The sequence below is a fragment of the Streptomyces sp. NPDC055815 genome, assembly GCF_053616475.1.
Genome location: NZ_JBSHDU010000028.1, coordinates 1 through 53,793 on the forward strand (window position 1 = coordinate 1; position 53,793 = coordinate 53,793).

At 70.8% G+C, this 53,793-nt stretch carries 57 protein-coding genes (1 of these 57 only partly in view); 32 read left to right on the forward strand and 25 right to left on the reverse strand.

Features of this window, described 5'->3' with window-relative positions:
- Positions 1-191: 191 nt before the first annotated feature.
- Positions 192-1,193 carry a porphobilinogen synthase gene (gene hemB, locus ACWGN5_RS19150; RefSeq protein ID WP_453516502.1) on the forward strand — a complete coding sequence of 334 codons (1,002 nt, stop codon included), beginning with the start codon at positions 192-194 and terminating at the stop codon, positions 1,191-1,193.
- Here hemB and ACWGN5_RS19155 read toward each other — a convergent pair.
- A complete protein-coding gene (locus ACWGN5_RS19155) occupies positions 1,190-2,050 on the reverse strand; it encodes a DUF4253 domain-containing protein (RefSeq protein WP_453516503.1) in 861 nt (286 codons plus the stop codon). The two genes, hemB and ACWGN5_RS19155, sit on opposite strands and share 4 nt — an antisense overlap.
- A 104-nt stretch (positions 2,051-2,154) precedes the next feature.
- Here ACWGN5_RS19155 and ACWGN5_RS19160 point away from each other — a divergent pair, with 104 nt between their 5' ends.
- Positions 2,155-2,424 carry a DUF1876 domain-containing protein gene (locus ACWGN5_RS19160; RefSeq protein WP_453516691.1) on the forward strand — a complete coding sequence of 90 codons (270 nt, stop codon included), beginning with the start codon at positions 2,155-2,157 and terminating at the stop codon, positions 2,422-2,424.
- A gap of 54 nt (positions 2,425-2,478) precedes the next feature.
- Here ACWGN5_RS19160 and argS read toward each other — a convergent pair whose 3' ends face one another.
- A complete protein-coding gene (argS, locus tag ACWGN5_RS19165) occupies positions 2,479-4,239 on the reverse strand; it encodes an arginine--tRNA ligase (RefSeq protein WP_453516505.1) in 1,761 nt (586 codons plus the stop codon).
- A gap of 173 nt (positions 4,240-4,412) precedes the next feature.
- Between argS and lysS the strand changes: the two genes are divergently transcribed.
- Positions 4,413-6,134 carry a lysine--tRNA ligase gene (gene lysS / locus ACWGN5_RS19170; protein WP_453516507.1) on the forward strand — a complete coding sequence of 574 codons (1,722 nt, stop codon included), beginning with the start codon at positions 4,413-4,415 and terminating at the stop codon, positions 6,132-6,134.
- 82 nt (positions 6,135-6,216) lie between these two features.
- On the opposite strand, the gene ACWGN5_RS19175 is transcribed toward lysS, so the two are convergent.
- The 3 genes from ACWGN5_RS19175 to ACWGN5_RS19185 form a co-directional block, all read right to left on the reverse strand.
- On the reverse strand, positions 6,217-7,470 hold the full coding sequence (locus ACWGN5_RS19175; protein ID WP_453516509.1) for a DUF2637 domain-containing protein: 1,254 nt from the start codon (positions 7,468-7,470) through the stop codon (positions 6,217-6,219).
- A gap of 129 nt (positions 7,471-7,599) precedes the next feature.
- Positions 7,600-8,340, reverse strand: a complete 741-nt coding sequence (locus ACWGN5_RS19180) for a DUF3558 domain-containing protein (protein ID WP_453516511.1) — start codon at positions 8,338-8,340, stop codon at positions 7,600-7,602.
- 79 nt (positions 8,341-8,419) lie between these two features.
- Complete coding sequence (locus tag ACWGN5_RS19185; protein ID WP_453516513.1) at positions 8,420-9,343, reverse strand: DUF3558 domain-containing protein; 924 nt, start codon at positions 9,341-9,343, stop codon at positions 8,420-8,422.
- Between the two features lie 174 nt (positions 9,344-9,517).
- On the opposite strand from ACWGN5_RS19185, the gene ACWGN5_RS19190 reads away from it, so the two are divergent.
- Positions 9,518-10,711 carry an RtcB family protein gene (locus tag ACWGN5_RS19190; RefSeq protein ID WP_453516515.1) on the forward strand — a complete coding sequence of 398 codons (1,194 nt, stop codon included), beginning with the start codon at positions 9,518-9,520 and terminating at the stop codon, positions 10,709-10,711.
- Here ACWGN5_RS19190 and ACWGN5_RS19195 read toward each other — a convergent pair.
- The 3 genes from ACWGN5_RS19195 to ACWGN5_RS19205 all read right to left on the reverse strand — a co-directional run bounded on the left by ACWGN5_RS19195 (position 10,683) and on the right by ACWGN5_RS19205 (position 12,536).
- Positions 10,683-11,249 (reverse strand): LAGLIDADG family homing endonuclease, encoded by a 567-nt coding sequence (locus ACWGN5_RS19195; protein WP_453516517.1) that lies wholly within the window; start codon positions 11,247-11,249, stop codon positions 10,683-10,685. The two genes, ACWGN5_RS19190 and ACWGN5_RS19195, sit on opposite strands and share 29 nt — an antisense overlap.
- Before the next feature lie 203 nt (positions 11,250-11,452).
- Entirely contained in the window at positions 11,453-11,629 is a 177-nt protein-coding gene (locus ACWGN5_RS19200) for a hypothetical protein (RefSeq protein ID WP_453516518.1), read from the reverse strand.
- Positions 11,630-11,771: 142 nt separating this feature from the next.
- Complete coding sequence (locus ACWGN5_RS19205) at positions 11,772-12,536, reverse strand: SDR family NAD(P)-dependent oxidoreductase (RefSeq protein ID WP_453516520.1); 765 nt, start codon at positions 12,534-12,536, stop codon at positions 11,772-11,774.
- Positions 12,537-12,715: 179 nt separating this feature from the next.
- Between ACWGN5_RS19205 and ACWGN5_RS19210 the strand changes: the two genes are divergently transcribed.
- On the forward strand, positions 12,716-13,198 hold the full coding sequence (locus tag ACWGN5_RS19210) for a hypothetical protein (protein ID WP_453516522.1): 483 nt from the start codon (positions 12,716-12,718) through the stop codon (positions 13,196-13,198).
- Between the two features lie 13 nt (positions 13,199-13,211).
- Here ACWGN5_RS19210 and ACWGN5_RS19215 read toward each other — a convergent pair whose 3' ends face one another.
- On the reverse strand, positions 13,212-14,633 hold the full coding sequence (locus ACWGN5_RS19215; RefSeq protein ID WP_453516523.1) for an FAD-dependent oxidoreductase: 1,422 nt from the start codon (positions 14,631-14,633) through the stop codon (positions 13,212-13,214).
- A gap of 128 nt (positions 14,634-14,761) precedes the next feature.
- Here ACWGN5_RS19215 and ACWGN5_RS19220 point away from each other — a divergent pair, with 128 nt between their 5' ends.
- Positions 14,762-15,322 (forward strand): TetR/AcrR family transcriptional regulator, encoded by a 561-nt coding sequence (locus tag ACWGN5_RS19220; protein WP_453516524.1) that lies wholly within the window; start codon positions 14,762-14,764, stop codon positions 15,320-15,322.
- A 53-nt stretch (positions 15,323-15,375) separates the two neighbouring features.
- Positions 15,376-15,861 carry a MarR family winged helix-turn-helix transcriptional regulator gene (locus ACWGN5_RS19225; RefSeq protein WP_453516526.1) on the forward strand — a complete coding sequence of 162 codons (486 nt, stop codon included), beginning with the start codon at positions 15,376-15,378 and terminating at the stop codon, positions 15,859-15,861.
- 94 nt (positions 15,862-15,955) lie between these two features.
- Here the strand turns inward: ACWGN5_RS19225 and ACWGN5_RS19230 are convergent, their stop codons facing one another.
- The gene (locus ACWGN5_RS19230; protein WP_453516528.1) at positions 15,956-16,696 is read right to left on the reverse strand and encodes a Mut7-C RNAse domain-containing protein; all 741 of its coding nucleotides are present in this window, start codon (positions 16,694-16,696) and stop codon (positions 15,956-15,958) included.
- Positions 16,697-16,981: 285 nt separating this feature from the next.
- Positions 16,982-17,860, reverse strand: a complete 879-nt coding sequence (locus ACWGN5_RS19235; protein ID WP_453516530.1) for an NmrA family NAD(P)-binding protein — start codon at positions 17,858-17,860, stop codon at positions 16,982-16,984.
- A gap of 116 nt (positions 17,861-17,976) precedes the next feature.
- On the opposite strand from ACWGN5_RS19235, the gene ACWGN5_RS19240 reads away from it, so the two are divergent.
- The gene (locus ACWGN5_RS19240) at positions 17,977-18,423 is read left to right on the forward strand and encodes an N-acetyltransferase family protein (RefSeq protein WP_453516531.1); all 447 of its coding nucleotides are present in this window, start codon (positions 17,977-17,979) and stop codon (positions 18,421-18,423) included.
- On the opposite strand, the gene ACWGN5_RS19245 is transcribed toward ACWGN5_RS19240, so the two are convergent.
- Both ACWGN5_RS19245 and ACWGN5_RS19250 read right to left on the reverse strand, forming a co-directional pair.
- Positions 18,420-18,935 (reverse strand): GNAT family N-acetyltransferase, encoded by a 516-nt coding sequence (locus ACWGN5_RS19245; protein WP_453516533.1) that lies wholly within the window; start codon positions 18,933-18,935, stop codon positions 18,420-18,422. The two genes, ACWGN5_RS19240 and ACWGN5_RS19245, sit on opposite strands and share 4 nt — an antisense overlap.
- A gap of 43 nt (positions 18,936-18,978) precedes the next feature.
- Entirely contained in the window at positions 18,979-19,227 is a 249-nt protein-coding gene (locus ACWGN5_RS19250; RefSeq protein ID WP_453516535.1) for a hypothetical protein, read from the reverse strand.
- A gap of 256 nt (positions 19,228-19,483) precedes the next feature.
- Here ACWGN5_RS19250 and ACWGN5_RS19255 point away from each other — a divergent pair, with 256 nt between their 5' ends.
- Positions 19,484-20,317: an ABC transporter substrate-binding protein gene (locus tag ACWGN5_RS19255; protein ID WP_453516537.1), complete on the forward strand. Its 834-nt coding sequence runs from the start codon at positions 19,484-19,486 to the stop codon at positions 20,315-20,317.
- Here the strand turns inward: ACWGN5_RS19255 and ACWGN5_RS19260 are convergent.
- Positions 20,314-20,697: a MerR family transcriptional regulator gene (locus tag ACWGN5_RS19260; protein ID WP_453516694.1), complete on the reverse strand. Its 384-nt coding sequence runs from the start codon at positions 20,695-20,697 to the stop codon at positions 20,314-20,316. The two genes, ACWGN5_RS19255 and ACWGN5_RS19260, sit on opposite strands and share 4 nt — an antisense overlap.
- Before the next feature lie 106 nt (positions 20,698-20,803).
- Here ACWGN5_RS19260 and ACWGN5_RS19265 point away from each other — a divergent pair, with 106 nt between their 5' ends.
- Positions 20,804-22,861 (forward strand): APC family permease, encoded by a 2,058-nt coding sequence (locus ACWGN5_RS19265; protein WP_453516538.1) that lies wholly within the window; start codon positions 20,804-20,806, stop codon positions 22,859-22,861.
- Positions 22,862-22,910: 49 nt separating this feature from the next.
- Here ACWGN5_RS19265 and ACWGN5_RS19270 read toward each other — a convergent pair whose 3' ends face one another.
- The gene (locus ACWGN5_RS19270; RefSeq protein WP_369144840.1) at positions 22,911-23,513 is read right to left on the reverse strand and encodes a hypothetical protein; all 603 of its coding nucleotides are present in this window, start codon (positions 23,511-23,513) and stop codon (positions 22,911-22,913) included.
- A gap of 231 nt (positions 23,514-23,744) precedes the next feature.
- On the opposite strand from ACWGN5_RS19270, the gene hemL reads away from it, so the two are divergent.
- From hemL to ACWGN5_RS19310, 8 genes are all read left to right on the forward strand, one after another.
- Positions 23,745-25,091 (forward strand): glutamate-1-semialdehyde 2,1-aminomutase, encoded by a 1,347-nt coding sequence (gene hemL / locus ACWGN5_RS19275; protein ID WP_453516695.1) that lies wholly within the window; start codon positions 23,745-23,747, stop codon positions 25,089-25,091.
- Positions 25,088-25,780, forward strand: coding sequence for a histidine phosphatase family protein (locus ACWGN5_RS19280; protein ID WP_453516541.1), 693 nt, complete (start codon positions 25,088-25,090; stop codon positions 25,778-25,780). The genes hemL and ACWGN5_RS19280 overlap by 4 nt, the downstream gene beginning before the upstream one ends.
- Positions 25,781-25,975: 195 nt before the next feature.
- Positions 25,976-27,265 carry a hypothetical protein gene (locus ACWGN5_RS19285; protein WP_453516543.1) on the forward strand — a complete coding sequence of 430 codons (1,290 nt, stop codon included), beginning with the start codon at positions 25,976-25,978 and terminating at the stop codon, positions 27,263-27,265.
- A 77-nt stretch (positions 27,266-27,342) separates the two neighbouring features.
- Positions 27,343-27,960, forward strand: coding sequence for a TlpA family protein disulfide reductase (locus ACWGN5_RS19290; protein WP_453516545.1), 618 nt, complete (start codon positions 27,343-27,345; stop codon positions 27,958-27,960).
- 4 nt (positions 27,961-27,964) lie between these two features.
- Positions 27,965-28,702 (forward strand): cytochrome c biogenesis CcdA family protein, encoded by a 738-nt coding sequence (locus ACWGN5_RS19295; protein WP_225800365.1) that lies wholly within the window; start codon positions 27,965-27,967, stop codon positions 28,700-28,702.
- A gap of 5 nt (positions 28,703-28,707) precedes the next feature.
- A complete protein-coding gene (gene resB / locus ACWGN5_RS19300) occupies positions 28,708-30,408 on the forward strand; it encodes a cytochrome c biogenesis protein ResB (protein ID WP_453516547.1) in 1,701 nt (566 codons plus the stop codon).
- A complete protein-coding gene (gene ccsB, locus ACWGN5_RS19305) occupies positions 30,405-31,490 on the forward strand; it encodes a c-type cytochrome biogenesis protein CcsB (RefSeq protein ID WP_453516549.1) in 1,086 nt (361 codons plus the stop codon). Before resB ends, ccsB begins: the two co-directional genes overlap by 4 nt.
- Before the next feature lie 45 nt (positions 31,491-31,535).
- On the forward strand, positions 31,536-32,066 hold the full coding sequence (locus ACWGN5_RS19310; protein ID WP_453516552.1) for an SRPBCC domain-containing protein: 531 nt from the start codon (positions 31,536-31,538) through the stop codon (positions 32,064-32,066).
- Between the two features lie 2 nt (positions 32,067-32,068).
- Here ACWGN5_RS19310 and ACWGN5_RS19315 read toward each other — a convergent pair whose 3' ends face one another.
- Both ACWGN5_RS19315 and ACWGN5_RS19320 read right to left on the reverse strand, forming a co-directional pair.
- Positions 32,069-33,616: an ABC transporter substrate-binding protein gene (locus ACWGN5_RS19315; protein ID WP_453516555.1), complete on the reverse strand. Its 1,548-nt coding sequence runs from the start codon at positions 33,614-33,616 to the stop codon at positions 32,069-32,071.
- Positions 33,617-33,620: 4 nt separating this feature from the next.
- The gene (locus ACWGN5_RS19320; RefSeq protein WP_453516557.1) at positions 33,621-35,684 is read right to left on the reverse strand and encodes a hypothetical protein; all 2,064 of its coding nucleotides are present in this window, start codon (positions 35,682-35,684) and stop codon (positions 33,621-33,623) included.
- A gap of 277 nt (positions 35,685-35,961) precedes the next feature.
- On the opposite strand from ACWGN5_RS19320, the gene ACWGN5_RS19325 reads away from it, so the two are divergent.
- The 3 genes from ACWGN5_RS19325 (at position 35,962) to ACWGN5_RS19335 (ending at position 39,346) form a co-directional block, all read left to right on the forward strand.
- Entirely contained in the window at positions 35,962-36,825 is an 864-nt protein-coding gene (locus ACWGN5_RS19325) for a hypothetical protein (protein WP_453516559.1), read from the forward strand.
- Positions 36,826-36,872: 47 nt separating this feature from the next.
- On the forward strand, positions 36,873-38,165 hold the full coding sequence (locus tag ACWGN5_RS19330) for a hypothetical protein (RefSeq protein ID WP_453516561.1): 1,293 nt from the start codon (positions 36,873-36,875) through the stop codon (positions 38,163-38,165).
- A gap of 104 nt (positions 38,166-38,269) precedes the next feature.
- Positions 38,270-39,346 (forward strand): transglycosylase family protein, encoded by a 1,077-nt coding sequence (locus ACWGN5_RS19335; RefSeq protein ID WP_453516563.1) that lies wholly within the window; start codon positions 38,270-38,272, stop codon positions 39,344-39,346.
- Positions 39,347-39,349: 3 nt separating this feature from the next.
- Here ACWGN5_RS19335 and ACWGN5_RS19340 read toward each other — a convergent pair whose 3' ends face one another.
- Complete coding sequence (locus ACWGN5_RS19340; protein WP_453516565.1) at positions 39,350-40,336, reverse strand: LuxR C-terminal-related transcriptional regulator; 987 nt, start codon at positions 40,334-40,336, stop codon at positions 39,350-39,352.
- A 160-nt stretch (positions 40,337-40,496) separates the two neighbouring features.
- Here ACWGN5_RS19340 and ACWGN5_RS19345 point away from each other — a divergent pair, with 160 nt between their 5' ends.
- Both ACWGN5_RS19345 and ACWGN5_RS19350 read left to right on the forward strand, forming a co-directional pair.
- Positions 40,497-40,844, forward strand: coding sequence for a hypothetical protein (locus ACWGN5_RS19345; protein ID WP_453516567.1), 348 nt, complete (start codon positions 40,497-40,499; stop codon positions 40,842-40,844).
- A gap of 108 nt (positions 40,845-40,952) precedes the next feature.
- On the forward strand, positions 40,953-41,132 hold the full coding sequence (locus tag ACWGN5_RS19350; protein WP_453516570.1) for a hypothetical protein: 180 nt from the start codon (positions 40,953-40,955) through the stop codon (positions 41,130-41,132).
- Between the two features lie 41 nt (positions 41,133-41,173).
- On the opposite strand, the gene ACWGN5_RS19355 is transcribed toward ACWGN5_RS19350, so the two are convergent.
- From ACWGN5_RS19355 to ACWGN5_RS19365, 3 genes are read right to left on the reverse strand one after another with little or no spacing between them, the layout of a single operon-like run.
- On the reverse strand, positions 41,174-42,082 hold the full coding sequence (locus ACWGN5_RS19355; RefSeq protein ID WP_453516572.1) for an isopenicillin N synthase family dioxygenase: 909 nt from the start codon (positions 42,080-42,082) through the stop codon (positions 41,174-41,176).
- Entirely contained in the window at positions 42,075-42,527 is a 453-nt protein-coding gene (locus ACWGN5_RS19360; RefSeq protein ID WP_453516575.1) for a nucleoside deaminase, read from the reverse strand. The genes ACWGN5_RS19355 and ACWGN5_RS19360 overlap by 8 nt, the downstream gene beginning before the upstream one ends.
- A 31-nt stretch (positions 42,528-42,558) precedes the next feature.
- Positions 42,559-43,182: a flavodoxin family protein gene (locus ACWGN5_RS19365; protein ID WP_453516578.1), complete on the reverse strand. Its 624-nt coding sequence runs from the start codon at positions 43,180-43,182 to the stop codon at positions 42,559-42,561.
- A 157-nt stretch (positions 43,183-43,339) separates the two neighbouring features.
- On the opposite strand from ACWGN5_RS19365, the gene ACWGN5_RS19370 reads away from it, so the two are divergent.
- Positions 43,340-44,263, forward strand: a complete 924-nt coding sequence (locus ACWGN5_RS19370; RefSeq protein ID WP_453516581.1) for a DMT family transporter — start codon at positions 43,340-43,342, stop codon at positions 44,261-44,263.
- Here the strand turns inward: ACWGN5_RS19370 and ACWGN5_RS19375 are convergent.
- Entirely contained in the window at positions 44,166-45,050 is an 885-nt protein-coding gene (locus tag ACWGN5_RS19375; protein WP_453516584.1) for a LysR family transcriptional regulator, read from the reverse strand. The two genes, ACWGN5_RS19370 and ACWGN5_RS19375, sit on opposite strands and share 98 nt — an antisense overlap.
- Complete coding sequence (locus ACWGN5_RS19380; protein WP_453516587.1) at positions 45,050-45,439, reverse strand: PLD nuclease N-terminal domain-containing protein; 390 nt, start codon at positions 45,437-45,439, stop codon at positions 45,050-45,052. The genes ACWGN5_RS19375 and ACWGN5_RS19380 overlap by 1 nt, the downstream gene beginning before the upstream one ends.
- 89 nt (positions 45,440-45,528) lie before the next feature.
- On the opposite strand from ACWGN5_RS19380, the gene ACWGN5_RS19385 reads away from it, so the two are divergent.
- Genes ACWGN5_RS19385 through ACWGN5_RS19395 form a run of 3 tightly spaced genes read left to right on the forward strand, consistent with a single transcriptional unit; the run spans position 45,529 to position 48,577 of the window.
- The gene (locus ACWGN5_RS19385) at positions 45,529-46,980 is read left to right on the forward strand and encodes a menaquinone biosynthesis decarboxylase (RefSeq protein WP_453516589.1); all 1,452 of its coding nucleotides are present in this window, start codon (positions 45,529-45,531) and stop codon (positions 46,978-46,980) included.
- Complete coding sequence (mqnP, locus tag ACWGN5_RS19390; protein WP_453516591.1) at positions 46,977-47,879, forward strand: menaquinone biosynthesis prenyltransferase MqnP; 903 nt, start codon at positions 46,977-46,979, stop codon at positions 47,877-47,879. Before ACWGN5_RS19385 ends, mqnP begins: the two co-directional genes overlap by 4 nt.
- A 23-nt stretch (positions 47,880-47,902) precedes the next feature.
- Positions 47,903-48,577 carry a UbiX family flavin prenyltransferase gene (locus ACWGN5_RS19395; protein WP_453516593.1) on the forward strand — a complete coding sequence of 225 codons (675 nt, stop codon included), beginning with the start codon at positions 47,903-47,905 and terminating at the stop codon, positions 48,575-48,577.
- On the opposite strand, the gene ACWGN5_RS19400 is transcribed toward ACWGN5_RS19395, so the two are convergent.
- Positions 48,574-48,711, reverse strand: coding sequence for a hypothetical protein (locus tag ACWGN5_RS19400; RefSeq protein ID WP_189806327.1), 138 nt, complete (start codon positions 48,709-48,711; stop codon positions 48,574-48,576). The two genes, ACWGN5_RS19395 and ACWGN5_RS19400, sit on opposite strands and share 4 nt — an antisense overlap.
- Before the next feature lie 113 nt (positions 48,712-48,824).
- On the opposite strand from ACWGN5_RS19400, the gene ACWGN5_RS19405 reads away from it, so the two are divergent.
- Both ACWGN5_RS19405 and mqnE read left to right on the forward strand, forming a co-directional pair.
- Positions 48,825-49,280, forward strand: coding sequence for an Lrp/AsnC family transcriptional regulator (locus ACWGN5_RS19405; RefSeq protein WP_453516597.1), 456 nt, complete (start codon positions 48,825-48,827; stop codon positions 49,278-49,280).
- Positions 49,281-49,328: 48 nt separating this feature from the next.
- Complete coding sequence (mqnE, locus tag ACWGN5_RS19410; RefSeq protein WP_453516600.1) at positions 49,329-50,492, forward strand: aminofutalosine synthase MqnE; 1,164 nt, start codon at positions 49,329-49,331, stop codon at positions 50,490-50,492.
- A gap of 51 nt (positions 50,493-50,543) precedes the next feature.
- Here the strand turns inward: mqnE and ACWGN5_RS19415 are convergent, their stop codons facing one another.
- Positions 50,544-51,077: an N-acetyltransferase family protein gene (locus tag ACWGN5_RS19415; RefSeq protein WP_453516603.1), complete on the reverse strand. Its 534-nt coding sequence runs from the start codon at positions 51,075-51,077 to the stop codon at positions 50,544-50,546.
- Positions 51,078-51,212: 135 nt separating this feature from the next.
- Between ACWGN5_RS19415 and ACWGN5_RS19420 the strand changes: the two genes are divergently transcribed.
- The 3 genes from ACWGN5_RS19420 to ACWGN5_RS19430 all read left to right on the forward strand — a co-directional run.
- On the forward strand, positions 51,213-51,479 hold the full coding sequence (locus tag ACWGN5_RS19420) for a DUF4229 domain-containing protein (protein ID WP_453516606.1): 267 nt from the start codon (positions 51,213-51,215) through the stop codon (positions 51,477-51,479).
- A 357-nt stretch (positions 51,480-51,836) separates the two neighbouring features.
- Positions 51,837-53,183, forward strand: a complete 1,347-nt coding sequence (locus tag ACWGN5_RS19425; RefSeq protein ID WP_453516609.1) for a dicarboxylate/amino acid:cation symporter — start codon at positions 51,837-51,839, stop codon at positions 53,181-53,183.
- Positions 53,184-53,401: 218 nt separating this feature from the next.
- Positions 53,402-53,793, forward strand: partial view of an AMP-dependent synthetase/ligase gene (locus tag ACWGN5_RS19430; RefSeq protein WP_453516611.1) — the 5' end (the start) only. It continues 1,474 nt past the right edge of the window; only the first 392 of its 1,866 coding nucleotides appear in the window; it begins with the start codon at positions 53,402-53,404; the stop codon falls past the right edge of the window.

Sequence of the window (53,793 nt, forward strand, 5' to 3'; positions counted from 1 at the left end):
GGGTGCGGGTCCAGGCGCGGAACGCGGAGGCGCCGCGAGAGGGCGCCGTCCCGTGTGCCCACCCGTCCCGCCCTGCGGGACGATTGCCCACACGGAGGTGGGCGACGCCCAGCCGGGCGCGGGTCACACGGGCGCGGGGCGGCAACAAAGTGTCGGTAAATGCACTCGTGCCGCGGGCGTAGCCTCGGTTTATGAACTCGTACGGATCCTTTCCCGGGGCGCGCCCGCGGCGACTGCGGACCACGCCCGTCATGCGCCGGATGGTCGCCGAGACGCGGCTGCATCCCGCTGACCTGATCCTGCCCGCGTTCGTGCGCGAGGGGATCACCGAGCCCGTGCCGATCCAGGCCATGCCCGGGGTCGTGCAGCACACCCGGGACACCCTGCGGAAGGCCGCCGTGGAGGCCCTGGAGGCCGGGGTCTCCGGGATCATGCTCTTCGGCGTGCCCGAGGACGCCAAGAAGGACGGTGCCGGGACGGCCGGGACCGACCCCGACGGGATCCTGCAGGTCGCCATCCGCGACGTGAAGGCCGAGGTCGGCGACGAGCTCGTCATCATGTCCGACCTGTGCCTCGACGAGTTCACCGACCACGGCCACTGCGGCGTCCTCGACGCCGACGGCCGCGTCGACAACGACGCCACGCTGGAACGTTACGCCGAGATGGCCCAGGTCCAGGCCGACGCCGGCGTCCACGTCGTCGGCCCCTCCGGGATGATGGACGGCCAGGTCGGCGTCGTCCGCGACGCCCTGGACACCATCGGCAAGGAGGACGTGGCGATCCTCGCGTACACCGCGAAGTACTCCTCCGCCTTCTACGGCCCCTTCCGCGAGGCCGTCGGCTCCTCCCTCAAGGGCGACCGCAAGACCTACCAGCAGGACCCCGCCAACCTCCGCGAGTCCATGCGCGAGCTCGCGCTCGACCTGGAGGAGGGCGCCGACATGGTCATGGTCAAGCCCGCCGGGCCCTACCTCGACGTCCTCGCCAAGGTCGCCGACGCCGTGGACGTGCCCGTCGCCGCCTACCAGATCAGTGGCGAGTACTCCATGGTCGAGGCCGCCGCCGAGAAGGGCTGGATCGACCGCGACAAGGCCATCCTGGAGACCCTCACCGGCATCCGCCGCGCCGGCGCCCAGATGATCCTCACCTACTGGGCCACCGAGGTCGCCCAGAAGCTGTCCGCCCGGCGCTAGTCCCACCAGAAGCGCCACACCGGCACATCGAGCAGGGCCTTCCGGGCGTACTCGCGCAGCGTGTCGTACTCCCCCTGCGTGATGTTGTCCGGGCAGAACGCGAAGTGCTCCGCCGCCACCGCCTCGGCCTCCTCCGGAGTCCGGGGCGGTGCCGCCACCGACACCACCAGCTGGTCGAAGGTCAGCGCGATGACCCGGGCGCCGAACCGGTCCTCCCAGGAGCGCAGCACCGCACACAGACGGGCCACGTCGTTCTCGTGGTTCATCGGCCCTCCCCAGCCGATCACCGCCGGTATGTCGGCGCTGCGCCGCGCCGGAACCAGGGCCGGGCGGGCGTCGTCCAGCCAGAAACCCGGCCCCGTCAGCATCCCCGCGACCGTGGCCGCCGCCCCGTCCGGATCCGTCGTCACGGGCCGCGCCGCAGCCAGACCCGGCCAGCCCGCGCCGAACGGGGCCGTGATCTCCCCGCACCCCGGCTGCTCGCCGAACAGTTCCCGCACCGACGCCGCCACCCGCGGGTCCCGCTCCTCCTCGGGGACCTCCTGCGCCGCGTAGTACCCCCAGAACTCCGCGAGGACCTCCTCCGCGTCATGATCCGCCGGATCACTCATCCGCTCCGGCTCCAGCCCCCACCTCTCCAGCCCCCACTCGCCGCCCAGCAGCACCGGCAGCAGCCCCGCCGTCCGCGCCGCCGGGCGCAGCGCCGCCCACGCCGCGGGCCCTGCCGGGTCGTGCCCCGACCAGAGGTACGGGTCGTCCGCCGGGCCCGTGACGGCGCCCAGCGGCAGGTCGAGGCCCAGGGACTGGCCGGTCGGGTCGGACGCGAGCTTGGGCAGCTGGTTCGGGATCATCGCCATGATCAGAACGTACGGGGCAGCACTGACAACGAGTGGTGGGGCGGCAGTGGGCGGCGCACTCTGGAGTGGTAGCCGACAGGTCCTCGGTGGAGGTGGTCCTCATGATGCACACGCTTGTCGGATGGCATGTGGAGATGGAGTTCAAGGAAGAGGGTGACCGCACGCGGGCCGCGGCCATGGTCCGGCTCACCGACGGCACCGAGTTCCGGGCCCACGGCACCGCGAACCGGCACCCGTCCGATCCGGACCAGCTGCGCGTGGGCGAGGAGATCGCCGGCGCCCGGGCCCTGATGGACCTCGCCTCACAGCTGCTCCAGAAGGCCCACAAGGAGATCGACGAGGTGTCCGGCCGGACCTCGCGCGCCATCCGCTGACACGACGGAGCCCCCGGCACGGGGATCCGTACCGGGGGCTCCGCCTTCGAGGCCTCAGAGGCGCTCGGGCGTCCTGATGCCGAGCAGGGCCATGCCCTGGTGCAGCGTGCGGGCCGTGAGCTCGCACAGGAAGAGGCGGTTCTCCACCTGCTCCGGGGTGTCCGCCTTCAGGACCGGGCACTCCGAGTAGAACGTCGTGTAGTGCGAGGCCAGCTGGTACAGGTACGCCGCCAGCTTGTGCGGCGCGTACTCCGCGGCCGTCTCGGCGATCAGCTCGCCGAAACCGTCCAGGTGCAGGCCGAGCGCCCGCTCCGAGGCCGCGAGCTCCAGCTCCCGATGCGCGGCCGGCTTCGCGGCGCCCGCCTTCCGCAGGATCGACTGGATACGGGCGTACGCGTACTGCAGGTACACCGAGGTGTCGCCGTTCAGCGAGACCATCTGGTCCAGGTCGAACTTGTAGTCACGCGCCGCCGACGTCGACAGGTCCGCGTACTTCACCGCGCCGATGCCCACCTGCGCACCACGCTCGGCGATCTCCACCTCCGTGAGGTCCTGCGCCTTCTCGCGGACCACGGCCGAGGCACGGTCGATCGCCTCGTCCAGAAGGTCCACCAGCCGCACCGTCTCGCCCTCACGGGTCTTGAACGGCTTGCCGTCCTTGCCCAGGACCGTGCCGAAGGCCAGCTGGACGGCCTTCACCTCGTCGTTCAGCCAGCCCGCCCGGCGGGCCGTCTCGAAGACCATCTTGAAGTGCAGCGACTGCCGGGCGTCCACCACGTACAGCAGGGAGGTCGCCTTGAGGCTCTGCACCCGGTCCCGGATCGCCGACAGGTCCGTCGCCGCGTAGCCGAAGCCGCCGTCGGACTTCTGGACGATCAGCGGCACCGGGTTGCCGTCCGGGCCCTTCACGTCGTCGAAGAACACGCACAGCGCGCCCTCGGAGCGGACCGCGACGCCCGACTCCTCCAGGATGCGGCAGGTCTCCTGCAGCATGTCGTTGTAGCCGGACTCGCCGACGACGTCGCCGTCCCGGATGTCCATGTCCAGCTTGTCGAAGACCGAGTAGAAGTAGATCTTCGACTCGTCGACGAACCGCTGCCAGAGGGCCAGGGTCTCCTCGTCGCCCGCCTGCAGGTCCACGACCCGGGCACGCGCCCGCGTCTTGAACTCCTCGTCGGAGTCGAACAGCGCACGCGAGGCCTTGTACAGCCGGTTCAGGTTCGACATGGCCTCCTCGCCGGAGACCTCGGCCTCCGAGGAGTGGTCCAGCTCGTGCGGGTGCTCGATCAGGTACTGGATGAGCATGCCGAACTGGGTGCCCCAGTCGCCGATGTGGTGGCGCCGGACCACCGTCTCACCGGTGAACTCCAGGATCTCGACCATCGCCGCGCCGATCACGGCCGACCGCAGGTGGCCGACGTGCATCTCCTTCGCCACGTTCGGCTGGGCGTAGTCGATGACCGTCGTGCCCGCGGACTCGTTGAACGGCACACCGAGCCGGGCGTCCGCCGCACGGGCCGCGAGGGTGTCGATGATCGCCGCGTCCGTCACCGTGATGTTCAGGAAGCCGGGGCCCGAGACCTCGATCTCCATCAGCACGTCGTTCGCCGGGATCGCCTCGACGACCTTCGTCGCCAGCTCACGCGGATTGCCCTTGAGCTGCTTGGCCAGCGCCAGGATGCCGTTGGCCTGGAAGTCGGCCCGGTCGCTTCGTCGCAGCAGCGGGTCGGCGGACGCGGCGTCCGGCAGAGCCGCCGAGAGGCCGTCCGCGAGACGCTGCTGCACGGTCGAAGCGAGGGAAGGGACCGAGGCCATGAGCTTCCGTTCCTGTTGAGTCCGTCAGGTCTAATTCGCTTGTCAAGTGTCCCATGGCGGCGCAACGTGATTTCCCCGCCTGTGGACAACCTCGGAGAGTGTCGTTCCGTCTGGGAGAATGGCTCTCGTAGGGCTGTCAGGCAGAACCCCTCAGGAAGAAGGACGTACCGACCGTGGCTCAGAGCAGCACCGAGACCGACTGGGTCTCCCGTTTCGCGGACGAGGTCATCGCCGAGTCGGAGCGACGTGCGCCTGGCAAACCGGTCGTCGTCGCCTCCGGCCTCTCCCCGTCCGGCCCGATCCACCTCGGCAACCTCCGCGAGGTCATGACCCCGCACCTGGTCGCCGACGAGATCCGCCGCCGTGGCCACGAGGTCCGGCACCTCATCTCCTGGGACGACTACGACCGCTACCGCAAGGTGCCCAACGGCATCGAGGGCATCGACGCGTCCTGGGCCGAGCACATCGGCAAGCCGCTGACCTCCGTCCCGGCCCCCGCCGGCTCGCCCCACCCGAACTGGGCCGAGCACTTCAAGGCCGCCATGGTCGAGTCGCTCGCCGAGCTGGGCGTCGAGTACGACCCGATCAGCCAGACCGAGCAGTACACGGCCGGCACCTACCGCGAGCAGATCCTGCACGCGATGAAGCACCGCGCCGACATCGACGCCATCCTCGACCAGTACCGGACGAAGAAGGCCCCGAAGAAGCAGTCCCAGAAGCCCGTCGACGAGGCCGAGCTGGAGGCCGAGGAGGGCTCCGGCGCGGCCGCCGAGGACGACGGCTCCGGCGGCGCGTCCGGCTACTTCCCGTACAAGCCCTACTGCGGCCAGTGCGAGAAGGACCTGACCACCGTCACCTCGTACGACGACGAGACCACCGAGCTCGCCTACACCTGCACCAACTGCGGCTTCGCCGAGACCGTCAAGCTCAGCGAGTTCAACCGCGGCAAGCTGGTCTGGAAGGTCGACTGGCCCATGCGCTGGGCCTACGAGGGCGTCATCTTCGAGCCCTCCGGCGTCGACCACTCCTCGCCCGGCTCGTCGTTCCAGGTCGGCGGCCAGATCGTCCGCATCTTCGACGGCGTCCAGCCCATCGGCCCCATGTACGCCTTCGTCGGCATCAGCGGCATGGCCAAGATGTCCTCCTCGAAGGGCGGCGTGCCCACCGCGGCCGACGCACTGAAGATCATGGAGCCCCAGCTGCTGCGCTGGCTCTACGCCCGCCGCAGGCCCAACCAGTCCTTCAAGATCGCCTTCGACCAGGAGATCCAGCGGCTGTACGACGAGTGGGACAAGCTGGAGGCCAAGGTCGCCGACGGCTCCGTCCTGCCCGCGGACGCGGCGGCGCACTCCCGTGCCGCCCGCACCGCCGCCGGCGAGCTGCCGCGCACCCCGCGCCCCCTGCCGTACCGCACGCTCGCCTCGGTCATGGACATCACCGCCGGCCACGACGAGCAGACCCTGCGGATCCTCACCGAGCTCGACCCCGAGAACCCGGTGGCCTCCCTGGACGAGGTCAGGCCCCGCCTCGACCGCGCCGAGAACTGGATCACCAACCAGGTCCCGGCCGACCAGCGCACCATCGTCCGCGACGAGCCCGACACCGAACTCCTCGGCTCCCTCGACGACGAAGGCCGCGAGTCGCTCCGCCTCCTCCTGGAGGGCCTCGACACTCACTGGTCGCTCGACGGGCTCACCACCCTCGTCTACGGCGTCCCGAAGATCATGGCCGGCCTCGACCCCGAGGCGAAGCCCACGCCCGAGCTCAAGCTCGCCCAGCGCGCGTTCTTCGCCCTGCTCTACAAGCTCCTCGTCAGCCGCGAGACCGGCCCCCGCCTGCCCACGCTGCTCCTCGCCGTCGGCGCGGAGCGGGTGCGCAAGCTCCTCGGCGCGTGAGTGCCTGAGTGCGTGACCTGAGCATGTGAAAGGGCCGCCACCCGGATTCGGGCGGCGGCCCTTACGCATGGCCCCGTGCGCCTCAGGGGGTGCGGTACTCCTGCATGTCCTGCTGGATCTGCTGCTGGACCCCAGGAATCACCTGCTGCAGCAGCGCCGGGTTGCGGAGCTCCGGGACGCCGTAGTGCTCGGCCACCATCGACGCCAGCTCCGGGTCCTCCGGGAAGCGGTCGTGCTCCACCGCGTACGCCCAGGTCAGCTTGTAGACGACCTCACGGAACTCCTCGACCTGCGGCTCCGGCTCCTCCACGTACTCCGGATACTCGACGAACTCCTCCGGCCCCGGCGGAGGAACATCCTCCGGCCCCTGCGGGACCGGCACCGGCGTGGGCTCCAGGCCCTCCACGATCTGAGGGTTGTACGTGCCCTCGTACGACGCCGAGGAGACCTGCTGCGTGTCGAACCACGGGCTGTCGTGGTTCACCGGCGCAGCCTGGCCCCCGGCCGGCGGCAGCCCCGGGTGCGGGAGCTGCTGCGGGACCGCCGCCTGAGCCGCCGGCAGCGGCTGGGGCAGCTGCTGAGCCTGAACCTGCGCCTGAGCCTGGACCTGCCCCTGAACCTGCGCCTGAACCTGAGGCTCCGCCGGCAGCACCGCCGGCTCGATCCCCGCCGCCGCCAGACCCGCCGCGGACGTCTCCGCCAGCGGCACCCCGTACCGAGCGAGACGCAGCGGCATCAGCGCCTCCACCGGAGCCTTGCGCCGCCAGCCCCGCCCGAAACGCGCCTGCAGCCGGGCCTGGTAGATCAACCGCTCCTGCTCCAGCTTGATGACCTGCTCGTACGACCGCAGCTCCCACAGCTTCATCCGCCGCCACAACCGGAACGTCGGCACCGGCGACAGCAGCCAGCGAGTGATCCGCACACCCTCCATGTGCTTGTCCGCCGTGATGTCGGCGATCCGCCCCACCGCGTGCCGCGCGGCCTCCACCGCCACCACGAACAGCACCGGGATCACCGCGTGCATCCCCACGCCCAGCGGGTCCGGCCACGCCGCCGCCCCGTTGAACGCGATCGTCGCCGCCGTCAGCACCCAGGCCGTCTGGCGCAGCAGCGGGAACGGGATCCGCAGCCACGTCAGCAGCAGATCCAGCGCGAGCAGCACACAGATGCCCGCGTCGATGCCGATCGGGAAGAAGTACGAGAAGGTACCGAAGCCCTTCTGCAGAGCGAGCTCGCGCACGGCGGCGTACGAACCCGCGAAACCGATCCCCGCGATGATCAGCGCACCGCCGATGACGAGGCCGATGAGTATTCGGTGTGTGCGTGTCAGCTGCATCGCGGCCACCCGCGATCCCCTCCCGTCAATCGACATCCGGCGCGCACAGACTGGCACATGTGCACGAAGCCCGACCCTCGGGGGAGGGACGGGCTCCGCACGAACACCTCGGTCTGTGCTGTTTTGTGACTACTTGTTGGCCGCCGCGACCGCCGCGACCGCCTCCTTGGCCGCCCCCAGGGCACCCTCCGCGACCGTCCGGTCCGACGGCTTCGCCGCGCCCGCGTAACCCGCACCGTTGTACGAGAGCAGAACCAGCACATTGCCCGTACGCGCCACGATCGACGCGTACACGAAGTCCGCGTCCGTCTTCCGCAGCTGGTACGTCACCGTCTTCGCCTCGTCACCGACGCCCGCGGCCTCGAACGTACGGAGGTTCTTCGCGCCCTCGGTCCCCTGGACCTTCGCGAGCTCCTTCGCGAAGTTCTCCCGCGCACGCTCCTGACCGCTGCCCAGCGCCGCGTCGGAGTCGTACCGGTAGAAGGACACATCGAGCCAGCGGTACTGCGAACCCTTCACACCCTTGTCGTCCAGACCGTTCCACGAGCAGCCACCACGGCTGGTCAGGTCACTGGACGGAGCCGGCGTGCCGTTCTTCGTCTTCGCCTTCGGCACCAGCGCCGCCGTCGTCTTCGCGGAGATCGCCTTGCACACCTCGGGCAGCTTCGCGAACCGCGCCGGCTCGACCGCCTTCGTCGACTGCGACGGCTTGGGCGCCGCGGACGCCGACGTCTGACCCCCGCCCCCCTTCTTGCCGGAGTCACCGGAGTCACCGGAGTCCGAGGAGCAACCCGCGGCGACGAGCATCACCGGGACGGCGGCGCAGGCGAGTATGCGGGAGAGGCGCGTTCGCGGAGCTGATCGCTGCATGGTTCCTTCAGTCGCTTGTCGTACGGTCCGGCCGACACGTTACGTGCTCACCCTCCGCTCACGGAGCGGAGGCGAACGGCTACTCCTCCAGCCGCTCCGCGAGCTGCCGGGCCAGATTCCGGGCCTTTTCCTGCAGTTCCGCGCTGTCCGGGGCCTCCGAGGAACCCGTGGTCTGCTCCCGGTAGGAGACCGTCACGATCACGTTCGATGTGCGGAACACCACGCTGACGGCACGCTGATGACCGCTCGCACCGACCGTACTGAGCACATCGTCGACGTACGCGACCTCCCCGAGGCCTTCGAGGACACGCGGCTCCAGACCGGTCGCGGCCGGGTCGGGGGTACCCGTGGTCGGCTTGCCCGGCGGAGTGGTGGTGGCCGCGGTGGGCTTGCCCGTGACGGAGGGGCTCCCCGGCACTCCCGAGGGGGTTCCCGCCGGTGCTCCTGCCGCGGCTCCCGTCGCGGCTCCCGTGGTGGCTCCCGTGGTGGGGGCCCCCGTCGGCGTGGGAGTGGCCGTGGGCGGCACCGGGATGCCCGCCGCGAGCTGCTTGCGGACGTACACCTCCTGCGCCCGGTCGTCGTCGCTGACGGCCGCGTCGTACGAGACCACCCGCTCGATGTCCAGGGTGAGCCCGTGCGAGGCGTCCGGGGTGTCGGCCTTCCACGAGCAGCCGACGCGCCGGTCGGTGTCGTACGTGACGGCCGCGACGCCCCGGTACGCCTTCTCGCGCTCCGTGTCGGGCAGCGCGGCGGCGCCCGGGAGCAGGTCCTTGAGGGTGGCCTGCGGGACGGCGCCGCAGGGCTCGAAAAGGGTGCGGTAGCGGCCGGGCGGTGCGACGGGGGCGGCGGCCGGGCCGGCCTTGGCGTCGACGGCGACGTCGTCGGCGGGGGTGCCGGCGGAACAGGCGGTCAGGCCGGTGCCCAGGCCGAGACCGAGTACGAGGGCGACGGCGGTGCGCGCCGTGGACCCGGTGCGGCCGGGTGCGTACCTCTTTCGCTGCACGGTCCCAGGCTCCCTTCACCCGAAGTCGTTCCCGAAAACTGTTTGCCGCGCGAACCCGGCCGGTGGACACAATGTCTATCGCACACGCAGCTGTTGATGCCGGTCCGCTGTCACCTGTACGGGCTTTGGCTCCGGTTTTTGCGTTATCAGACTTTTCGGGGGAATCGAGGAAGTATGTCGTACGTAGAGGTACCGGGCGCGAAAGTACCGATCAGGATGTGGGCCGACCCCGCCTCGGTGGAGGGCGGCGCGATGCAGCAGCTGCAGAACGTGGCGACGCTGCCGTGGATCAAGGGCCTGGCCGTGATGCCGGACGTGCACTACGGCAAGGGCGCGACCGTCGGTTCGGTGATCGCGATGCAGGGTGCGGTCTGTCCGGCGGCGGTCGGTGTGGACATCGGCTGCGGAATGTCGGCGGTCAAGACGTCCCTGACGGCGAACGATCTGCCGGGCGACCTGTCCCGCCTCCGCTCGAAGATCGAACAGGCGATTCCGGTGGGCCGGGGGATGCACAGGGAGATGGTGGACCCGGGGCGGCTGTACCAGTTTCCGACGGCGGGGTTCGGGGACCTGTGGTCGCGGTTCGACACGGTCGCTGATCCGGTGAAGTTCCGTCGGGAGCGGGCCGAGAAGCAGATGGGAACGCTTGGGTCCGGGAATCACTACTGCGAAGTTTGCATCGATGGCCAAGGCTCGGTCTGGCTGATGCTGCACTCCGGGTCCCGGAACATCGGCAAGGAACTTGCCGAGTACCACATCGGCGAGGCACAGAAGCTGCCCCACAACCAGGGTCTGGTGGACCGGGACCTCGCTGTCTTCGTTGCAGACACGCCGCAGATGGCGGCCTATCGGAACGACCTGTTCTGGGCGCAGGAGTACGCGAAGTACAACCGGGCGATCATGATGGCGCTCTTCCAAGAGGTGATCCGCCGGGAGTTCCGGAAAGCGAAGGTGACTTTCGAGCCGGTGATCTCCTGCCACCACAACTACGTGGCGGAGGAGCGGTATGAGGGTATGGACCTCCTGGTCACCCGCAAGGGCGCGATCCGCGCTGGATCCGGGGAGTTCGGGATCATCCCGGGCTCGATGGGCACCAGCTCGTACATCGTGAAGGGGCTTGGCAGCGAGGCCGCGTTCAATTCGGCCTCGCACGGCGCAGGCCGGCGGATGAGCCGGAGCGCAGCGAAGCGGCGCTTCACGGTGCGAGACCTGGAGGAGCAGACGCGGGGCGTGGAGTGCCGTAAGGACTCGGGCGTGCTGGATGAGATCCCTGGCGCCTACAAGCCGATCGAGCAGGTCATGGAGCAGCAGCGGGACCTGGTCGAGGTCGTCGCCAAGCTCAAGCAGGTCGTGAACGTGAAGGGCTGACACCCGAGAATGGCCCCGGCACGTCGTGCCGGGGCCATTCCGCGTGCTCTAGTAGCCGCGTGGATTCGGCTCGATGCCGTTGACCAGGCGCCAACGTCGCACCTGGCAGCTGCTCTGGGACCGGCCGAGTTCTGCGGCCGCCTGAGCCAGGGTGGGAGCCGCGAGCAGGATGCGGTCTTCCTCGGCGGTCCAGGGTTTCCGCGGAGGTCGAATTCATCTCGGCCGGACGCACCCACTCGATGAGGGAAGCGGCGGCGCTCTTCTTGCGCTGCAGGGCCAGGCAGCCGGGGTAGTAGAGGTGCGCGGCCAGCTGAACGGCCGCTTCCTTGGTGTACAGGACGTTGTAGATCCCGTCGCGAGAGTTCCGCCTGATCTGGCGGCTGGCGCCAGTGATCCTTTTCGCGTAGTGGCACAGGTAAGCGCCGATCGCGGTGCTGGCGGTGGTGAGGGAGACGAACGGGAAGCCTTGGCCGGTGAAGCCGACCGAGCCGTCCGCGTCGATCACGCCGCGGAGGTAGTCGCGGCGGGAGAAGGACACGCGGGGCGGAGTGAGCTTCTTGGACTTCTTGCCGTAGGGAAGCCCGAGCTGGTTGACAACGGTCCGTGCTTCCAGCGCGCACAGGGCCCAGGTGGCCGAGTGGTGGCTCCCTGAGAAGTTGGTCGACCGGGTGCGTTCGGTGATGGTGCTGTTGTACGGGGTCAGGCGCTGGAACTCGTGGAGGATGTGGATGTCCCGCGCGTTCAGCTCGACGTCAGTCGTCCGCGGTTGCGTGTCTGTTCGCTGAGGTGCCCGTCGGCCTGCAGGAAGCCGAACATGTAGGCGTACTCGGGGGCTTCCAGGTCCATGAAGGACGGCGGGGCGGGGGTGAGGGCGCCGATGTCGAACAGCGCGGGGGCGCTAGGGTCTGGTTCAGCCATGGGAAGTTGCACCTTCCTGCTGGTGAGGCCCTCGGCTGGGACTGCAATCCCTGCCGAGGGCCGTTCTTTATGGAGTTGTTTTCGACGTTAGGGCGCGTCTTCGGGTGGCGTGTGGGTGATCGAGGGGGTTCACCCGGACGTGTCAGAGGTCGCGGTGGACCTTGGTGTTGGAGGCCTGGGCGCGGGGGCGGACGACCAGCAGGTCGATGTTGACGTGCGGGGGGCGGGTGCAGGCCCAGGTGATGGTGTCGGCCACGTCGTCGGCGGTGAGGGGTTCGGCCACGCCGGCGTAGACCTTCGCCGCCTTGTCGGTGTCGCCGCGGAAGCGCGTGGTGGCGAACTCGTCGGTCTTGACCATGCCGGGGGCGATCTCGATGACGCGGACCGGGGTGCCGACGATCTCCAGGCGGAGGGTTTCGGCGAGGACGCGGGCGCCGTTCTTGGCGGCGACGTAGCCGGCGCCGCCCTCGTAGGTGGAGTGGCCGGCGGTGGAGGAGAGGACGACCACCGTGCCGTCGCCGCTCGCGGTGAGGGCGGGGAGCAGGGCCTGGGTCATGTGGAGGGTGCCGAGGACGTTGACCTCGTACATCTGGCGCCAGTCCTCGGGGTCGCCGGTGGCGACGGGGTCGGCGCCGAGGGCGCCGCCGGCGTTGTTGACGAGGACGGCGAGGGTGCGGAAGGCCGTGGCGAAGTCGTCGACGGCGGCGCGGTCGGTGACGTCGAGGGCGTAGGCGGTGGCCTGGTGGCCGGCTTCGTTGATCTCGGCGGCGAGGGCCTCGATGCGGTCCTTGCGGCGGGCGGTGAGGACCACTCGGTAGCCGGCGGCGGCCAGCTGCCGGGCGGTGGCGGCGCCGATTCCGCTGCTCGCTCCGGTGATGACGGCGATGGGGGTGCCGGCGGCAGTCATGACGTGCTCCTCGCGCGTGTGGTCGATTGCGGGTGGATCGCCCGGTCAGGATAGGCGGGGCGTGGTCGGTGGCCTCGTGGGGTGCCGGGCGCGGCCGATCGGCTCGGGGCGGCGGGGCGGGGGACACGCGGGCTGATGGGTTGTCAGGGGATGTTATCGGCTGTCGGTATTTTGGGGTTATGTGCGGATTGCGGAAGGGTGTGCTCGGGGTCGTTCTCGCGGCCGTGGCGGTGATGGGTGCCGGTGTGCCGGCCGGTGCCGCGGGGTGGGGTGCCGGGGCCGAGGCGGATCTGTCCCATCACGGTCAGATCTCCCTCTGGGGCGGGCGGCTCGGTGTGTGGCTGGTCAGTGAGAACCACGGGCCCTCCGATGTCTCCCAGGCGACGGTCCGGCTCGCCTTCTCCGTGCCGATGGCGGGTGGCCAGGAGCTGCCGCCGGCCTGTCTGTGGAGCAGTGACCGGGTGGTGTCCTGCCGGACGGGTGCGCTGCGGGCCGCGGGGGGTGCCGGTGAGCTGGCGCTCGACCTGCGGACCGCGGCCCTGCCGGAGGAGATGACGGTCGAGATCACCACGGCCTGGCGGGACGGGGTGGCCGACCGTAATTCGCGGAACGACCGGCATCGCGTTCTGGTGCTCGCCACCGGGGATCCCTACGTCTTCTGAGGCGCGCGGTGGGTCAGGCGCTGGCCCAGTGCACGTAGCCGTCGGGGCGGATCAGTGCGGCCGCCTGCTTCGCGGGGTCCGTCCAGGTGGCTCGTACGAGGTGCTTCGGGGTGACGGGGGCGGTCTTCGGGAGCGTCGGGCTCGCTCCCTCCGGGGCGATGAGGACGAACTCGCCCTGGCGGAGCAGTTCGTAGAGCCGCCCTTCGCGCAGTTGGACGTCGGGGGCGCGGCGGCCCGAGGGGCGCCCGGCGCCCGGTGTTGGGGCGTAGGAGATGCCGATGCCGCTGATCATGCCCATGGCGCGGGCCGAGGCGGGCCGGACCGCGTTCAGGAAGCGGGCGGCGAGGGAGCGGGCGGCGCGGGTGAGCGGGGTGTGGGCCATCGCGAGGCGGACGATGGCGCCGCTGCTGCGGAGGACCATGTGGCCGACGGGGTGGCGCTCGGCCTGGTAGCTGTCGAGGAGGGCCTCGGGGTCGGCTGCCTCGCCGCGGAGTGCGGCGGTGAGCTTCCAGGAGAGGTTGGCGGCGTCCTGGAGGCCGGTGTTCATGCCCTGGCCGCCGGCGGGGGAGTGGACGTGGGCGGCGTCTCCGGCGAGGAAGGCGCGGCCGACGCGGTAGGCGGGGGCCTGGCGCTCGTCGCTGTGGAAGCGGGAGATCCAGCGGGGGTCGTGCATGCCGTAGTCGGTGCCGAGGGCTTTGCGGGCGATCTCGCGGACCTCGTCGAGGTCGACGGGCTCGGTGTCGGCGACCTGGCGGGTGCGGGTCCAGCCCATGACCCGGTACCAGCCGTCGCCGAAGGGGGCGAGGAAGGCGAAGCTGTCCCCGGAGCCGCGGACGCTGAACGAGTCGGCGGGCTGCTCGGTGAGGCGTACGTCGGCGAGGACGATGGAGCGGATCACGGAGTGGCCGGGGAACGGCAGGCCGAGGGCGGTGCGGACCGCGCTGCGGTGGCCGTCGGTGCCGACCAGGTACTGGGTGCGGACGGTGAGCGGGGTGCCGTCGGGGTCGGTGAGCTCCGCGGTGACGCCTGTGGCGTCCTGGCTGAGTCCGCGCAGCTCCGTCCCGTACCGGAAGGTGACGCCCGCGGCGACCGCCCGGCGCTCCAGGAGGCGCTCGACCTCGTACTGGGGGGTGACGAGGAGGTGGTTGAAGCGGCTGGGCAGGCGGCTGAGGTCCAGGTCGAGGCGGCCGAAGAGGCGGGCCGTGGTGAGGGTGGTGCCGGTGGTGAGGAGTTCGTCCGCGAGGCCGCGGGCGTCGAGCTGTTCCAGGGTGCGGGCGTGGACGCCGAAGGCCCGGGTCATGTTGCCGAGGCCGTGCGGACGGCGCTCGACGAGGGTGACGTCGATGCCGGCGGCGGCGAGGTCGCCGGCGAGCAGGAGGCCGGTGGGGCCCGCGCCGATGACGAGTACGTCGGTGTCCGTGGTGCTGGTGCTCATGGCTGCCTCCGGGGTGCCCGCGATCGTTTGCCCACAGGTGTTGGTCAACGGTTGTTGGTCAACGCTTGTTGGTAAAGGTAGGACGGTCCGGATGGTGTGTCAACGCCTGTTGGCCTACAGTTGTTGATATGACGACCGTCCGCCGCTCCGACGCCACCCGGGCCGCCATCCTGGAGGCCGCCCGCGAGCGCTTCGCCTCCGACGGGTACGAGCGCGCCACCATCCGCGCCATCGCCCGCGACGCCGGGATCGACCCGTCGATGGTCATGCGCTACTACGGCAACAAGGAGGGGCTCTTCGCCGCCGCCTCCGAGATCGAGATCGGCCTGCCCGATCTGGGCGCCCTGCCCGCGCAGCACATCGGGGCCGTTCTGGTCACGTACTTCCTGGAGCGCTGGGAGCGCGACGAGACCCTCACCGCGATGCTGCGGGTCGGCGTCACCAACGAGGCCGGGGCGGCGCGCATGCAGGAGATCTTCGCCCAGCAGGTCGGGCCGATCGCCCGGGGCGTCTGCCCCGACCCGGCGGACGCCCCGCGCCGCGCGGCGCTCGTCGCCTCCCAGATCCTCGGCATGGCCTTCGCCCGCTACGTGCTGCGCCTGCCGCCGGCCGTCGAGATGCCCACCGAGGATGTCATCGCCTGGCTGGGCCCCACCGTGCAGCGCTATCTGACCGCCGAGTCGCCCTGAAGTGTCCGGGGTCGGGGCGTGACCGGGCGGTTCCTGAACCGTACAATCTCTGCATGACGCAGAAGAGTTCCGTCCGGCGCGAGGCGCTCATGACCGAGCTGCAGGGCGAGGCCCGCCGCTACATGGCCGCCTACGCCCTGTTCAACCAGGCCGTCGCCGACCACCTCGCGCTCCACCCGACCGATGTGCAGTGCCTGAACCTCCTCAGCCTGGAGGAAGGGCCGGTCACCACCGGGCGGGTCGCCGAGCTGACCGGGCTCACCACCGGCTCCGCGACCCGGCTCGTCGACCGGCTCGAACGCTCCGGTTACGTGACCCGCGAGCGCTCCACCGAGGACCGGCGCCGGGTCCTCGTCTCCCTCGTCCCCGAGCGGATGGCCGAGCTCGGGACGCTCTGGCGGAAGCTCAACAGCACCTGGGGCACGATGTTCGACGCGTACAGCGACGCCGAGCTCGCCCTGCTCATCGCCCATATGCGGCGCACCGTCGAGGTCAGCACCGCGCAGATCGAGCGGCTGCGGGGCGGCGACCTGGGCTGACCTCGGTGTGCGGTGTGCGGCGGCCCTGGTGGCCCCGGTGGCCCCGGTGGCCCTGGCGGTCCCAGCGGCCCTGGCGGTCCCGGCGGCCCCGGTCCTAGCGGGCCGCCGGCTCGCCGAACTCCCGTACCGCGTCCGAGACGATCGCCTCCAGGCGGGCGTGGTGGGCGCCGCGCCAGTAGACCCTGCCGCACTCCACGCACTGCGCGAACACGTCGTACGTCTTCTCCGTGCCCTGCTCCAGCTGCTCGCGCACCGCGTCCTTGTCGGCGTCGCTCAGCTCCCCGTTGCACGCCGTGCAGCGCGTCCACGGCGCCAGCGGCGGCGCGAACCGCTCCAGTACGTCGCGGAGCTGGTCCTCCGGGCGGTCGCTGTAGACGTAGGCCCCCGCCCACAGCTCCCGGCGGCGCAGCAGCCCCCGGTCCCGCGACAGCATCACGCGCCGCTCGCTCGCGGAGAGTGCGGCGAGCGCCGGGTCCCCGATGTCCTCGCTCTCGTACGCAGCGTCCACGCCGAGCAGGCGCAGGCGCCGGGCCAGCGTGCCCAGGTGCACGTCGAGCAGGAACCGGAGCGGTGCGCCGGGTCGTGCCGGCTGCGGGCGGACGACGTCCTCCACCTCGACGGTCTCGCCCGCGGCGGGGACGTGCGAGGTGTCCACGGGGCGCCCGTCCACCAGGAGCCGGCCGGTCTCCGTGAGCGGCACTCCCAGGGACTCCACGACGTGGCCCAGTGAGGACGTGCCGTCGGTGGTCAGGGGGGTGCGGCCTGCGCGGCGGTCCGCCGGGACGAAGAGGTGCAGGGCGGGGGCGAAGCTGATCTGGATCTCCGGTCCGTTCACGGGGACCAGGATGGCATCGGGGGTTGGGGGGTCGCCAGGGAATTCGGGCGCCGGTGCGCTTGGTGGTGCCTCCGCCCCTTGTGCCCTCGGTGGCGCCTCCGCCCCCTGTGCCCCGGCCGGGACCCGGGGGGCGCCCCACACGTGGTGCGGGTTCAGGCGCGGGAGCCTGGGTGCGGCTGAGCGCGCCGTTCCGTTGTGCCCACCCTCCCCCAAGCTCTCGACTTCGCTCAAGCAGGGGGGACCCCCATCGCCCCTGCGGAACGTATGCCCACAACGGGGGTGGGTTTACGCCCCTGCGGAACGTATGCCCACAACGGGGGTGTACGCCTCTGCGTGGTCCTTCGCCCACGTGGTGAACGTGCGGGGCGGGTGGCCCGTGAGGTTCTCGATCGTGTTCGTCAGGGGCGTCGGGCGGCCGTCGTGGGTCGACCAGTAGGCGAGGAGGGCGTCTGCGAAGCGCTCCGGGATGAAGGGCGCCACCGACTCCTTCCACTCCTCCGGCGTCACCGTCGTGTACGGCGCCGGGCGGCCCGTCACCTCGGCCAGGATCGCCAGCTGCTCCGTGAAGTCCAGCGACTCCGGGCCCGTCAGCAGGTACGACGAGCCGCGCAGGCGGGGTTCGGTGAGGACCGCGAAGGCGGCCTCGGCGACATCCCGCTCGTGGATCGGGTCGCTGTACGCGTGCGGGTACGGCAGCGCCGGTCCGTGGCCCTCCTTCAGCGCCCCCGCCCACTGCAGGGCGTTGGTCGCGAAGGCGCCCGGCTGGAGGTGCGTGGCCTCGAAGGCGCCGGATTCCGCCGCGGCCGACAGGGCGCGCTCGGCCGCGAGGTGGGACGCCGCGATCGGGTTCTCGGCGGCGTCCGGCGCGAGGACGGAGCTGGAGGAGAGCAGGGCGATGTGCTCGACGCCGGCCGCGCGGGCCCGGTCGGCGAACGTGCCGATGTGCGCGGCCTCGGCGTACAGGAAGACCGAGTCGACGCCCTTGAGCGCGGTGTCGAAGGTCGCCGGGTCGGCGAGGTCGCAGTGCACGGTGTCCACGCCCGGTGGTGGCGACAGGTCCGCGGGGTTCTTGGAGCCTGCCCTGGCCTTGACGCCCGCGGCGTCGAGCAGGCCGAGCAGGGTCGAAGCGACGCGGCCGCGGCTGCCGGTGACGAGAACGGTCATGAGGGGTCCTTCCGATGGATGGTTGCTGCGCTGCGCATCGACTGCGCCGTGCAGATAAATATCCATGGCTCCCCCTTGCCCGTCAACCCTGAAAAAACCTGGGGTACCGTCCCCGCATGAAGATCATCGACCTCGCGCCCGGCGACCCCCGCCTCGAGAGCGAACTCCTGCCGGTTCTCTCCGAGCTCCGTCCCCACCTCACCCCGGAGCTTTTCCGTGAGGTCTACGAGGCCGGGCACCCCGAGGGTCTGCGGTTCTCTGCCGCCTACACGGACGACGGCCGCTGTGTCGGCGCGGCCGGCTGGCGGGTCATCAACAACACCAGCTCCCTGCGCAAGCTCTACGTCGACGATCTGGTGACCGCCGCCGCCGAACGCTCCACCGGTGTCGGGCACGCGCTCATCGCCCACCTGGAGGGCCACGCCCGCGCGGCCGGCTGCCACGAGCTCAATCTGGACTCCGGCACCCACCGCACCGGCGCCCACCGCTTCTACCTGCGCGAGCGCTTCGACATCGTGGCCTTCCACTTCACCCGGGAGCTCCCCGGCCCGGACGCCTCCTAGAGCTCGTAGCGCCAGTCGTTGCAGCGCATCGGGCGCCCCGGCGGGTACTCGAAGTCCCGCTCGCCCAGCAGCTCGAAGCCGGCCTTGCGGCACACCGCGTTCGACGCGGCGTTGTCCGCCGACGGGAAGGCGTGCAGCCGGCGGTGCAGCCCGGCGGCCCGGGCCTCGGCGATCACTGCGCGCGTGGCGGACGTCGCCACGCCCCGGCCCTGGAAGCCCGGCAGCACCGCCCAGCCCGTCTCGTACACGGGCTCGCCGTCCCAGGTCTGCCCCCAGAAGCCGATGCTGCCCACGACGGCCTCCTCCGGCAGCAGCACGATCCGGAACATGCGCCCCGAGCCCGTGTCGTCGGCGCTCAGGTCCACATACCGCCGGTGCCGCCGGACGAGCTGCTCCTCGGTCTCCGGGCCGCCGAGGTGGTCCATCAGCTCAGGTGCGTTCAGGGCGCGCAGCAGGCCCGCGTCCTCCTCGGACCAGGGCTCGAGCCGTACCCGTGACGTGTCGTCGGTCATGTCCGTACGGTAGGGCAGGGCACTGACAGCGCCCCGGAAGCCGTCAGCGCAGGCGGCCCGGCCGGCCCAGAGTGAGCCGGGAGGCGACCTGGCCGAAGGCGTGCTCCTCCGCCGGCGTCAGCTCCACCGACTCCTGCGGGTGCCAGACCCGCTCCAGCGGCGTGCCCGCGTGCTCGCGGCGGACGGCGGCCCGGGCGCGCAGGCTCAGCGCCAGCCATGCCACCGTCGAGACGGCGAGCAGGCCGAAGAGCGTGATCACACGGGGGTCCGAGAACTGGCCGGGCAAGGACATGGCTCACTCCAGGGGCGTGAGGGCCGCCCGTGGCCGGCGCGCCCCGGCAGGTGGCGCGCGCGTGCACGACGGCACTGGTGATTCCTACTGCTTCCTCCCGACCCGTTCAGTTAACACCACCCTGGGGGTCTTTCGGCAGGGGGGTCCGGGACCGAAGTCCCGGACCCGCGCTGTCTCGGAGGCCCTCTTGTGCGGGCCCGTGAACGCCTCCAAGGTGACGGGCGAGGGAGATTCCGGCCGGGGAGGGAGCAGCCGCATGTCCGGAGCGCAGGCATGGGGATTCACGGACGACAGGGGTACGGAGCTGGGGGCGGCCCGGGTGCCGCTGCGGGTGGTCGCGTACGCGCGGGCGGGTGCGGCGCTGCTCGACCTGGGGGTGACGCCGGTCGCGGTGTACGGCTCCGGGCACGACGGCGAGGGGCTCGATCCGGCCAAGGCGGGCGGGCTCGCGGAGGCGGGGGTGCCGTACCTCGGGCCGGGGCGCGCGCCGGCCGAGGAGGCGCTGGGGGAGCTGCGCCCCGACGTGATCGTCGACGTGACCTACGACGGCAAGAGCCCGTACGCGCTCGACGAGGCCCTCGCCGAGCGGCTCGGGGTTCCGCTCGTCGCGCTGTCCGTGGGCAATGAGCTCGCGCTGCCGGCCGTCCTGGGGCGTTTCGCGGCGCTGGCCGCCACGCTCGGGGCGGAGCCCGTGGAGGACGGGAAGGCCGAGCTCGCCGCCGCCGAGGCCGCCCTCCGGGGCGTCGCCGCCCGGTCCGGGCTCGCGGTGCTCGCGGTCTCCGGGGCGGGGCCCGGGCAGGTGCACCTGGCCCGTCCGCAGGCCTGGCCCGAGCTCGCGCACCTCGCGGGCCTCGGCGTCCGGCTGCTCGACCCCGGCCCGGGGCCCGGCGCCAACTGGCTCACCGGTGACTGGGCCCGGGTCGTCGAGCTCCGCCCCGGCCTGGTCCTCTTCGACGAGCGGGAGCACGCGACCCCGCCGTACGAGCTGCCCGCCGGGGTCCGCCTGACGCCCTGGAGCCCGGAGACCCCGCCCAGCCCCGCCGCGTACGCCCGGTTCTTCCGCCTTCTCTCCGAGGCGCTGGCCGCTTAGGACAGGCTGCTGCGGAGTGAGTCCGCGAACTCCTCCGCGCGGGCCAGCTGGGCGCGCAGTTCGGCGACCCGTTCCGCCGCGGCCGTCTCGTAGCGGCGGACGCGGGCCACCAGCGCCGCCCGCTCCTCCGGTTCGAGTTCGTCGGCCAGCCGGTCCACGGCCGAGAGGAGTTCGCGGGTCTCGTCGAGGGTGAAGCCGAGCGGCTTCATCCGGCGGACCACCATCAGCCGGGACACGTCCGCGTCCGTGTAGAGGGGGAAGCCGCCCGGCGAGGCCGCGGACGGCACGACCAGGCCGCTGTCCTCGTACTGCCGGATGGTCCGCAGCGACAGTTCGGTCCGTGCGGCGACCTCGCCGATCTGCATCGGCCGGCCGGTCATGCGTACTCCGCTCACGCGTCAAGTCCTTCCTCGTCGGGGACGTACGGGCAGCCCACAGGGCGCGGCTTCCGCGCATTACATACCATTCGTCCTAACTTCAGCACTTATGAGAGCTGGAAGTGCGGCGAAACGCCTGCTGGTAGGTCGTCCGTTGGACAGCGGGCGGCTGGGGGAGACCCTGCTGCCCAAGCGGGTCGCCCTCCCGATCTTCTGCAGCGACCCTCTCTCCTCGGTCGCCTACGCCACCGAGGAGATCCTGCTCGTCCTCGCCCTCGGCGGCCTCGCCGTGCTCCATCTGGCCTGGTACGCGGCGGTCGGCATCGTCGTCCTGCTCCTGGTCGTCGTCGCCTCCTACCGGCAGACCTGCTACGCCTACCCGGGCGGCGGCGGGGCCTATGTGGTCTCCGCCGAGAACCTGGGGCAGCGGGCCGCGCTCACCGCCGCCTCCGCGCTGCTCATCGACTACGTGATGACCGTCGCCGTCTCCGTCGTCTCCGGGGTCGCCGCCATCACCTCCGCCGTCCCCTCGCTCGACGGGCACGCCGTGGCGATGTCGGTGTTCTTCGTCGCGCTGCTCGCCTGGATGAACCTGCGCGGGGTCCGCGAGTCGGGGCGCTGGTTCGCCGTCCCCACCTACGCCTTCATCGCCGTCATCTACCTGATGTTCGTCGTGGCGGCCGTCCGCATGGCGACGGGCGCGACGATCCGCGCCGAGTCCGCGGCCCTGCCCGTGGAAGAGGTCTCCGCCTACTCGGGGATCGCGCTCGTGCTGCTCGCCCTGCGGGCCTTCGCCTCCGGCTGCACCGCGCTGACCGGCGTCGAGGCCGTCAGCAACGGCGTACCGGCGTTCGCCAAGCCGAAGAGCCGCAACGCCGCCATGACGCTGGCGATCATGGGCGCGCTCTCCGTGACCATGTTCTTCGGGATCACCGTGCTCGCCATGGTGTACGAGGTCCACGTCGCGGAGGACCCCACCGAGCTCGGACTGCCTCCCGGCACCCCGATGTCCACCGCGCTCGCGCAGATCGGCCGGGCCACCTTCGGCGACTGGCACGTCCTCTTCTACGCGCTCCAGGCCGTCACCGCGGGCGTCCTCGTCCTGGCGGCCAACACCGCCTTCAACGGCTTCCCGATGCTCGCCTCGGTCCTCGGCCGGGACCGCTACGCGCCCCGGCAGCTCTTCCACCGCGGCGACCGGCTCGTCTACTCCAACGGCATCGTCCTCCTCGCGCTCGCCGCGATCGCCCTGATCGTGGCCTTCGACGCGCAGCTGACCCGCCTCATCCAGCTGTACATCATCGGCGTCTTCGTCTCCTTCACCCTTTCCCAGGCCGGGATGGTCAAGCACTGGCGGCGAGAACTCGCCAACGGAGCCACCAGAGCCAACGGAGCCACCAGAGCCAACGGAGCCACCAGAGCCAACGGAGCCACCAGAGCCATCCGCGCCGGAGCCATCCGCGCCGGAGCGACCGGAGCCACCCCCGCCGGAGCCGCCGACCGGCACAGCATCCGGCGCCGGCTCGTGATCAACGCCTTCGGTGCCTGTCTGACGGCGGTCGTCCTCGTCATCGTCCTCATCACCAAGTTCACCCACGGCGCCTGGCTGGTCGTCATCGCCATGCCCGTCCTCTACGCCGGGATGAAGGGGGTGCGGCGGCACTACGACACCGTCGCCGCCGAGGTCGCCGTCGCCCCCGGCGACCGGCCCCGCACCCTCGCCGAGAACCACGTCCTCGTCCTGGTGGCCTCCGTCAACGCGCCGAGCCTGCGGGCGCTGTCGTACGCGAAGACGCTGCGCCCCGACTCGCTCACCGCCGTCACCGTCGCCGAGGACCCGGCGGAGGCGGAGGTGCTCCGCGCGACCTGGGAGGCGCACGGCATCGACGTACCGCTGCGGGTGCTCAGCTCCCCGTACCGCTCGATCGTCCAGCCCGTCCTGCGGCACATCCGCGACGCGCCCGAGCGCACGGCGGACTCGGTGATCTCGGTGGTCATCCCCGAGTACGTGGTCGGGCACTGGTGGGAGCAGCCGCTGCACAACCAGAGCGCGCTGCGCCTCAAGACCCGTCTGCTGTTCATGAAGAACGTCGTGGTCATCGACGTCCCCTACCGGCTCGCCTCCGCCCGCGAGCTGGCCGCCGAGCGGGCCGCGGCCCGGCCGTGACCGCTGGGGGGCGTCTTGTCGATCAGGCGACAAGACACCGCCTAGAGGCTCACGGCCAGACCAGGCAGTACGGCTGGTGTCCGGCCTCGTGGAGGCGGACCGAGAAGTCCTGCCACTCGTGGAGGAGCTGGTAGACGTCGAAGGCGTCGCGCGGGCCGCCGCGGTCCGGGACCGTCGACCAGATGAAGGCGGCCGCGCCGACCGACTCCTCGCCGATCCCGCGCAGCGGGTCGACGACGGTCATCGGCAGCTTCACCACCGCGTAGTCGGGGTGCAGCACCACCAGCTCGAGCGGCGGGACCTTGTGCAGGGGCATGCCCTGGATGCCGGTCAGGACCATGGCCGCTATCGTCTCGGGCTTGATCTTGGTGAACATGCCGCCCATGCCGAGCTCGTCCCCGCCGAGCTCCTCGGGGCGCATCGAGATCGGGACCTGGGCCGCCGTGGCGCTGTTGGGCGCGCCGAAGTACTTGTACGTCACCCCCAAGCTCCGGCCCCCGGTCGCAGGGGGCGGCTCCGCAGCGGGCTCCGGCTTCGGCCGGCCCTCCGCCGAGGTGGGTTCCTCCGCACGCCGGCGCCGGTGCCTCCCCCGCCGGGCAGACTCCGGACCCAGGTCGCCCGTCCCCTCGCCCGGTCCGCCACCGCGATGCATATCTCCACCCGACTGCTTTTTCTCGGCAACACGACCCCGCCGCGCAACCCGATCATCGTGACAGTGACCTCCCCCGCGTTCGTACGGTGAAACACCTGTCCGCAAGAACGCCGTGGCCTCTGACACCATGGATTCCGTGAGCCATCCCTATGACGCCCCAGTTTCGCAGACGCGGAGGGCGAGCGCCCCGGCGTAATACAGAGGATGCTCATCACCGTCCCTCCGTTCCCGATGTCGTGCCCGAAGTCGTTCTCGCAGGTCAGGATCACAGTGCCGTATTCATACGAAGCCCCAGTCTCACAGACGCTTTTCGACCGCGCTTCCCTCGTGACGCCCGGCGGCGTGAACTCACCGGTGCGTGCCTTCCGGGCCGTGGGCGGAACGCCCCGGTTCATGGTGTCCGGTTCCGGTCCGTACCTCACCGACGCGGACGGTCGTGAGTACGTCGACCTGGTCTGCTCGTGGGGGCCGATGATCCTCGGCCACGCGCACCCCGAGGTCACGGCCGCGGTGCAGGCCGCGGTGGCCCGCGGCACCTCCTTCGGCACGCCCGGCGAGGGCGAGGTCGCGCTCGGCGAGGAGATCGTCGCGCGGATCGAGCCGGTCGAGCAGGTGCGCCTGGTCTCCTCCGGCACCGAGGCGACCATGTCGGCGATCCGGCTGGCCCGCGGTTTCACCGGGCGCGCGAAGGTCGTGAAGTTCGCGGGCTGCTACCACGGGCACGTGGACGCGCTGCTCGCCGCGGCCGGTTCGGGTCTGGCGACTTTCGGCCTTCCGGACACGCCCGGTGTGACGGGCGCGCAGGCCGGTGACACGATCGTGCTGCCGTACAACGACCTGGACGCGGTGCGGGCCGCGTTCGCCGCGCACCCGGGCGAGATCGCCTGTGTGATCACCGAGGCCTCGCCGGGCAACATGGGCGTCGTGCCGCCGGTGGAGGGCTTCAACCAGGGCCTGGCGGACCTGTGCCGGGAGAACGGCGCGCTGTACATCTCCGACGAGGTGATGACCGGTTTCCGTACGAGCCGGGCCGGCTGGTACGGCGTCGACGGTGTGAAGCCCGACCTGATGACCTTCGGCAAGGTCATGGGCGGCGGCTTCCCTGCGGCCGCGTTCGGTGGCCGTGCGGACGTGATGGGGCACCTGGCGCCGGCCGGTCCGGTCTACCAGGCGGGCACCCTCTCCGGTAACCCGGTCGCGACCGCCGCCGGCCTCGCGCAGCTGCGGCTGCTCGACGAGGCGGCCTACGAGAAGGTGAACGCGGTCTCGAAGGAGATCCAGGGCCTGGTCACGGGCGCGCTGGCCAAGGAGGGCGTGGCGCACCGGCTGCAGACCGCGTCCAACATGTTCTCGGTGTTCTTCACCGAGGACGAGGTGCGGAACTACGACGACGCGAAGAAGCAGGAGGCGTTCCGCTTCAACGCCTTCTTCCACTCGATGCTGGCCGACGGCGTGTACCTGCCGCCGTCCGCGTTCGAGTCCTGGTTCGTGTCGACCGCGCACGACGAGCGGGCGATCGAGCGGATCGCCGCCGCGCTGCCGGCCGCGGCCCGCGCCGCCGCGGAGGCCACGGCATGAGCGAGAACACCCGTGACCAGGAGCTCACCGTCGTCCACCTGATGCGGCACGGCGAGGTCCACAACCCCGACGGTGTGCTGTACGGGCGCCGGGCCGGGTACCACCTCTCGGATCTGGGCCGGCAGATGGCGGACCGGGTCGCCGAGCACCTGTCCGGCCGGGACATCACGTACGTCGTGGCGTCCCCGCTGGAGCGGGCGCAGGAGACGGCGGAGCCGATCGCCAAGGCGCACGGTCTGGATCTGGCCAGTGACGGGCGGCTGATCGAGGCGGCGAACGTCTTCGAGGGCAAGACCTTTGGTGTCGGTGACGGGGCGCTGCGCAAGCCGGCGAACTGGAAGCACCTGACCAACCCGTTCCAGCCGTCCTGGGGCGAGCCGTACGTCGAGCAGGTCGTCCGCATGATGGGCGCGCTCGACGCGGCGAAGGACGCGGCCCGCGGGCACGAGGCGGTCTGTGTCAGCCATCAGCTGCCGATCTGGATCGTCCGGAGCTTCGTGGAGAAGCGGCGGCTCTGGCACGACCCGCGGCGCCGGCAGTGCACGCTGGCCTCGCTGACCTCGTTCACGTACCGCGGCGACAAGATCGTCTCGGTCGGGTACAGCGAGCCGGCCCGGGACCTCGTCCCGGCGCACCTGCTCGCGGGCGCGAAGCCGGTGAAGGGGAAGTCGAAGGCCTTCGGCGCGTAACCCTCACAGTTCCGCCACTGGACAGCGGCGGACCCGGGGGCCACAGTTCAGGGCGATCGGATGATGATGTTCATGTCATCCGGTCGCCCTGAAATTTTTGTGCGATTTCCCGGAACCTCCGTGTTCCTCCCGGCATCTCACTCATTGTCGGTTTGGATGACGTTTCGGTCATACGTCAGCGCGAATGGGGATGTCATGCGCGGGATCAGCGGGATCAGTCGAAGGGGGCTGCTCGGGGCGGGCGTCGGGGCCGCCGCGGCGATGGGACTCGCCGCATGCAGTACCAACGGTCAGGACAAGCCGGGACGTTCCGGACCCGGTAAGGGGGGTGACGTCTCGGCGGACCCGAGCACGCCCACCCCGACCAAGGACGACGCCCGCCTCATCGGTGACGGTTCCACGGCCGACACCGGCAAGCAGCCGCACCAGCCCGACGCCCCCGTCCCGCTCGAACCCGGCCAGACCCCGCCCCAGTTCGTGATCTTCTCCTGGGACGGCGCCGGCGAGGTCGGCAACGGCCTCTTCCCGCGCTTCCTCGAACTCGCCAAGAACAACGACGCGGCGATGACCTTCTTCCTCTCCGGGATCTACCTCCTCCCCGAGTCCAAGAAGAACCTCTACCGCCCGCCGAACAACCGCGTCGGCGCCTCCGACATCGGCTACCTCACCGACGGGCACATCAAGGAGACCCTGAAGTACGTCCGGCAGGCCTGGCTCGACGGCCACGAGATCGGCACCCACTTCAACGGGCACTTCTGCGGCGGCTCCGGCTCCGTCGGCAACTGGACCCCCGCCCAGTGGCAGAGCGAGATCGACCAGGCGACGAAGTTCGTCACCGAGTGGAAGACCAACAGCGGCTGGACCGACCTCGACCCGCTGCCCTTCGACTACTCCAAGGAGCTCGTCGGCGGCCGCACCCCCTGCCTCCTCGGCCAGGACAACCTGCTCCCCACCGCCAAGCGCCTCGGCTGGCGCTACGACGCCAGCTCGCCCGGCGGCCGCCAGATGTGGCCCGCCAAGCGCCAGGGCATCTGGGACCTGCCGCTCCAGGCCGTGCCCTTCCCCGGGCACTCCTTCGAGGTCCTCTCCATGGACTACAACATGCTCGCCAACCAGTCGAAGAACACCACCAAGGGCATGCCCTCGCGCTATCCCGGCTGGCGCAAGCAGGCGGCCGAGGCGTACCTTTCCGGCTTCACGCGCGCGTACGAGTCGAATCGCGCGCCTTTCTTCATCGGCAACCACTTCGAGCAGTGGAACGGCGGCATCTACATGGACGCCGTCGAAGAGGCGCTCAAGGGAATGGCCGGAAAGAAGGACGTACGGCTCGTCTCCTTCAAGCAGTTCGTGGACTGGCTCGACGTCCAGGACCCGAAGATCCTGGAGAAACTGCGCAGCCTGGAGGTCGGTCAGCGGCCCGCCGGCGGATGGAATGCCTTCCTCAGGCCCGATTCCCCCGCCACCTCGTCCACCCCGACCGCTTAGACGATCTTGACAAGGGGCTTTCCGGGCACGTAGGGGGGTGCCCAAGATCCCCCAAACGCCCATGCGAAACTTTTCACATGAGCCTTAGCCGTGCCCCACGACGCACCCGGCGCACCCTGGTCGCCGTCGGAATGCTGTCCGCCGCCGCCCTCACGCTCTCGGCCTGCGGCGGCGACGACAACGGCAAGTCCGGCGGCGGTGGCCAGACCAACTTCGTGACCAACACGGGGGGCATCTCCACCGTCGCCAAGGGCGAGCGCACGGCCCCGAAGGACATCGCCGGCGAAACCCTCGATGGCAAGCGGCTCGACGTCGCCGACCTCAAGGGCAAGGTCGTCGTCCTCAACGTCTGGGGCTCCTGGTGCAGCCCCTGCCGCGCCGAGGCCAAGCACTTCGCGAAGGTCGCCACGGACCTCAAGGGGCAGGACGTCGAGTTCGTCGGCCTCAACACCCGCGACCCCAACAAGCAGCCCGCGATCGCCTTCGAAGAGGACTACGGGATCCCCTACCCGAGCCTCTACGACCCGCAGGGCAAGCTCATCCTCTTCGGCTTCCCCAAGGGCACGCTGAACCCGCAGGCGATCCCCTCCACCGTCGTCCTCGACAAGGAGGGCAAGATCGCCGCCCGCTCCCTCATGGCGCTCGACGAGAAGAAGCTCCGGTCGATGATCGAGCCCCTCCTCAAGGAGAAGTGAGCCCGTGAACGAGACGGTCACCAGCGGAGCCCTGCTGCTCGCCCTGCCCCTCGCGGTGCTCGGCGGCCTCGTCTCCTTCTTCTCGCCGTGCGTGCTCCCGCTCGTCCCCGGCTACCTCTCGTACGTGACGGGGGTCACCGGCACCGACCTCGCCGAGAGCCGCCGCGGCCGGATGACCGCCGGTGCCGTCCTCTTCGTCCTCGGCTTCACCGCCGTGTTCGTCTCCGGCGGCGCGCTCTTCGGCTACTTCGGGTCGACGCTCCAGGAGTACCGCGAGACGCTCACCACGGTCCTCGGCGTGCTCATGATCCTCATGGGCGTGTTCTTCCTGGGCCTGATGCCCTGGTTCACCCAGCGGGAGTTCCGCTTCCACAAGAAGCCCGTCGCCGGACTCATCGGCGCCCCGCTGCTCGGCGCGCTCTTCGGCATCGGCTGGACCCCGTGCATCGGCCCGACCCTCGCCTCCGTCAACGCCCTCGCCCTGGAGCAGGCCAGCGCAGGACGCGGGGCGGTCCTCGCCTTCGCGTACTGCCTCGGCCTCGGCGTACCGTTCGTGCTCGCCGCCATCGCCTTCCGCAAGGCGCTCGGCGCGTTCGGCTGGGTGAAGAAGCACTATGTGTGGGTCATGCGGATCGGCGGCGGCATGATGATCGTCACCGGTGTCCTGCTCCTGACGGGCGCGTGGGACAGCATGGTGGCCACGATGCAGGGCTGGTCCAGCGGTTTCACGGTGGGGATCTGAGTTCCATGAGCAAGACCGATACGACGGAACAGCAGGAGAGCCTCGGCAGCGCCGGGGCGCAACTGTCGACCGCCCCCCAGGAGGACACCGTCGTCGGCGGCCCCACCCTCGGGGTCGTCGGCTGGATCCGCTGGTTCTGGCGGCAGCTGACCTCCATGCGGGTCGCGCTGATCCTGCTGTTCATGCTCTCCCTGGGCGCCGTCCCCGGCTCCCTCATCCCGCAGACCAGCGCGGACGAGCTGAAGGTGCAGACCTTCAAGGACGCCCACACGACGCTCACCCCGCTGTACGAGAAGCTCCAGTTCTTCGACGTCTACAGCTCGGTGTGGTTCTCCGCGATCTACATCCTGCTGTTCGTCTCCCTCATCGGCTGCATCCTGCCCCGCAGCTGGCAGTTCGTCGGACAGCTCCGCAGCCGCCCGCCGGGCGCCCCCCGGCGCCTCGACCGGCTCCCCGCGTACACCACCTGGCGCACCGAGGCCGAGCCCGAGCAGGTCCGCGAGGCCGCGCTCACCGTCCTCAAGGGCCGCCGCTTCCGCGCCCACACGGCCGAGAACGCGGTCGCGGCCGAGAAGGGCTACCTCCGCGAGGCCGGGAACCTGGCCTTCCACGTCGCCCTGATCGTGATGCTCGTCGCCTTCGCCTGGGGCCAGCTCTTCAAGTCCGAGGGCGGCAAGCTGATCGTCGAGGGCGACGGCTTCTCCAACACGCTCACCCAGTACGACGACTTCAAGTCCGGCTCCCAGTTCGGCACCGACGAGCTGGAGCCGTTCAGCTTCAAGCTGGAGTCCTTCAACGGCACGTACGAGAAGAACGGCCCCCAGCGCGGCACCCCGCGCACCTTCGAGGCGGCCGTCAGCTACTCGCAGGGCGGCGCCGACAAGAAGGCGGTCATCAAGGTCAACGAGCCGCTGAAGGTGGGCGACTCCAAGGTCTATCTGATCGCCCACGGGTACGCGCCCGTCGTCACCGTCAAGGACGGCCGCGGCAAGACCGTCTTCCACGGCGCCGTGCCGCTGCTGCCGATCGACAACAACATCACGTCGACCGGCGCGATCAAGGTCATGGACGGCTACCGCGACAAGAACGGCAAGAAGGAGCAGCTGGGCTTCCAGGCCTTCTTCGTGCCGACGTTCGCGGGCGCCGGCAAGGGCACGATGTTCTCGCAGTTCCCCGCGCTCGACTTCCCGGTCATGGCGCTCACCGGCTTCCACGGCGACCTGCGCGTGAACTCCGGCCTGCCGCAGAACGTGTACCAGCTCGACTCCTCCAAGATGAAGCAGTTCGACGTCACGGGCGGCACCGGCAAGGCCAACCGCCTGCTGCCGGGCGAGACCATGACGCTGCCCGACGGTGCCGGCTCGATCACCTTCGAGAAGGACATCAAGGAGTGGGCGAGCTTCCAGATCTCGCAGCAGCCCGGCAACGGGCTCGCCCTCACCGGCGCGATCGCCGCGATCGCGGGTCTGACAGGTTCGCTGTTCATCCAGCGGCGCCGGGTCTGGGTCCGGGCCGTGCGCGGTGAGGACGGCGTGACCGTCGTCGAGATGGCCGGGCTCGGCCGGAGCGAGTCCGCCAAGCTGCCGGAGGAGCTGGGCGACCTCGCCCTCGCCCTCACGGCACAGGCCCCGCCGACGGCCTCAGTACCGGAACCCGCGGAAGAACCCGCAGAAGACCCTGCCCCTTCTGGAGAGGCCGACAAGTGATCCTCGCCGCCACGACCAACGAGAGCCTGGCGCGGATGAGCGACCTGCTCATCTACTCCTCGATGGCCGTCTACACCCTGGCCTTCTTCGCCCACATCGCCGAGTGGGTGTTCGGCAGCCGCAGCAAGGTCGGCCGCACCGCCGCCGCCCTCACGCAGCAGGCCTCCGCCGCCCCGGCCGCCGCCGTGACCGTGCAGGTCAAGCAGGCCGGCGGCACCGCCGTCCTCGACAAGCCGAAGGTCGTCACGCGCTCCGCGGCCGGCACCCGTGACGTGCCGGACGGTCCCGGCGCGGCCGGCGGCACGGTCAAGGGCGATCTGTACGGCCGCATCGCCGTCTCGCTCACCGTCCTCGCCTTCGCGATCGAGGCGGCGGGCGTGGTCTCGCGGGCGCTCTCCGTGCAGCGGGCCCCCTGGGGCAACATGTACGAGTTCTCCACCACCTTCTCGACGGTGGCGGTCGGCGCGTACCTCGGCTTCCTCCTCGCGAAGAAGAACGTCCGCTGGATCGGCCTCCCCCTGGTCACCACCGTCCTGCTCGACCTGGGCATGGCCGTCACCTGGCTGAAGACCCCCAGCGACCAGCTGGTCCCGGCGCTCGACTCGTACTGGCTGTGGATCCACGTCTCGACCGCGATCTTCTGCGGCGCGGTCTTCTACCTCGGCGCCGTCGCGACCCTGCTGTACCTCTTCCGCGACTCGTACGAGAACAAGCTCGCGAGCGGCGGCAACCCGGGCTCCTTCGCCCGCTCCGTCCTGGAGCGGCTGCCCGCCGCGGCCTCGCTCGACAAGTTCGCCTACCGGGTCAACGCGGCCGTCTTCCCGCTCTGGACCTTCACGATCATCGCCGGCGCGATCTGGGCCGGCGACGCGTGGGGCCGCTACTGGGGCTGGGACGCCAAGGAGGTCTGGTCCTTCATCACCTGGGTCGGTTACGCGGCGTACCTGCACGCGCGCGCGACGGCCGGGTGGAAGGGGCGGAAGGCCGCGTACATCGCGCTCATCGCCTTCGGCTGCTTCCTCTTCAACTACTACGGCGTCAACATCTTCGTCAGCAGCAAGCACTCGTACGCGGGCGTCTGAGCCGCTGAGCTGGCACCGGGCCTGCCCCGGGGTGACGCTGGAGGTATGAGCGAGATCCCCCGGGGCAGGAGCGAGACCCACGACGGCGACGCGCACCTGCTGCGGTTCGTGGTGGACCTTCCGCATCCGGTACCGCTGGTCTGGGCGGCCGTCGCCTCGCCCGAGGGCCTGCCGGGCTGGCTCTGCGAGGCGGATCCGCTGGAGCCGCGGCTGGGCGGGAAGGTCACCCTCCGCTGGCTCAACAGTGACACGGAGGTCTCCGGGCAGGTGACCGCCTGGGACCCCGATGTCGTGGCCGAGTACACGGTCGGCCCTCCGCACGGGCGGATCCGGTTCCATCTGGAACCGGGGTCCGACGGCGGGGGGTCGACCGTGCTGCGTTTCACGAACGAGTTCCGCGGGTCGACGGAGTACCGGCTGGACTGCCTCGCCGGGTGGCACGACCACCTGGAGCGGCTCGTCGCGGCGCTGGACGGTCACCCCACGGACTGGCGTGACTGGTCGCCCGAGCACTGGCAGCACCTCCGGGAGCTGTACGCCCGGGACGAAGAGCCCTGGCCCAAGTGGGAGCCGTAGGCTCACCCCCGCTTCGGCGGTAGGCAGGTGTCCGTCGGGGGGTTCCCCTCCGGCCAGGCCATCTGGACGAAGCGCTGGGTGCCGGACTGGGTCAGTTCCACGATCGGGACCGCCTTGTTGTACGGGTTCCCGTAGTTGTCCAGGCAGATCCAGCCGCTCGCGCCCTCCACCCGCAGCGAGCCCTTGACCTGCGGCCACTGCGTGCCGACGTCCTCCTTCGACGGGTACGCCGCGCCCTCCGGGGTGGCCTGGCGGATCGCGTGGACCGCCGTCGCCATCGCGTCGTACGCGATGATCGCCTGGCCGTCCGCGAGCGCCACCGGCCGGTCCTTCGGGGCGGCCTTGGCGATGTCCTGCACGAAGTCGGCGTACGCCTGCTCGGAGCCGCCCGTCCGGGGGACCGCCCGCCCGGGCGCCGGCTTCCAGGCGTCGGGGTGGGCGAGCGCCGCGTACCGCACGGTCAGCCTGCCCTGGAGGGCCTTCCGGTCGAGCTTCTCGTCCGCGCCCAGGTACGAGCCCTCGTCGCCGGTCAGGACGGTGAAGGCGCGGTCGACGCAGCCGCGGTCGCCGAGCGCGTTGATGAACTGGCGCAGCTGGGTGTGGCGGCCCGCGAAGAAGACGGTCTCGGCGCGGGTGTCGCAGATCAGATGGGTGATGTTGGTGAAGGTGTTGGCCGTCGTGCCCTCCTGGGTGGGGTCGGCGGCGGAGGTGAACTCCTGCGGCTCCAGGGGCGCGTTCTTGAGGGACGCGGCGAAGGCGGCCTTGAGGGTGTCGACGTAGTGGTCGCCGCTGCGGGTGTCCTGGACGAGGAGCGCCTTCGCGGCGTCGACGCGGCCGAAGTGGGCGAGGGCCTTGGCCTCGTCGCCGTTGGTGGGGGAGACGCGGGCGAGGCCGGGGTAGGGCTTGCGGCCGGGGCCGTTGGCGATGTCGTCGGCGGTGATGGTGGTGCCGACGACGGCCACCTTGGCCCGGGTGAGGGCGGTGACGGCCTCGCGCATCTCGGTGGAGGAGGTGGCGATGCCGGAGACGGCCCGCAGTCGTTCGGGGCCGTCGGCCATGGCGACGAGCTGGTCGACGGTGGTGCGCCAGTGGGCGTTGCCCTGGCCGGTGTTGGCGAGGACGAGGCGGATGGTGGGCCGCCGGCCGTTGGACTCCTGGTTGGCCCGGCGCTGGTAGGCGTACGCGCCCTGGACCTCGTGCAGGACCTTGATCCGCATGCCGGCGTCGGTGGAGGTCAGGGGGAGGAGGACGGCGACGGTGACGTACTCGCCGTCCTTCAGGGTGTCGTTCTCGGCGCGGATGGTCCCGGCGATGTCCTTGAGGTCGGCGAAGCCGAAGTCGTGGCCGGTGCCGTTGACGCCGACGCATTCCTCGCTGTCGACGGGGCGGGCCACCCCCTCGGCGCAGGAACGGTTTTCCGGCTGGGTGAGCCGGGCGAAGCCGTAACCGCCGAGGCCGAGGACGACGGCGGCGGTGACGAGGGAGGCGACGAGCTTCTGGCGGGGGGTGCGGACGCGCCGGCGCAGTCGGCGGGTGAAGGGGTCGGGCATGGCGTCAGACTCCGTTCTCACGGGCCGGCGGCAGCGACAGCTCCCGCCAGGCACGGATGTCGCGCGGCCACTGGCCCGCCGCGTCCCAGAGTGAACCGCTGCCCGTCAGATGGCGGCCGGAGAGCCGGCGCAACTCGTGCGCGAGCAGGTCGGCGACCTCGTCGTCGGGCAGTGCGAGCGGATCGGTGAGCAGCCATACGGCGTGCAGCAGGCGCCGTACGGAGAGGTGGAGCGCGGTGGTGTCCGGGTCGAGGCCGTCGGGCAGGGCGCCGGCCGGCTCCTCGCCGAGGGCGACGGCACGGCGCGGGTCGGGGCCGGGCCGGCCGCGCTCGCGGGGGTACGGGGCGGCGGCGATGAACCGGAGCCGGCCGAGCCAGCCGAGGACGTCCTGCCGGGGGAAGGTCTCCCGCAGGTGGGTGACGGCCTCCTCGGCGCGGCCGAGGGCGAGGGCGTGGTGGAGGCGATACGGGCCGGGGGCCGGGCCGTAGTGCCGGTAGAGGGTCTCGTGGACGGCGTGCCAGGCGGCGTACCGCGGATGGTCGCCGTCCTCGAAGCGGAGCCGGTGAAGGAGCAGCGCCCGCAGCAGCGGGTCGGCGACGAAGTGGGCGGGGCCCTCGCCCCAGTCCTCGGCGCGCAGCTGGTCGCGGACCCGCAGCGCCACGTCCCCGTCCAGGGACTCGCCCTGGAGCCGGGCGTGGGCGAGCATCCGGGCGGACTCCTCGTCGTGGGTCGCGGCGAGCACGGCGTACGGCCCCGGCCTGCGCACCGGCAGGAGTTCGGCGAGGAGCGTGGGGGCGACGGGCACCGGCGGGGCGTCCTCGCGCAGCTCCACGGTGAGGTCGAGGAGCCCGCCGGGGGTGAGGCCGGCCCGCTGGTCGGCGGGGGTCTGGCGGACGGCCTGGCCGAGGAGGGCCACGCCGAGGGGGCGGCCGCCGGTCAGCCGGTGGACGGCGCGGGCGAGTTCGGCGTGGGTGCGGCCCGCCGGGTCGTGGCGGTCGAAGGTGGTGCGGGTCTGGGCGGGGGAGAGCGGGGTCAGTTCGACGGCGAGGATGCCGGAGCCGACGCTCGCCCCGCGCGGGCACGGCGCCCGGTGCGCGGTCTCCGGCAGCCGGGTGCGGGTGGCCTGGCGCAGGCCCTCGTGGTCGCGGACCCGGGAGCCGGCGAGGACGACGACCTTGTCGCGGCGGTCCTCGGCGGCGCGGGCGCGCAGGATCGGCTCGACGAGCTGCCGGCCGAGCGGCTCGTGCGCGTTGTCGAGGAGGAGCAGGGGCCTGCCGACGCGGCTGCCGCGCCGGAGGCCGGTGTAGGCGGTCAGCAGGTCCTCGGTGAGGGCGCCGACGAGGAAGTCCTCGGCCTCGCGGCGGCGCCTGCCGCCCTGCTCGAAGTCGACGGCGAGCTGCTGGAGTCCGGCCTTGCCGCGCCCGCCGGCGTTGCGGTAGCTGCCGTACCAGCTCTCGGAGGAGCGCTGGAGCCGGCCGAACACCTCCTCCAGGACGGTCTCCACGGTCGCCTCGGCGAGCAGCCCGGCGAGCGGGGCGGCGGCGTCGGCGAAGGTGGCGGCGAGCTTGGCGAGGACCTTGCCGACCCAGTTGGCGGCGGCGCCGCGGGTCGCGTCCACGGTCGCGAGGAGCGGCCCGAGCCGCTGGAGGTCGCGCCGGGCCCGCTCGTCGTCCTCCTGGGACCAGCCGAGCGCGGCGACCGCGACCAGGCCGAGCGAGAGCCGGGGGAACCGTACGGGCCGGGCGCCGAGGACCTTCGGTGACAGCTGGACGGCCAGTTCGGAGAGGGCGCCGGTGAGCGGTGTCCAGCCGGGGCCGTGGTCGGAGGGCGGTTCGAGGTGGGCGCAGTCGAGGAGTGCGAGCGGGGTGTAGCCCTTGTAGCGGTTGCGGACCTCCTTGAGCAGGGCGGTCTTCCCCATGCCGCGCCCGCCGGTGAAGACGGTGACCGGCGGGTCGTCCCCGTGCTCGTACGCGACGCGCGCCGCCCCCTTGGCGGTGAGTCCGACGAGCCGCGCGACGAGGCCGCCGTCGTCCAGGACCGCCTCGCGGCCGTACAGCTCTCTGTCCACCCGCAACCCCCCTGCTTCCCCATGAGATGCGCCCCGTCACATCGTCAATTCCAGGATATCGACAGGGTGTTGGGAAGTAGCCAGGCTTTTCGTTCTTCTCTTCGGCGGGTGTTCAGGGACAGAAGGGGCCATGGCCCTTTGGGGCCAGCCGGAAGCTGTTCCGTAGGCCGTCGGGGCCGCGCAGGATAGTGATCGCCGCCGGGGAAGCCCGACGGAGCGAGAGGCTCCAGCCTCCCGCCGGAACCCGCTCGCGCATCCTTCTCACCGGAGATCTGTCATGTCTATGTCACGGAAGCGTCGGTCCCGCCACGCCGTTCTCGCCGGCGCCGGCCTCCTCGCCGCGGCCGCCGTCTACGGCGTGAGCCAGCAGGCCATCGCCTCCGCGACCGACGCCCCGACCGCCGCCGCGGCGGCCCCGGCCACCACCCGGACGGCGGCCCCCGAGGCCAAGGCGACCCCGAGCGCCACGGTCACCGCCACCAAGGCTCCCGTACGGACGAAGACGCCGGCGCGGACGACGGCACCGACGACCGCCCCGGCCGCTCCCCGACCGGCCGCGACGCCCAGCACCCCCGCGAGCGGCGAGAAGCCCGCCCCGGCCCTCGACCCGGTCCGACTCCCCGACAGCGCCCGCCAGCAGTGGAAGCCCATGGGCGAGGTCAAGTCCCTCCCGCTCAGCGGGGAGTTCCAGCTCAACGAGTGCGTCTCCCTCGACCGCGCCACCGCCTGGCACCAGCAGGGCTTCCTTGGCACCACCCGCGACATCGTCGCCGTCCAGGACACCCTCACCTTCCCCGACGAGGCCACCGCGAAGGCCGCGTACCGCGCCACCGTCGACGCGATGAACACCTGCGAGGCCACCAGCCGCGCACTCCAGAAGCAGAACGCCCTGCCCCAGGACGCCGCCGTGCGCCGGACGGCGACGACCGCCGACGGCACGGCCTGGCAGCGCCGCTGGACCGGCGTCCAGGGCCTCTCGGCCCCCGGCGACCAGGCCAACCACGTCTACGCCGTCCAGCACGGCCGGGACCTCGCGCTCCTGCACTTCGACGAGGTGGCCTCCGAAGCCGCCGCGCCCTCCTACGACTTCCGAGGGGACACCGCCGTCCTGCGGACCCTCGGCGCACAGCTCGACAAGTGATCCCGAGCGGATCAGCCCCCTTCCCCACCCCTTTCCAGGAGACACCTGTGTCCATCAAGCGTTCCGTCGTCCGCACCGCCGCCACCCTCGCCCTCGCGGGCCTCGCCGGCGCCGCCCTCACCGCCGCGCCCGCCCAGGCCGCCGCGCCCGCCCTGACCACGACCCTCGCGGCCGCCACGGTCTCCTCCTCGACGACCGGTGGCTACATCACGAGAAGCGAGATCATCGAGCGCGCCAAGTACTGGCTCGGCAAGAACCTCACGTACAACCAGGGCGGCTCGTACCCCGACTCGGACGGCGCGTACTACCGCACGGACTGTTCCGGCTACGTGTCGATGGCCTGGCACCTGGCCACCCCCGGCCTCAACACCGTCGGCATCGCGGACAGCGCCGACACGTACGAGATCTCCCGCAGCCAGCTGAAGGCCGGTGACGTCCTCAACAGCTACTACGACCACGTCATCCTCTTCGACAAGTGGGACGACGCCGCGCACACCACGTTCTCGTACTACAGCTTCGGCTCGACCCCGGTGAAGCACATCACCGGCATGTCCATCAACGCCTCCACCATCGACGGCCACCCCAACGGCGACTACAAGGCCCTCCGCTACAAGAAGGCCATCGACGGCGGCTCCGACGGCATCGGCATGTGGGACCCCTCGAACCACTACTTCCACCTGCGGAACGCCGCCAACGCGGGCGGCAACGACGCCGGCGACTTCGTGTTCGGCGCCACGGGCATGGTCCCGCTCAGCGGCGACTGGGACGGCGTCGGCACCGACGGCGTCGGCATGTACGACCCGTCGACCCACATGTTCTACCTGCGCAACTCCGCCAACGCCGGCGGCAACAGCTACGAGGTCAACTTCGGCTCCATCGGCGACATCCCGGTCATGGGCGACTGGGACGGCAACGGCACGGTCACCGTCGGCGTGTGGCGCCCGTCGAACCACACCTTCTACCTGAAGAACTCCAACACCAGCGGTGTGGCGGACAAGTCCTTCGTCTACGGCGGCGAGGGCATGATCCCGCTGGCCGGTGACTGGGACGGCGTCGGTGCGGACGGCATCGGCATGTACGACCCGGCCACCCGCAAGGTCTACCTGCGCAACGCCACCAACGCCGGCGGCAACGACTTCGAGTTCGTGTACGGCACCGTCGGCCACAAGCCGGTCGTGGGCGACTTCGACGGCGACGGCAAGGACACGGTCGCGGTGTGGATGCCGAACACCCACGTCTTCTCCATCAACAACCAGAACACGAACAACGTCGCCGACTACGAGTTCAACTTCGGCGGAGACGGCATGATCCCGGTCGCCGGCGACTGGGACGGCAAGTAGGACCCCCGGGCCTGCCCGACAGGCCCCACGGCGGCGCCGGGCCCCCCGTCCCGGCGCCGCCGCCCCGTGCCTCCTTCCTCCCTCCCACGCACCGAGGTCTCGCCATGAACTCCCTCTCCTCCCGTCTGTCCACGCTCGCCCTCGCCGCGGGCACCCTCCTCGCCTCCCTGACGCTCGGCGCGGGCCAGGCCGGCGCCGCCTCCGTCGCCACCTGGGACAAGCTCGCCCAGTGCGAGAGCGGCGGCGACTGGGCCGAGGACGGCGCCCCGTACTACGGCGGCATCCAGTTCAGCCTGAGCACCTGGCAGGCTATGGGCGGCACCCAGTACGCCGCGTACCCGAACCAGGCGACCCGCGAGGAGCAGATCCTCGTCGGCGAGAAGCTCCTCGACCTGTACGGCGAGAGCCAGTGGCCCAACTGCGGCCCCCAGGTAGGCCTCGGCTCCGACCCCGCCGACCCGGTCTTCGCCCGCCAGGACGGCATCGGCATGTGGGACCCGTCGAACCACTACTTCCACCTGCGGAACACCGCCAACGCGGGCGGCAACGACGCAGGCGACTTCGTCTTCGGCGCCACGGGCATGAAGCCGCTCACGGGCAACTGGGACGGGGTCGGCGGCGACGGCGTCGGCATGTTCGACCCGGCCACGCACACCTTCTACCTGCGCAACTCGCCCAACGCGGGCGGCAACAGCTACGAGGTCAGCTTCGGCAGCCTCGGCGACATCCCGGTCGTCGGCGACTGGGACGGCAACGGCACCGACACCATCGGCGTCTGGCGCCCCTCGAACCACACCTTCTACCTGCGCAACTCGAACACCGCCGGCGCCGCCGAGAAGGTCTTCGTCTACGGCGGCGACGGCATGATCCCGCTGGCCGGCGACTGGGACGGCATCGGCGGAAGCGGCGTCGGCATGTACGACCCCGCCACCCGCAAGGTCTACCTCCGCAACGCGCCGAACTCCGGCGGGAACGACCACGAGTTCGTGTACGGCACCGTCGGCCACAAGCCGGTCGTCGGCGACTTCGACCGGGACGGCAAGGACACGGTCGCGGTGTGGCTGCCCAGCAGCCACGTCTTCTCGATCAACAACCAGAACACGAACAACGACGCCGACTACGAGTTCAACTTCGGCGGAGACGGCATGATCCCGGTCGTCGGCGACTGGGACGGCAAGTAGCCCCTAGGGCAGCCACCCCCGCTGGACCGCGCGCACGCCCGCCTCGAAGCGGCTGCGCGCGCCCAGGCGTTCCATGAGCAGGGTCGCCGTCCGGCGGGCGGTCCGGTGGGAGACGCCGAGGCGCTTGGCGATCGCCTCGTCCGTGAGACCGCTCGCGAGCAGCCGCAGCGTGGTGGCCTCGGTGTCGGTGAGCTCGCCTTCCTCCTCGTTCACCGGCTCGCCCAGCGGCTTCGCGCCCTCCCACACCGTCTCGAAGAGGGCGCAGAGCGCGGTGACGGTCCCCTGGCCGGTGATGACCACCGCACCGGCCGCCGAATCGTCACTGCTGACCGGCATCACCGCGGTCTCACGGTCGATGATGATCAGCCGCACCGGCAGGGTGGCGACGGTACGGGCCTGCCGGCCGAGACCGCCGAGCCACTCCGCGTACGCCATGGTGTGCGGGCTGTTGCGGATGCTGTCCAGATAGACCGTCCGCATCCGGACCCCGCGCTCCAGGAGGGCGAGGTCCAGCGGCTTCGAGGCCTCCAGGTTGTCCGGCGACTGCGCGCCCTCGGGAGCGAAGATCATCACCTCGTCCCGGACCTGCCGGTGCAGCGAGGCCAGCCGGTCGCGGATCTCGTCCAGGCCGATCAGGTGCTCGACCCCCGGTTCCGGGGTCTGCGGACGCAGCTGCGTGTACTCGGCGATGAGCTGCGCGGCGGCGGCGCGGCTCTCCTCGACCCGCTGCTGCTGGGCGAGGAGGTCGGCCTGCTGGCGGGCGAGCAGCAGCTCGAGGCCCACGTCGGGGCTCACCGCGCGCAGCGTCCCGGGAGAGTCGTACGAGGAGCGGACCAGGCCGATCTCACTGAGCCGGTCGAGAGCTTCCCGTACGTCCTCCTCGGCGAATCCGGTCCGTCTTCCCAGCGCGACGACCCCGTCGCCCGGATACGCCAGCATGGCGCGGTAGACGGACTCGGTCTTCTGGTCCAGTCCCAACAGCGTGAGCATCCTGGAGGCCCCCCCTCGCACGATGGTTGATCACAGGGATCGTCGCACGACGTCCGTGATCTTGGCGGACCGGTGGGCAGGTTGGCCGTTTCCGTCCAAGGCTGGAAGGGTCCATCGGGAGTTGTCGTGGATTACCTCCCGGCTTGACACCCTGGATCCCATGTACCTGATCCACGCCCAACTCGCCTCACCCGCAGGAATGTTGATGCCCTGCGACGCCGCCACCAAAGCCCTGGGCCTCGCCCGCCCCGAGGAGGGCGTCGAGCACGTCAGCGCCCATGCGCACGGGCCCCGCGGCCCCGTCCTCGGGGTCTATCTCCTCGCGGACTCGCTGGCCCAGGCCGAGGCCCGGGCGGCGGCGCTCTGCGAGCGGCTGCTGACCCGGCACCCGGGCTTCACGGGCTGGTCGCTGCGGAGGGCGGAAGCGGCCTTCCTGGCCCCATTGGGCCATGGACTCTTGGGGCCACCCGGCAGGCCTACCGGGGGCCCGGCCGGACGAGCAGAGTAGGACGTGCCGAAGGGGCGAGGAGCTCCGGAGGCGACCACCGGCCCGCACCACCGCGGGGTACGAGGCCGGACCCGATCCCTACGCCGTGCCCCCCGAAAGGTTCCTCCCATGACCAGCACCCGTATCGCCCGGACCACCGCGGTTCTCGTCTGCGCCGTCGCCGCCCTCCTGCTCCCCTCGGTGGCCGCGGAGGCCGCCCAGGACCAGCCGGTCCAGATCTCCGCGTCGGCACAGACCGCCACCGGCACCGGCACGGGCACCGGCACCGACGACTTCGGCTGGCAGTAGGCCCGGGGCATGTCAGCCCGGGACACGTCAGTCCGGGCACGTCAGTCGGCGGCGATGGCATCCAGCTGGGCCCGCAGATAGCGGTGCGACTCGATGCCGTGGATGGTCGTCCCCGGCGTGCACTCGTAGAAGTACACCAGCGACATCAGCTCCTCGGCGGGCGCGTCCGCCGGCGGCGGCAGCACCCGGTGCCGCCCCGAACGCCACCGCCCTCCCGTCCAGCCCGCCATCAGATCACCGATGTTGACGGTGAACGCGGCGGGATCGTACGGAGCGTCCTGCCAGCCCCCGGCATCGGTGAACACCTGAAGACCGCCCTTCCCCGCCTCCCGGTCGAGGACGGTGACCGTGCCGAAGTCCGTGTGCGGTCCGATGCGGAACTGTCCCGGCTCCGGATCACCGGTCCGCTCCCGCCCCGGATACCAGTTCACGTTGAAACCGAAGGTGGGATGCCCGGTGTGCCGGGTGAAGAAGTCCCGCTCCTCGCCGAGCGCGACACCGAGCAGATCGAGCACCCGGTCGGAAAGCGCCTTCATGGCGACGAGGTAGCTCTCGACGAGCGGCTTGAGCTCGGGAACCTCCGCGGGCCACGTATTGGGCAGGAACCACTCCGCGTCCACGGCGGGATCCCCGGTCGGCTCCTCGGCCGCGAAGGAGAGCGACTCCTTCAGATCGGGCGGGGTCGCCGTACCCTCCGCGTACCCGTTGGCCTCCGCCCCCGGCCCGAGCCACCCGCGCCCGCCGACCCGGACGGCGTACGACTCCTTGACGGCGGCGGGCAGATGGAAGAACCGCCGGGCGACGTCCCGGATCTCCGCCCGCAGCCCGGCATCCACACCATGCCCGGTGACGAGCAGGAACCCGGCCTCGCGCAGGGCACGGTCGACGGCGGGCAGTTGCGGCGCCGGATCGCGGCCGAGGTCGATGACCGGCAGGTCGGCTTCACTCATCTCCGATGTCCTCGCTCCACAGCGCCGGGTTCTTCTCGATGAAGGTCCGCATCAGCTCGACGCACTCGGGATCACCGAGCACGACGACCTCGACCCCGTGCTCCGCGAGCCACTCGTGCCCGCCGTGGAAGGTCTCGGCCTCCCCGACGACCACCCGGGAGATCCCGAACTGCCGCACGAGCCCGGAGCAGTACCAGCAGGGCGACAGGGTCGTGACCATCGTCGTCCCCCGGTACGAGCGCTGCCGGCCGGCGTCCCGGAAGGCGGCGGTCTCGGCGTGCGCGGACGGGTCCCCGTCCTGCACGCGCCGATTGTGCCCGCGCCCCAGCAGCACCCCATCGGCCCCGTACAGCGCGGCCCCGATCGGAATCCCACCCTCACCAAGCCCGGCCCGGGCTTCGTCGAGGGCGGTCCCGAGCCACCGCCGCGCCAGTTCCAGATCCATACGGGGAGCCTTCCCCGCCGGGGAGCCGGCCTCACGCGACCGCGTCGGACTCCTCCTCGTAGGGGAAGCGGGCGAGGGGGGCCTCGGTCTGGAAGAAGGTCTTCGCGTGGATCAGGGCCTGCTCGTCCTCGCGTATCTGGCCGGGGCGGGAGGCGCTTCCCTTCAGTACTCCGCCGAAGTGCATCCGAAGGTAGGCCGCCGAGTGGTTCAGGGTCGTCACCAGGCCGTCCGCGACCTCGTGCTCGTCGTGGGCCATCGCCGTCACTCCCCAGAGCGTCCGGCCCGCCATGCGCTCCTTGAAGTCCGAGCCGGGCACGTTCAGCCAGCCCGACCAGTAGTCCAGATAGCGCTTGGTCTGCGCGGAGAGGCTGTACCAGTACAGGGGCGAGACGATCACGATGTCGGTGGCCTCCACCGTGGCCCGCAGCAGCTCCTCCTCCACCTCGTCCGCCTGCCGGCCGGCGGTCTCGTGCCGGCCGTCCTGGAAGTCCCGCAGGGCGAGCCCGTTCAGGTCCACCCAGTGCTGCGGGACGTCCGGGGGCAGGTGCGCGGCGGCCGCGCGGGCCAGGATCTCGGAGTTGCCGTCGGCGCGGGAGCTGCCGAGGACGAAGAGGAACGAGCGGTCCTTGTCATGTGCGGCGTCGGGGGTCGTCATGTCTGCTCCGGTGTCAGTCTCCAAGGGTGTCCCGGTGCCAACTCCGGTCCGCCCGCCGGTATTCCGGGCCTCCATCGGCTCCCGCGATCGGGCCCATCGGCAGGACGCCCCACTGGCCCGTGGACCCGTCCCGGGCTCCGTTCGTAGCGTCGTTCCCATGAGAAACGAGACCAGGGGAACCCTTGAACTGACCCTCGCCATGGTGCTCTCCGGCACCCTCGGCGTCTTCGTCGTCGAGTCCGGCGCCTCGCCCTTCGAGGTGGTGTTCTACCGCTGCCTCTTCGGGGCCGTCGCCCTCGGCGCCTACAGCCTCGTCCGGGGCTTCTTCACCGGGCACGGTTTCACCGCGAGGAAGCTGGGCCTCGCGGCGCTCGGCGGGGTGTTCATCGTCTTCAACTGGGTGTTCCTCTTCGAGGCCTACGCGGCGACCTCCATCTCCCTCGCCACCGTCGTCTACCACACCCAGCCGTTCTTCCTCGTGCTCCTCGGGGCCGTCCTCCTGAAGGAGCGGATCTCCCGGGCCAAGCTCGGATGGCTCGCCCTCGCGTTCGGCGGGCTCGTGCTCGTGTCCGGTGTGCGGCCCGGTGACACCGGCTCCCTCGCCGGGCTCGGGTTCGCCCTCGCCGCCGCCGTCCTCTACGCCCTCGCCACCTTCGTCACCAAGCGCGTCACCGGCGTGCGGCCCCATCTGATCGCCCTCGTCCAGGTGCTCGTCGGGATGCCCCTGCTGCTGCCCTTCGTCGACTTCGGGGGAGTCGGCGGGGGCGGCTGGGGCTGGCTCGTCGGGCTCGGGTTCATCCACACCGGGCTGATGTACGTGCTCATGTACGCCGCCTACGCCAAGCTCCCCACCAGCAAGATCGCCGTCCTCGCCTTCACCTACCCCGCCGTCGCCATGGGCGTCGACTGGGCGGTGTACGGGCATCACATCGGGCTCGTCCAGGCGCTCGGCGTTCCGCTGATCGTGCTGGCCAGCCTCAAGGTCACCCTCGCTGCTCGGACACCAGCCGCCGCGCCTGCTCCACGAACAGCCGCACATGCGCCGGAAGCCGCTTCCCCCGCCGCCACGCGAGCTGCGTGAACAGGGTGAACGGGGCCTCCCAGGACAGCGGCACCAGGACCCCGGCCGCCAGCTCCTCCTCGACCGTCACCCTCGGCAGCAGCGCCACCCCCAGGCCCGCCGCCACGCCCCGCTTCGTCGCCTCGATCGTGCCGAACTCCATGAACGGCGGCGCCCACTCCCGCAGCTCCGCCTCGAACAGGTCGCGGTACGGGCAGCCCGGCTCCGTCCCCACCAGCCGCGCCTCCGCCAGGTCCGCACTCGTCAGGGCCGTACGGCCGGCCAGGGGATGGTTCGGGGCCGCCACCAGGACCAGCGGCTCCGGCGCGAGGACCTCCGACTCCAGGCCCTCGTGCGCGGTCTCCGGCTCCATCAGGAAGCCCACGTCGTACGTGCCCTGCCGCAGCGCCTGCCGGGTCTCGTCGCCGAGCGTGGGGCGCAGCGTCAGCCGCACCTTCGGGTAGCGGTGGTGGAAGTACTCCAGGAGCGCCGGGAGGCGGTAGGAGGTCAACGACTCCATCGTGCCGACCGCGATCGGGCCCGCGGGCTCCTCCGTGGCCGCCACCGCCGTACGCGCCTCCTCGGCCAGTTCCGCCAGCCGGCGGGCGTACGGCAGGAGGCGTTCCCCCGCCTCGGTCAGGCGGATCCGGGAGCCGAGGCGTTCGAAGAGTTCCACCCCGAGGGAGGACTCCAGCGATCGGATCTGGGCGGTGACGCTCGACTGGGCGTAGCCGAGTTCCGCCGCCGCCCGGGTGAAGGAGAGGACGTCGGCCACCTTCTCGAAGGTCGCCAGGAGCCGTAGCTCCATCAGTTCTCGCCCTTGTCCTCGCCCTGCTCGCGCCGCTTCAGTTCCTCCTCGCGGCGGCGCAGGTCCGCCTCCCAGTCCTTGAGGAGGTTCTCGTCCTTCTTGTTCTCCTCGCGGAGGGACTTGAGGAACTCCGGGTTGTCGTCCGGGGCCACCCATGCGTGCCGGTGGTTGCGGTGCCACTCGGAGGGAGTACCGCCTCCGGCGGGCGCGCCGCGCGTCTTTCCGGCGACGAGCCAGCCGATGGACCCGACGAACGGGAAGAGGAGGATCACGATCACCCACACCACCTTCGGCAGGTGCCGGACCTCGTCCTCGGGGGTGATCAGGCAGTTGATGAAGGCGTAGATCAACAGCGCCAGCGGCAGGATGAACATCAACGCCCTGAGCATGTGGTGCAGCCCCCTGGAAGCAGCGGCGGGGCCGGTTGCGGCGGCCCCGGTGACAGGTCAAGCCTAGCCCGTGACCGATACTGACCCCTATGGCTTACGACGATCTCCGCTCGCTGCTCAGGGCACTGGAGCGCGAAGGCGACCTCAAGCGCATCAAGGCCGAAGTCGACCCGTACCTGGAGGTCGGGGAGATCGTCGACCGGGTGAACAAGGCAGGGGGTCCCGCGCTTCTCTTCGAGAACGTCAAGGGTTCCGCCATGCCGCTCGCCATGAACGTCTTCGGGACCGACCGGCGCCTGCTCAAGGCCCTCGGCCTGAAGTCGTACGGCGAGATCAGCGAGAAGATCGGCGGGCTCCTCAAGCCGGAGCTGCCGCACGGCTTCGTCGGGGTCCGCGAGGCCTTCGGGAAGCTGGGCTCGATGGTCCACGTGCCGCCGAAGAAGGTGAAGGACGCTCCGGTGCAGGAGGTCGTCCTCACCGGGGACGACGTCGACCTCGACCTCCTGCCCGCGCTCTTCACCTGGCCGAAGGACGGCGGCTCCTTCTTCAACCTGGGCCTCACCCACACCAAGCACCCCGAGACCGGTGTGCGGAACCTGGGGCTCTACCGGCTCCAGCGGCACGACAAGCGCACCATCGGCATGCACTGGCAGATCCACAAGGACAGCCGCAACCACTACGCGGTCGCCGCCGAGCGCGGCGAGCGGCTGCCGGTCGCGATCGCCTTCGGCTGCCCGCCGGCCGTCACGTACGCCTCGACCGCCCCGCTGCCCGGTGACATCGACGAGTACCTCTTCGCCGGCTTCGTGCAGGGCAAGCGGATCGAGATGGTCGACTGCAAGACGGTCCCGCTCCAGGTCCCGGCGCAGGCAGAGGTCGTCGTCGAGGGCTGGCTGGAGCCCGGCGAGATGCTGCCGGAGGGTCCCTTCGGCGACCACACCGGTTTCTACACCCCGCAGGAGCCCTTCCCGGCCCTGAAGATCGACTGCATCACGATGCGGAAGCGTCCGCTGCTCCAGTCGATCGTCGTCGGCCGGCCGCCGACCGAGGACGGGCCGCTCGGGCGGGCCACGGAGCGGTTCTTCCTGCCGCTCCTCAAGATCATCGTGCCGGACATCGTGGACTACCACCTGCCGGAGTCGGGCGGCTTCCACAACTGCGCGATCGTCTCGATCGACAAGAAGTACCCGAAGCACGCGCAGAAGGTCATGCACGCCATCTGGGGCGCGCACATGATGTCGCTGACCAAGCTGATCATCGTGATCGACAAGGACTGCGACGTGCACGATCTGCACGAGGTGTCCTGGCGGGCGCTCGGGAACACCGACTACGCCCGGGACCTGACGGTCGTCGAGGGCCCGGTGGACCACCTGGACCATGCCTCGTACCAGCAGTTCTGGGGCGGCAAGGCCGGTATCGACGCGACGAAGAAGCTGCCCGAGGAGGGCTACACCCGGGACGGCGGCTGGCCGGACATGGTGGAGTCGGACCCGGCGACGGCGGCCCTGGTGGACCGCCGCTGGAAGGAGTACGGGCTGTGACCACCGCGGCCGTGCCCGGCGCCCAGCCGGGGCGTACCAAGGCGTTCCTGCGGCTCGTGATGATCGAGCACTCGGTCTTCGCGCTGCCCTTCGCCTACATCGCCTCGCTCACGGCGATGTTCCAGCTCGACCGGAACATCCACTGGTGGACGCTCTTCCTCGTCACCGTCTGCATGGTGGGCCTGCGGACCTTCGCCATGGCCTGCAACCGGATCATCGACCGCGAGATCGACGCGCGTAATCCGCGGACGGCGAACCGGGAGATCGTGACCGGTGCGGTGTCCGTGCGCTCGGCGTGGACCGGGGCGGGGATCGCCGTCGTCGTCTTCCTCGGCGCCGCCGCCCTGCTGAACCCGCTGTGCCTGGCGCTCGCGCCGCTCGCCGTCATCCCGATGGTCGTCTATCCGTACGGGAAGAGGTTCACGAACTTCCCGCACGCGATCCTGGGCCTCGCCCAGTCCATCGGGCCGATCGGCGCCTGGCTCGCCGTGACCGGGGAGTGGTCCTGGGACGCGGTCATCCTGGGCCTCGCGGTCGGCATCTGGATCGGCGGCTTCGACCTGATCTTCGCCTGCCAGGACGTGCGGGCGGACCGGGCGCACGGCGTCATGTCGGTGCCGGCCCGCTTCGGCGTGCCGGCCGCGCTGTGGGGCGCCCGCGCCTCGGCGGTCGTGACGACCGGGCTCCTCGTCTGGTACGCCCTGGCGACGGACGCGGGCCTCTTCTTCTGGGTCGGTCTGGTGATCGTGGTCGTCGCCTTCTGCTACGAGCACACGATCGTGAAGCCGCACGACCTGTCCCGGCTGAACAGGGCGTTCTTCACGACGAACGGCTTCATCGGGATCAGCCTCTTCGTGTGCGCGCTGCTCGACCTGCTGGTCCGCGGGCTCACGCCGTAGGCCCGGCGGATAGGCTCGACGGCATGAACGACGGCAAGCGCATCCCCTGGATCGTGGGGGTTTCCGGGGCGTCGGGTACGCCGTACGCCGCCGCCGTGCTGAGGGGGCTGCTGGACGCGGGGGAGAGCGTCGACCTCGTCGTGTCGCGGGCCTCGCGGCTGACGCTGCTCGACGAGACGGGGATCGCCTTCCGGGACGCGCACTGGCGCGAGGACCTGGCGGCCTGGCTGGCGCGGGGCGCCGACGGGAAGCCGGACACGTTCGACGTGGCGGACCGGCTCGGCGACGTGCGGTACTGGGCGGCCGGGGACCTGGCCGCGGGGCCGTCCTCCGGTTCGTACCCGGCGAAGGGGATGCTGGTGGTGCCGGCCTCGACCGCGGCGGTGGCGGGAGTGGCGCTCGGGCTCTCGAAGGACCTGCTGCAGCGGGTCGCGAGCGTGACGCTGAAGGAGCGGCGTCCGCTGGTGGTCGCGGTGCGGGAGACCCCGCTGAACGGACAGACGCTCAAGCACATGGTGGCGCTGGACGAGGCGGGCGCCGTGGTGTTGCCCGCCTCTCCGGCGTTCTACGCGGGGGCGACGCACATCCAGGATCTGGTGGACTTCGTCGCCGGGCGGGTACTGGACGCGGCGGGAGTGCCGCACCAGCTGTACCGCCGGTGGGAGGGAGAGCTCGGTGGAGCCCTCTCGTCTGATTAGCGCTTCTTGGCGCGCTTCTTCGCGGCGCGCTTCGAGGCGGCGGTCGGCTGGTGGGCACGCGAGCGGTTGGCCAGGTCCTGCAGCTCGCGCATGCGTGCGTAGGCCATCTCGATCGTGTACACGGTGAACACCACTCCTGAAAGATCGTCTTTGATCTGCTGAAAGATTCACAGGGTGTCGCCCCTGTGTACCTTAGATTCTATACCTAAACTCGCGGTATCGCTGGACAATGGAAGGCTTCATACCTATGGACGCCGTGGACAGGCAGCTCATCCAGGCTCTGCGCGAGAACGGCCGCGCCTCGTACGCCGAGCTCGGCCGGCTCGTCGGGCTCTCCGGCCCCTCCGTCACCGACCGCATCAACCGACTCGAGGCCGCCGGAGTCATCACCGGCTACCGCGCCACCGTCGACGCCGCCTCGCTCGGCCTCGGCGTGACCGCCCTCATCGGCATCTCCCTCTCGGACGCCGCCGACCACGAGGACGTAGCCCGCCGGCTCAAGGACCTCGCCGAGATCGAGGACTGCTGGTTCATCGCCGGCGACGACTCCTTCATGCTCAAGGTGCGCGCCAACGACGTCGACGGACTGGAGAAGACGATCCGCCGGCTCTCCGGCACCAAGGGCGTCTCCCGCACCCGTACGACGATCGTGCTCTCCACCAAGTGGGAGAACCGGGTCGGGGAGCTGCCTGAAGAGAGCTGAGAGTACGGTGAGCAGAGCTTGATTTCGGAGACAAAGGGAGGCGGCCGTATGGACGCGGGGCTCAAGCGTGAGCTGGAGCAGAAGGTCCGGGACGGTGAGCGGCTGAGCCGTGAGGACGGCATCGCCCTGTACGAGTCCGACGACCTCGCCTGGCTCGGCGGTCTGGCCCACGAGGTCCGGACCCGCAAGAACGGCGACGTGGTCCACTTCAATGTCAACCGGCATCTGAACATGACCAACGTCTGCACCGCCTCCTGCGCCTACTGCTCCTTCCAGCGCAAGCCGGGCGAGAAGGACGCGTACACCATGCGCATCGAGGAGGCCGTGCGCCTCGCGAAGGCGATGGAGAACGAGAACCTCACCGAGCTCCACATCGTCAACGGGCTCCACCCCAACCTGCCCTGGCGCTACTACCCGCGCTCCCTCTCCGAGCTCAAGAAGGCCCTGCCGAACGTCTCCCTCAAGGCGTTCACGGCCACCGAGATCCACCACTTCGAGACGATCTCCGGCCTCTCGGCCTCCGAGATCCTCGACGAGCTGATCGAGGCCGGCCTGGAGTCGCTGACCGGCGGCGGCGCCGAGATCTTCGACTGGGAGGTCCGCCAGCACATCGTGGACCACAAGACCCACTGGGAGGACTGGTCCCGGATCCACCGCCTCGCGCACGAGAAGGGTCTGAAGACCCCGTCCACGATGCTCTACGGGCACATCGAGGAGCCGCGCCACCGCGTGGACCACGTGCTGCGGCTCCGTGAGCTCCAGGACGAGACCGGCGGCTTCCAGGTCTTCATCCCGCTGCGCTACCAGCACGACTTCGTCGACATGCAGGACGGCAAGGTCCGCAACAAGCTCCAGGCGCGCACGACGATGGCGACCGGCGCCGAGGCCCTGAAGACCTTCGCGGTCTCCCGGCTGCTCTTCGACAACGTGCCGCACGTCAAGGTCTTCTGGGTCATGCACGGCGTCCAGACCGCGCAGCTGGCGCTCCAGCACGGCGCCGACGACATGGACGGCTCGGTCGTCGAGTACAAGATCACGCACGACGCCGACAACTACGGCACGCCGAACAAGCTGGGCCGCGAGGACCTGCTCGAACTGATCCGGGACGCGGGCTTCCGGCCGGTCGAGCGGAACACGCGGTACGAGATCATCCGCGAGTACCCGGGTCCGGACGCGGAGCGGCGCGAGTCGCCGCAGTCGATGCGGTTCTGAGCCGATGGCGGAAAGGGCCGGCGGGGCATCCTCGCCGGCCCTTTCTCGTGCTCACTTCAGCGGCAGCAGCATGATGATGTCGTCGCGGTCGTCCCCGGGGGCGACCCGGATCGCGTCGGGGACGCGGCCGACCTCCTTGTAGCCGGACTTGGCGTAGAAGCCGTCGACCCCGGTGCCGCCGCGACAGGTCAGCCGGATCGCCTCGACCTCCTCGAAGCCCTCGGCGGTACGGGCGGTGTGCTCGACCGCCGCCATGAGGTCGCGGCCGTACCCCTTGCCCTGGTGCCGGGGGTGGACCATCACGGTGTACAGCCACACCCAGTGGGTCATCAGCCGGTGCTTGTTGAAGGTGAAGAAGGCGGTGGCGGCGACCCTGCCGTCCTCGTCCCGGCCGACGAGCAGGCGGGTGCCGCCCTCGGTCATCGCGACGAGGTGCTTGAGGAGTGCGGGGCGGATCTCGTCGGGGGTCACGGGGGGTACGAAGCCGACGGCGCCGCCCGCGTTGGAGACGTCGGCCCAGAGGGAGAGCACGCCGTCGCGCAGAGCGGGGTCGACTGCCGGGTCCACCTCAAAGGTAAGGGTCATGGGGGAAGGTTATCTATTACTCCGGTCGTGCTCAAGAGGCCCGGTCCCGGAGCCGCCGTCGCCGCGTGCTTCACTGGAGAGCGCTCGTCCCTCAGGGGAACTTTGGGATCTTTCGGAACGGAAGAGTGGACTGACATGCTCCGCTACACGCTGATGCGGCTCGGGATCTTCGCCGGGTGCTTCCTCGCCCTGTGGGGTCTCGTCTACGTCGGCGTGCTGCCGCGCGGCCTGGGCGACTCGAACCTGCTCTGGGTCCTCGTCCTCGCCATCCTCGTCTCCGCCCCGCTGAGCTTCGTCCTCCTGCGCAAGGTGCGGGACGAGGCGAGCGCCGAGGTCGTGGCGAAGGTCGAGCGCGCGAAGGGCCGGCTGGACTCGAACCGGTCCCAGGAGGACGCGCTGTAGCCGCATAAGGGCTGCGTAAGCTTCCTCACAGACATCCACCCCGGGCAGAGCCTTCCAAGGCTCCGGCCTGGGGTGTTCTGCGTTTCGGAGGCGTACGGGCCTTTCCGGGTCCCAAAGAATGGCTTTGAGGTTCTCAAAGTTCAAGTGTTAACGTGTTGGACGTGATGACGACAGTGCGCCCCTCCGATGCCGCGAGCACCCCGCTCGTGGCGCGCCTGCACGTCGATCTCTGCCGCTGTATGTCCGCGGTCTGTTGCCGCGCCTTCTGATCCGGCATCATGCAGCGGCCCGCGCCCGAGCGCGTGTGTGCCGCACCCCCGTCCCGTATTGCCCGATACGCACCTGTGGAGTGTGCCTGTGTCCGCGTCCGCCTCCGCGACCGAGAACGAGTCCAAGCCCTCGTCCCGAATACCCAAGGTCCCCTTCTGGGCCCAGATCATCGCCGGTCTGGCCCTCGGCGCCCTGCTCGGCTGGATCGCCCGCAGCCAGGACGTCTCCTGGCTCAAGGAGACCCTCGGCCAGGTCGGCGACATCTTCGTCCAGCTGCTCAAGCTGGCCGTCGCGCCGCTCGTCTTCTTCGCGATCCTGGTCTCGATCACCAACCTGCGGAAGGTGAACAACGCCGCCCGGCTCGCCACCCGCACGCTCCTCTGGTTCATGATCACCTCGCTGATCGCGGTCGGCATCGGCCTCGCCATCGGCCTGATCACCAACCCGGGCGCCGGCACCGGCCTCACCCCGCAGGACGGCAAGCTGCCGAAGCGCGAGGGCTCCTGGATCGACTTCCTCACCGGCATCATCCCGACGGACGTCATCACGCCCTTCACCGAGCTGAACGTCCTCCAGATCGTCTTCATGGCCGCCGTCGCCGGCATCGCCGCCCTCAAGCTCGGCGACCGCGCCAAGCCGATCCTCACCCTCTCCGAGTCGGTCCTGGAGCTCCTCCAGAAGGCCCTGTGGTGGGTCATCCGCCTCGCCCCGCTCGGCACCGTCGGCCTCATCGGCTTCGCCATCGCCGACTACGGCTGGGACCTCATCGGCAAGTACGCGACCTTCACCGCCGACATCTACATCGGCTGCGCCCTGGTCCTCTTCGTCGTCTACCCGACGCTGCTCGCCACGGTCGCCAAGGTCAACCCGCTCCAGTTCTTCAAGGGCGCCTGGCCGGCCATCCAGCTGGCCTTCGTCTCCCGCTCCTCGGTCGGCACCATGCCGGTCACCCAGAAGGTCACCGAGCGCCTCGGCGTCCCGAAGGAGTACGCCTCCTTCGCCGTCCCGTTCGGCGCCACCACCAAGATGGACGGCTGCGCCGCGATCTACCCGGCGCTCGCCGCGATCTTCATCGCGCAGATCTTCGACGTGCAGCTCGGCATCGGCGACTACCTGCTGATCGCCTTCGTCTCGGTCATCGGCTCGGCGGCCACCGCCGGCCTCACCGGCGCGACGGTCATGCTCACCCTGACCCTCTCCACCCTGGGCCTCCCCCTGGAGGGCGTCGGCCTCCTGATGGCGATCGACCCGATCCTGGACATGATGCGCACGGCCACCAACGTGGCGGGGCAGGCTCTGATCCCGGTGATCGTCTCCGCCCGGGAGAAGATCCTCGACCACACCGCCTACGAGAACGCCTCGTCGTCCCCGATCGACGACCTGGTCGAGGTCGGCGAGAAGGACGAGAAGGTCGCGGTCGCCGCGGCCGCCTGACCCCCCCGCACCGAGCTCGCGCGCCCCCTGCCCCCGTCCGGGCAGGGGGCGCGCACGTGTGCGCGGGGTCTCCAGGGGATCTCGGGCCCATGAAAAGCGGGCGCCGGTCTCCCCGTGGGGGCTTACCGCGCAGTAGGGTTACCGGCTAGTCAAGGCACCGCAGGGCTCAACGTACCGACGCACGACCTCAGTTCATCGCGCAGACCGAGGAGCCGCCCGTGTCCGTCGTCACCGCCGCAGTCGAGCCCGGCGAGCCGCACAGGGTCGTCGTGGACGGTGTGGTGCGGGAAGCGTCCGTGCCCGCGCTCGTGCCCCAGGTGGCCCGTGGTTCGCTCGCCGATCTGCCGTACGACAACGCCCGGCAGGATCCCGAGGCCGTGCTCTTCTCGCGGAAGGACGCCGAGGGGGAGTGGTGCGACGTCACCGCGGCCCGGTTCGCCGCCGAGGTGCACTCCGTCGCCAAGGGCCTCATCGCCCACGGCCTGCGCCCCGGCGACCGGCTCGCGCTCATGGCCCGCACCACCTACGAGTGGACCCTGATCGACTTCGCCGCCTGGGCCGCCGGACTCGTCACCGTCCCCGTCTACCCCACCTCCTCCGCCTTCCAGAC

Bases quoted from the DNA above. Each gene is read 5' to 3' on its own strand.
- ACWGN5_RS19325 (WP_453516559.1), top strand. From the start codon at position 35,962: ATGTCTATGTCACGGAAGCGTCGGTCCCGCCACGCCGTTCTCGCCGGC.
- ACWGN5_RS19405 (WP_453516597.1), top strand. From the start codon at position 48,825: ATGGACGCCGTGGACAGGCAGCTCATCCAGGCTCTGCGCGAGAACGGC.
- ACWGN5_RS19255 (WP_453516537.1), top strand. From the start codon at position 19,484: ATGTCCGGAGCGCAGGCATGGGGATTCACGGACGACAGGGGTACGGAG.
- ACWGN5_RS19285 (WP_453516543.1), top strand. From the start codon at position 25,976: ATGCGCGGGATCAGCGGGATCAGTCGAAGGGGGCTGCTCGGGGCGGGC.
- ACWGN5_RS19370 (WP_453516581.1), top strand. From the start codon at position 43,340: ATGAGAAACGAGACCAGGGGAACCCTTGAACTGACCCTCGCCATGGTG.
- hemB (WP_453516502.1), top strand. From the start codon at position 192: ATGAACTCGTACGGATCCTTTCCCGGGGCGCGCCCGCGGCGACTGCGG.
- ACWGN5_RS19335 (WP_453516563.1), top strand. From the start codon at position 38,270: ATGAACTCCCTCTCCTCCCGTCTGTCCACGCTCGCCCTCGCCGCGGGC.
- ACWGN5_RS19225 (WP_453516526.1), top strand. From the start codon at position 15,376: ATGACGCAGAAGAGTTCCGTCCGGCGCGAGGCGCTCATGACCGAGCTG.
- ACWGN5_RS19250 (WP_453516535.1), bottom strand. From the start codon at position 19,227: ATGTCCTTGCCCGGCCAGTTCTCGGACCCCCGTGTGATCACGCTCTTC.
- ACWGN5_RS19175 (WP_453516509.1), bottom strand. From the start codon at position 7,470: ATGCAGCTGACACGCACACACCGAATACTCATCGGCCTCGTCATCGGC.
- ACWGN5_RS19360 (WP_453516575.1), bottom strand. From the start codon at position 42,527: ATGGATCTGGAACTGGCGCGGCGGTGGCTCGGGACCGCCCTCGACGAA.
- ACWGN5_RS19245 (WP_453516533.1), bottom strand. From the start codon at position 18,935: ATGACCGACGACACGTCACGGGTACGGCTCGAGCCCTGGTCCGAGGAG.
- ACWGN5_RS19380 (WP_453516587.1), bottom strand. From the start codon at position 45,439: ATGCTCAGGGCGTTGATGTTCATCCTGCCGCTGGCGCTGTTGATCTAC.
- ACWGN5_RS19375 (WP_453516584.1), bottom strand. From the start codon at position 45,050: ATGGAGCTACGGCTCCTGGCGACCTTCGAGAAGGTGGCCGACGTCCTC.
- ACWGN5_RS19355 (WP_453516572.1), bottom strand. From the start codon at position 42,082: ATGAGTGAAGCCGACCTGCCGGTCATCGACCTCGGCCGCGATCCGGCG.
- ACWGN5_RS19290 (WP_453516545.1), top strand. From the start codon at position 27,343: ATGAGCCTTAGCCGTGCCCCACGACGCACCCGGCGCACCCTGGTCGCC.
- ACWGN5_RS19310 (WP_453516552.1), top strand. From the start codon at position 31,536: ATGAGCGAGATCCCCCGGGGCAGGAGCGAGACCCACGACGGCGACGCG.
- ACWGN5_RS19200 (WP_453516518.1), bottom strand. From the start codon at position 11,629: ATGGCTGAACCAGACCCTAGCGCCCCCGCGCTGTTCGACATCGGCGCC.
- ACWGN5_RS19415 (WP_453516603.1), bottom strand. From the start codon at position 51,077: ATGACCCTTACCTTTGAGGTGGACCCGGCAGTCGACCCCGCTCTGCGC.
- ACWGN5_RS19350 (WP_453516570.1), top strand. From the start codon at position 40,953: ATGACCAGCACCCGTATCGCCCGGACCACCGCGGTTCTCGTCTGCGCC.
- ACWGN5_RS19205 (WP_453516520.1), bottom strand. From the start codon at position 12,536: ATGACTGCCGCCGGCACCCCCATCGCCGTCATCACCGGAGCGAGCAGC.
- ACWGN5_RS19280 (WP_453516541.1), top strand. From the start codon at position 25,088: ATGAGCGAGAACACCCGTGACCAGGAGCTCACCGTCGTCCACCTGATG.
- ACWGN5_RS19260 (WP_453516694.1), bottom strand. From the start codon at position 20,697: ATGACCGGCCGGCCGATGCAGATCGGCGAGGTCGCCGCACGGACCGAA.
- ACWGN5_RS19180 (WP_453516511.1), bottom strand. From the start codon at position 8,340: ATGCAGCGATCAGCTCCGCGAACGCGCCTCTCCCGCATACTCGCCTGC.
- ACWGN5_RS19265 (WP_453516538.1), top strand. From the start codon at position 20,804: ATGAGAGCTGGAAGTGCGGCGAAACGCCTGCTGGTAGGTCGTCCGTTG.
- ACWGN5_RS19215 (WP_453516523.1), bottom strand. From the start codon at position 14,633: ATGAGCACCAGCACCACGGACACCGACGTACTCGTCATCGGCGCGGGC.
- ACWGN5_RS19345 (WP_453516567.1), top strand. From the start codon at position 40,497: ATGTACCTGATCCACGCCCAACTCGCCTCACCCGCAGGAATGTTGATG.
- argS (WP_453516505.1), bottom strand. From the start codon at position 4,239: ATGGCCTCGGTCCCTTCCCTCGCTTCGACCGTGCAGCAGCGTCTCGCG.
- ACWGN5_RS19235 (WP_453516530.1), bottom strand. From the start codon at position 17,860: ATGACCGTTCTCGTCACCGGCAGCCGCGGCCGCGTCGCTTCGACCCTG.
- ACWGN5_RS19385 (WP_453516589.1), top strand. From the start codon at position 45,529: ATGGCTTACGACGATCTCCGCTCGCTGCTCAGGGCACTGGAGCGCGAA.
- ACWGN5_RS19155 (WP_453516503.1), bottom strand. From the start codon at position 2,050: ATGGCGATGATCCCGAACCAGCTGCCCAAGCTCGCGTCCGACCCGACC.
- ACWGN5_RS19210 (WP_453516522.1), top strand. From the start codon at position 12,716: ATGTGCGGATTGCGGAAGGGTGTGCTCGGGGTCGTTCTCGCGGCCGTG.
- ACWGN5_RS19160 (WP_453516691.1), top strand. From the start codon at position 2,155: ATGCACACGCTTGTCGGATGGCATGTGGAGATGGAGTTCAAGGAAGAG.
- hemL (WP_453516695.1), top strand. From the start codon at position 23,745: ATGTCGTGCCCGAAGTCGTTCTCGCAGGTCAGGATCACAGTGCCGTAT.
- ACWGN5_RS19315 (WP_453516555.1), bottom strand. From the start codon at position 33,616: ATGCCCGACCCCTTCACCCGCCGACTGCGCCGGCGCGTCCGCACCCCC.
- ACWGN5_RS19395 (WP_453516593.1), top strand. From the start codon at position 47,903: ATGAACGACGGCAAGCGCATCCCCTGGATCGTGGGGGTTTCCGGGGCG.
- ACWGN5_RS19340 (WP_453516565.1), bottom strand. From the start codon at position 40,336: ATGCTCACGCTGTTGGGACTGGACCAGAAGACCGAGTCCGTCTACCGC.
- mqnE (WP_453516600.1), top strand. From the start codon at position 49,329: ATGGACGCGGGGCTCAAGCGTGAGCTGGAGCAGAAGGTCCGGGACGGT.
- ACWGN5_RS19190 (WP_453516515.1), top strand. From the start codon at position 9,518: ATGTCGTACGTAGAGGTACCGGGCGCGAAAGTACCGATCAGGATGTGG.
- ACWGN5_RS19220 (WP_453516524.1), top strand. From the start codon at position 14,762: ATGACGACCGTCCGCCGCTCCGACGCCACCCGGGCCGCCATCCTGGAG.
- ACWGN5_RS19365 (WP_453516578.1), bottom strand. From the start codon at position 43,182: ATGACGACCCCCGACGCCGCACATGACAAGGACCGCTCGTTCCTCTTC.
- ACWGN5_RS19240 (WP_453516531.1), top strand. From the start codon at position 17,977: ATGAAGATCATCGACCTCGCGCCCGGCGACCCCCGCCTCGAGAGCGAA.
- resB (WP_453516547.1), top strand. From the start codon at position 28,708: ATGAGCAAGACCGATACGACGGAACAGCAGGAGAGCCTCGGCAGCGCC.
- ACWGN5_RS19420 (WP_453516606.1), top strand. From the start codon at position 51,213: ATGCTCCGCTACACGCTGATGCGGCTCGGGATCTTCGCCGGGTGCTTC.
- ACWGN5_RS19270 (WP_369144840.1), bottom strand. From the start codon at position 23,513: ATGCATCGCGGTGGCGGACCGGGCGAGGGGACGGGCGACCTGGGTCCG.